We start from the raw sequence: 57,671 nt of genomic DNA on the forward strand, positions 1-57,671 counted from the left end.
ATTACTGAGCAATTCCATTTATCGTTAGCATTAGGTGCATTTGTTGCTGGATTGTTAGTTGCAGAAACAGAATATAGACACTCAGTAGAACACGCAGTATTGCCATTTAAAGATTTGTTTCTTGGCTTATTTTTCATGACTGTTGGTATGTCCATCAATACCGAACTTTTACTCAATAAGTTACCACTAATTACTTTATTATCGATTATCCTTATCGTTTTAAAAACATCTATTATATATATATTGTGTAGATTTTTTGGGTTTAAGAGTGCACCTGCTATACAAGCTGGGTTACTGCTTTCACAAGGCGGTGAATTTGCGTTTATTTTGTTTCGCTTAGCAGATGAGCTAAATGTGCTACCAAGTGAAATCGCTCAAGTACTTATGATGGTAACTACAGTAACCATGGCTTTCACTCCTCTTTTATCGGGGCTTGGAGATTGGATAGCAAACTCATTTAGCACTGAGAAAACAATATTAGATGATGAAGCTGTTGAAACAGATACACAAGATCTTTATAACCATGTGATAGTTGCTGGATTTGGTAGAGTGGGATATATGGTAACAAAAATGCTTACGGCAGAGCATTTAAGTTACGTTGTTGTAGATATTCAATCGAAAATAGTCAAAGAAGGAAAAAGTGATAGTTTTCCTATATATCTTGGAGATGTTACAAGATGTGAAATTTTAAAATCGGTAGGAATAGAAAGAGCTCAAGCTCTCGTTATTTCAATAAAGAATGAAGTTACTATAAAAAAAGTTGTTTCTTTAGTTGCAGCAAATTTTCCGCATGTAAATATTGTAATACGCTTACCAGATCTGAGTAATGTGGAGGTTTATAGAGATCTAGGAGCTAGTAAAATTATTCCTGAAACATCTGAGATAGGATTGCAGCTAGGTGGAGCTGCACTGAGCCTTAGTGGTATTAGCGAAAGTGGAGTTACGTCTTTAAAAAGTAGATTCAGAAAAGGCAATTACAGTATGTTAAAAGACCTTGGTAGTGATAAAGATGAATAACTACTTCTCTAATTTTATGTACAGAAAGCTTCAAGCTTTATTGAGGTTTTGCCTATAGTAAATTACGCACATAATCAACCAAATTAAGGAAAGTGCAAACCAAGTGATTGCATATTCCAAATGCTTCATTGGCTGTATAGCTACTTTGCTGCCAAAATTGTTCGGCCACAATACACACTTCTCTAGCTTAATACCTAACTCATTGGAAATTTCTTCTGTACTCAGGGTAAACCATGTATTCGAAGCAGTATCGTTCTTGATAAACCAATTTTTACTTTTATTGCTATCGCAATATAAAATTCCATCTGCAACTACTTTTTCAATTTTTACTTTTTTCTCCTTTTTTTCTCCGACTATTCCTTTATTCACCAACATGTAACGTCCAGTGGTGAGCAACATAGGAGACAGCACGTGATAGCCGTGTTGCCCTGCAAAAACATATAGTTCTATGTCACTTAGAATCCCATCAATCTTGACATGCCTATAGTTAAATTTTTCAAGGTCGTTATTGGGCAATAGATGAACCACTGGAAGACTCATACTTTTAATAATATTATTCTTCCAGTTCAATCTGAATATTTGCCATAACCCTAATAAAAAAAGAAGTGAGCAAGGTATAATTAAAATAAATACTATCTTTTTTAACACTCTATATTTGTGTTCTTAAATAGTTTTCAACACCCATTAGTTCAATAAGATCGATCTGTTTCTCAATCCAATGAAAGTGCTCTTCTTCATTTTTTAACATCTCTTCTAATAACATTACACTAACAAAATCCTTTTCTTTCTCAGCGATAGAAATCGTTTCTTTGATATCCTTAATACCTTTTCCCTCTAATTTCAAATTAGCTTCTAAGATTTTCCGTATTGTGTCTTTTGTAAACTTTCCATCATACTTTGATATTTCGTTTGTATCCTGAAAATTTGGGACTCCTTTAAATAACAAAATTCTTTCTGCCAACTTGTTTGCATGTTCAAGTTCTTCGTTAAGCTCATTTTTTACCTTTTCTGCAAGTCTATTAATTCCATTGTTTTTGAGAATCGCAAAATGCAAAAGATACTGGCGTACAGAAGTCAGCTCATTGGTCAATAATTTGTTCAAATGTTTTACTATCTCTTCATTCATAATCTTCCCTTAGTTCAATTCATCAGCATAATTTATATGATAACGATAGTTATAGCAACTCATTTAATAGTTCCTTTGATAACAACCGTATTAAATAGCATGTCGTGGTATGTCTGTTTTTTCTTAGAGAAGCAAGCAACTAGATACCAGCAGAGAGTGAGTAGCACTATAATTACTTTCAATGCACTCAAGACATTCACTAATACTTCCTGATCTCGCAAAAATTCAGTAAGGACAACTACTACACTGTTTAACAAAGGAAGAAAAAACTGGGAAGAGCTTCTGTCAAACGCTAAATTCAAGTCTATTTTAGAATTATCTAAATTGATAGTATACATATTCATTAACTGTTGACCGGGAGTTGCTTGGGCCTTTGAAGATATAAAATATGTGAAGTAACTACAATTTACACACATGTATGATAGATGTAAGATCAACGGAGAATCCTCTAATAGCAGTATAATTAATAAAGTTGGAATTAATAAAATTGCTACATCTATTAAATACGCGCAAAAGCGTCTTGTTATACTGGCAATCTCTGTAACAGCGGTCATTACCTATCTTCTAAATACTTTATTACAAAATCTGTAAGTTTATCAAAATGTTGAAAACATAACAAATCTTCATAACCGCTTATTGATTGACCGTATATAATAGGTAAACAATTGGCATTTTGTGCACACAGAACATCTGTGATGCTATCACCAACGAAAAACACATTTTCTCTATTTATAGGCAACGTACTCTCTTCTAATGCAAATAGCAGTGGGGTTACAGATGGTTTATCTTCTGCATTATCGCATGACCCAACCACTCTTTCAAAGTAGGAATCTAGTTTAAAATAGGCAACTTCTTTACGTAAATTAGTATTTTTCTTATTACTTACTATTGCTAGATAAATATTGTGGCTTTTCAGTGTCTGCAACATTTTCTCTACTCCTTGATTCAGAGCAATGTTTTGTAATAGCGCATTATCTAAGTATTGTTGATATATCTGGTTCGCTTTTTTCCACTGATCGCCAAATAAATTGACCATATAGCTCTTTCTTGACTCGTGGGAATTTCTATCAGCAGCTTTATTACTATACCCCATTGAGTTTATGGTATGCTTAATAGCATTAAAAATGTTATCTTGAGTGTCAACTAAGGTATTATCCCAATCGAATACTACTGCTAATGGGCTGTTTTTCATTTCTATATTGTTATATATTTTAAATTAATAAGTAAATAACATTTTAATAAAAAAAATATAAATAGGACGCTCTTACTCTTTACCACAAGTTATGTTAACTGTTTTTTATATAATTAGCTAACATACTGGTTATATGATATGTTTTAATAGGTAACAGGTATGGCCCAGACATCTAAAGAAAGTGTTGAAAAAAAGTTTAAAGATGTTTTTGAACGTTCTCCAGGTGCTTTTCCAGAAGGTACCTCATTAGAAAAGAAGGTTAATTATATCGCAAAAGGAACAGAGGCTCTAAAAGCTGTGAAAAGTAAGGAGCTTGAGAACAAAATGAAAAACGTTGCAGAATTGAGTCAGAAATTTGAAAGTCAAAAAGGACGTGCAGATGAAAAAGTACGTCAAGATTTTGAAAGAATTGCTGAGCTTGACCAACAATATAAAGGGAAGGGCATCTTCACAAGTGAAAAAGTTGCAGAGCCAAAAAGTGACAAAAAACTCCAAGACACTCCGAGAAAAACTACAACAGCAGTTAAAGACCTTGAACATAATACACAAAAAAAGACTACTGAAGCTTCTGTGCAAACAGCATCAGAGCACGATTCACAAACCGTTAATCCCTCAGTGAGCAAGAGTTCTGTAAAAGAGAAGCTCAACACTGAGCCGGACAAAAAAGATAACACGCCTCAACCACAAGAAAATCAAAAAGAAGAAGGGTTTTTGAGTCTTCTGAAGCGCTTTGTTAAGAAAATATTAGAAAAATTTTTAGGTGAAGGTGAAAAGGATGTAGAGAATGCTCGTGGCATGAAAGAAGATGCTCAAAGAGATACGTCAAATAACGAAGAGCAACAAAAGAGTAAGCAGCTTGATGAAATTTTAAAGGACAAAAGTGTAAGCGAGGGTTTGAAGCAGGCAACAAAGCTTGAGAACCCGGCAATAACGCCTGTTAATACTCCTAAAGTGAATGAAGTAAACACGGGTCGTGAAAGGTGATCCGCTTTCAAGCTTCATTATACCGCCACGAACCGTCATACCGCCGCGGTATCTCATCCGCTAACAAGTAGCGGGATGACGATTGTCAGGGTGTCATCCCAGTGTCCCTATGATGTCATACCAGTGCCCTGACTACTTGGATCTAGCAAGCTTTGCTTGCAAATAAGTCTAATACGCGTCGCGTTTTATGCCAAAACACAATTGGAGTTACATGCAAAATAGATCCCAGTGTCAGCTACTCGGATGACAAAAAAAGGAGCACTGGGATGACACCATTTGTTGTATTTAACAAAGTTCGTACTTAGCTTCATGTTAGCTATAAACATTAAGAAATTTACCAAGCGAAAAAAAAGGCAAAAGAAGCCCCAGCTAATATCTATTTTAGAACATTGGCGTTTTTTAAGTCTTAAACACTGCAATTTAGCTGCTTTTAAATGCAACTCACCTTAGTTTAAATGTTTAAGAAATTTACTAAGCAGAAAAAAAGGCAAAAGAAACCCCGTGTTAGCTAGTTGTCACTCCCTAATCCTGCAAATTGGCGTACTATACTGTCTTAAACGACTTATAAGCGCGTTTCAGCTTGTGTAGGTAAAAACCTAGAAATATTGTGAAGACATAAGGTGCACATAGTGCAAAAAATTAAAAATAAGACGCCAACTACGTTGTTTTCTTGCTGTTTAATCTGCACAGATGAAGATAACTGAATACCTTCAGTTTCATGATAAGGGGGCTGGCGGAGTTTGTCAAGTAAGTTTTTTCGTTTCTAACGGTTGTTGCCAAAAACTATGCAAGAAGTCTATTGACAGGTGATTAAATTATAATGTAGCCTATCGCCGTATATCCGGGGGTGGGTTGTTGTGAGGCTTTTTCACTTTTTATTCTTGTTAATGTGTTTTTCTCTGTATTACTATGCGGGTTTTATATTTTCGCCCTGCCCAAAAGCTACGGTTTGCTTTTCACCTGGAGAAGATTGTGCTGTACCGATAATCAACGTAATAGATCAGTCTAAAAAATCTATCTTAGTTCAAGAATATACATTTACTCTTGGAACAGTTGCAAAATCTTTGATTAATGCTAAAGAACGCGGTGTTGATGTTAAAGTCATCTTAGATAAATCGCAACTCTACTCAAAATATAGTGTTATAAATGAATTATTTTCAGGTGGAGTACCAATTTGGATCGATGATAAGCCAAAGATTGCTCATAATAAGATAATGATTGTTGACAATCAAAAAGTCATCACAGGGTCATTTAACCTTAGTAAGACAGCTAAAAAAGGAAATGCTGAAAATTTATTAATTATTACAGATTATCCTGAATTGATTCAGCAGTATGTGAAAAACTGGGAGGCACGAATGTCACAATCTTACAAATACCATACGCGTCAAGTTAAGAGATTGTGAGCAAATTTAGAGAGGTTAAAGTGGATACTCTAGCCCTTCTACGTTTGTCTTTTAATGAAAATCGCGACCAAGTTATAGTGAGTTTTTTAAGAAATGCTTTTAAACTATTAATTTTGGTTAATACTAAAAATAACTCTCTAACCCGCCTTTTTAGCTCAATAAATGCCTTTGTTAAGCTAAGTTCTGTATTCTTTTTCACTTCTGTGCAACCAACTATGCCGTGAAATATAAGAATTGCGCACAATTTAGCATATAGTTCACATAATACTCTGCATGGCTTTCCTTTTAGCTTATCAAGCCTGATATGGCTTTTATACAATTTAAATAATAACTCAATTTGCCACCTTACTCTGTAAATCGTTAATACTTGCTCAGCACTAATTTTATTTTCTGGAACATTAGTTATAAATATTGACCAGTTCAACAATTTTTGATTTCTTTTAGAGGATGTATATCCCTGCGATCTTGCTAATCTATTAGCTTTCCTTCTTCTGGCCATAGACTGTTCTTCAGTTAGTTTCTGACATATAATTCTTACTCTAATTTTTGCTTCTTTTCCTAACAATACCTCGTTTTCTAAAAATAACTTATCCTCTAAACATTCTAATAACTCCATTTTTTGATTTGTTTCTACATCATATATGTTGGTATCGGATTTATAACGACTTATGAAATAAGCTCCTATTTCATTGATTTGTTTAAAAGAACTTGGCACAAAATAACCGAGATCAGATATTAGCAAATCATTGCTTAATATATTACTTAAATGTTTCCTATATCCCTGGTCTGATCTTACCCCCTCCGTTAAATTAAGTTGGTCTATTATCTGATTCATGTAGTCGAAAACTAATTGTAACTTTATTCCAGACTTAGTATTGCTTTCATAGCCACTGTAGCTAGTACCATAACCTTTATACATCTCTTCCATACTGTTAGGTAGAGTAATATAGCTACTGTCCAATAATTTAACACTATTAAATTGCTGTAAGATTTTGCAATCAACTTGCAAGATATTTTTAAAGAGAATCACAGATTCATTATACATCCTTTTCATAAATTCCACTGCTTCTTCAGTAAATCTAAAATCCAAACCTTGTTTTGTTATATCTATCGAGTCCTCGTTTAGTAATTGACACATTGTTTCTACGCTACAATTATCAACTCCTATATTACCCAAGACCATGGCTTTTACGAATGATGAACCTTTTAGCTTTCTCTTTCTTTTTATAAACCTTGTTGTAATTGAGATTTTCTCTGCTTTTTCATTAAAAAATTCTTTGAGCTTTTTTGATAAGCAAGTTATTTTATTCATTGGTTCTCTCACTAAAAGTATATCTGGGAGAACTTATACCTTATTATTCTATCTCTTTCATACCTTTATTTCCTTAACTTGACGCGTATGCTTACAAATACGCTCCCAACTAATCGAGAGCGCTTGCTCAAAATCAGTTTTAAAAACAGCAAGGGAGAGCTTTTTTGATTGATTGGCATAATGATTATGATATAATGAACTAAAAATTTAAGGAATAAAGTAATGGATTATATAAATGATGCTGCCGGTAGCTACACTGCTATTCATGATTTTTTTCAAAACAACGGTGTTGGAGATTACAAAGTTCAATGCAATCATGGTGGGGTGCCGTATGCTACTGATGAGTACGTGCATTCTGGCGATAAATTTTGGAGTAATAATTTCATAGACTCACATTTTGGCAGGGAAATAAAAATGTATCCTCAAAGTGAACTTTTAGCTAAAGAATATGCTGGAAATACGTTGCCAGTTTCAATATCACTAGATAAGGATTTAATAAAAATGAAGGAATGTCAGAAAAAAACGAAATTTGTGGAACTAGAAAGGGAGTCAGGTGATTTAGTGCATGATAAGCAAAAGTATGTAAAGTGTTACACAACAAAGCTATCATATGATGATGTACATATTTACAATAACGATAAAGTTTCAACATTTAGCATAAAATACGACGTGCCAAATGATCCGAAATACAGTTTAAATATAACATTTACAAAGGTTAATGATAATAAACCAGGATTTTGGCAGAAATTTAAAAATATGTTTTAACGTGACCATTCACTGGTTTTTACTCAATCAACCAACAACAGTTAATATCAAATTTTTATAATTAAAAAATATGCTATTTTTTAAAACTTTCATTCTCCTTGACTCTGTCAACTTCACAAAACAACTCTTGGACCAAATGTATCTGGCATAACACCTTTTGGTAACTTGCTACTTCTTTTTTTCCGCATCTCCGACAACAGCCATTGATATTCCACTACATAAGGCTTGATTTTTGGTAGATCAACTTTTTTATGAATAATACTATGCTTCTCCTTAAATTGACCATTTACCCTAAACGCTATTAGCTTCCTTAAAATTTACATTAATGCCTATTTTGCCTAAACTGAAGCGTCTTTTCCAATTTTTTCTAGCATCAACTCAGCAGCTTTTTGTTCAGCAATCTTTTTACTAGAAGCGCATGCAGAAACTTTACCATAATCTTCTATGCAAACTGATATAGTAAATTCAGGATTGTGCGCTGGTCCAGTTTGTTTTACAAGCTCATACTCTGGTAAAGGCAATTTGTTTTTCTGAGTCCACTCTTGCAGTGAGGTTTTAGGATCTTGAGGGGGGTCAAGCATGCCTTTAGCTAGCTTTTCCCAATATTGGATAATAAATTTTTCAACATTTTCAAGCCCGCCATCAATATAAATTGCACCTATTAGTGCTTCAAGCGAGTTTTCTAAATTTTTTAAGTTACATCTCCCTCCATTGCAGCGTTCACTATTATTCATGATGATAAAGCTGCCTAATTTTATTTCTTTAGCAACATTAGCAATGGTGTTGCCACAAACTAAATCCGTCTTTCTTTTTGCCAATGCTCCTTCTTTTTCTTCAGGAAATAGTTTAAACAGTGTGGCAGATACAACCATATTCAAAACACTATCGCCCAAAAACTCTAGTCTTTCGTAGCTTACAATCTGGTTTTTGCTATTCCTTTTATTTACGCTTGGGTGAGTTAGTGCCTCTTCTAATATTGCATAATTTGTAAATTTATAATCAATGATCTTAGATATTGCATCATTCAAACTCTTCATACCCATTATTTAAAAGAATAACACTTCCTACCACACCTTTATACCAAAGAATTAGTTTTGTTTTATTAAAATAATACCAACAACTTCCAAAATATACAGTTTAATAGACTTCTTGCATAACCATTATTTGAATAATGATTCATCGATGTTATTCCAGTGTCGGCTACTTAGGTGACAGAGAAGATGTTTAATGTATACAACCCACCACCTCACTAATGTTACTAAATCCATCTCTCCTTATTAGTTCTGCAAGTTCTAGATTAATTTTGTTTACAACTTGAGGTCCGTGGTATATGAGAGCAGTGTACAACTGCACCAAAGAAGCTCCTGCCTTTATTTTTTTATATGCATCAGCACCACTTGAGATTCCTCCGCATCCTACCAACAATATTTTGCCCTTAGTAAGTTTGTACATATCGCTCAATAACTCGGTTGAAAGTTTAAACAGCGGTTTGCCACTCAACCCACCACTCTCGTTGTGGTGGGAATGTAAGTTATTCCGACTGATCGTAGTGTTGCTCACTGTTAATCCGTCAATCTTATATTCCAACGCAAGCTCAGCGATATTTTCTTTCGTTTGCTGATCTATATCTGGTGAGATTTTTAATATTATTGGTATGGATTTAGAATTATCAATTGATTTCCGGGTTAGAGTTACGGATTTCAACAATTCCGATAATTCTTGCTTATTGTGCAGATTGCGTAAATTAGGCGTGTTTGGGGATGAGATGTTCAGCACTATATAATTGCTTTTTCCATATACTATCTTTATTAAGTCAACATAATCGCTGATTTGGTCCTTTGATGTACTGTTTTTTCCTATGTTGATGCCAAAAATGCAATCATCAAGCTTGGTTTTATCTATTTGTTTAAGAAAGTAGTCTATTCCTTTATTGTTAAATCCCAATCTGTTAATTACCCCTTGATCTTTAATTAACCGAAAAATTCTTGGCTTTTTGTTTCCATATTGTGGATTACGAGTTACAGTACCAGTTTCAATAAACCCAAAACCAAATGAGAGCATAGGCCTTATAACTTCTGCATTCTTGTCAAAACCTGCAGCCAGACCTACGGGGCTTCTGAGCTTATTACCAAAAAAATTCACACTCAAAGATTCTGGTAGCTCTATAGGATTCTTATAAGGTATTTTCTTTAATGCCATAATTGCCAAAGAGTGAGCAACTTCGGGCGGTAGTAAAAATAGTAAATTACGTTTGTAAAACACTTTGCTTATTTTTAGTTTATTTTTTACCATGAAACGCTATAAGAGTATAACCATAACTTGAAAAGAAATTGATTTTACTATGGATAAGCTTTCTCTATAGGTTACACACTTAAAGCTACTGTTGAATTGAGCAACTTTTACAAGATATAGAGAATGAAAGAGGCCGGGACCGGAATTGAACCGGTATAAAAGGATTTGCAGTCCTCCGCATAAGCCATTCTGCCACCCAGCCGTTTTTTATGTGTAGATATCCATTATATCTTTTAGCATAGATAAAGCCTCCTCCCTTTTGCGTTGAAAAGTGTTACGTCCAATGATTGAACCATTACCGCCACCCTGCTTAATTTCTTTCGCTTCATTGTATATGTTATCTACTTCCTTCGATTCACCACCAGAAAAAACTACTATTCTTTTCCCTGCAAAACAAGACCTTTTAACATATTCAATTCTTTTAGATAATGATTCAATATTTTCTGTTTCTATTTTCTCCCTTTCCAAATATTTAGTTGGAAGTTTTACTTTTATTATATTAGCGCCAAGCAAAGCTGCCATGTGCGCAGCATAGGCAATAACATCAACTGCTGTTTCACCTTCTTTGGAAATCCCTTCACCGCGTGGATAAGACCATAGCACTACTGCAAGCCCATAAGATTTGGCTTCAGCTATGATTCCACGGGCTTCCTCCATCATATCGAAACACTTAGCAGAACCAGGATATATAGTAAATCCGACAGCTAAGCATCCCAAACGCAGCGCATCTTTCACAGAAGAGGTTATTGCCTGATCAGAGGTTAGATCCTTTGAATGTAAAGAGTTGGAACTATTAAGTTTCAAAATAAGTGGGAGCATTCCAGCATAAGTTGCAGCACCAGCTTCAATCATACCAAGTGGAGCAGCATATGCACTTACTCCCGAATCAACCGCAAGCTGAAAATGATAATGTGGGTCATAAGCATCAGGGTTAACTTCAAAACTTTTAATTGGACCATGCTCAAATCCTTGATCTACTGGCAGAATCACTAACTTGCCAGTGCCGCCAAGCTTTCCATGCATGAGAATACGAGTAAGATTTGCTTTTACCCCAGGGTTTTCACTTTCGTAGTAGCTTAGGACTTGTTTTACTTTATCACTTATCACTATAATTCAAATTGAATTTAAGTTATAGATTGTAACAAAGATGAAGTTCAATACAAGGATTTTAAACTATATCAAAAGCAATTTTATTTTCTACTTTATTCATATAGATTCTTAATTTCTTTCCTTTTATTAATTTACGATTCAGTATTTCTTCCGCTAAGTAACTTTTTATCTCTTTTTCAATAAGTCTCTCTATCGGACGTGCTCCCATTTCCTTACTATAACCCATTTGTACAAGATAAGATTTCACTTCATCCTCTACCAAGCAGTTTATGCCTTTTTGCGTCAGCTGCTTTTTCAGTTCCTGAATAAATTTATCTACAATATGCAGAATTATATCCGCATTTAAGTCAGAAAAAGAAATAATCGCATCAAGACGATTACGAAATTCAGGGCTAAAAACCTGTTCTATCGCTTTTTCACTATCACCAGTGTTAAATTTTTTATGCCCAAAGCCAACAAAACTTTTGCTGCGTTCAGCTGCTCCTGCATTAGTTGTCATAATTAAGATTATATTGGAAAAGTTAACTTTACGTCCGTAAGTGTCTGTAACGCAACCATAATCCATAATTTGTAGCAATATATTATAGATATCGCTATGAGCCTTTTCAATTTCATCAAGCAGCACAACACTATATTGATTATTAGATACAGACTCTGTGAGTAATCCACCCTGATCATAACCTACATATCCAGGAGGAGAACCAATCATCCTTGATATCGTATGAGACTCAATATATTCGGACATATCAAAGCGTATAAGATTCATGCCCATGCTTTCTGCTAATTGTTTTGCTAGCTCGGTTTTACCAACACCGGTTGGCCCTGCAAAAAGATAATTTGCTAAAGGCTTATTGTAATTTCTCAACCCAGATTTAGCAATTTTAATAGAATTAACAAGAGATTCTATTGCCTGCTCTTGGCCAAAAATCACCTTCTCTAGATTAGCTTTTAAAGACTTTACTTTCTGCAAATCATCAGATTCAGATCCGCAAGGCACATTTGTAATTCTAGTAATGGTATTCTTAATATCTCTACTATTTACAATTTTACCCCTGTTTCTTAGCAATTTACAATATGCCCCTGCCTCATCAATAACATCAACCGCTTTATCAGGTAATATTCGCCCAGTAATATACTTATGCGAAAGTTCAGCCGCAGACCTAATGGCATTCTTTGTATAATATACTCCATGATACCCTTCATAGTAGTGCTTTATACCATCTAGTATCTTTATCGTTTCGTTAACAGAAGATTCCTTAACATTAATTTTTTGAAACCTCCTCGCTAATGCTTTATCTTTTTCAAAACTATTGCTGTATTCTCTATATGTAGTTGCACCTATACAACGCAGTGTACCTCTTGCAAGCGCAGGTTTGAGTAGGTTACCTGCATCAAGAAAGCTACCACTTGTAGAACCTGCTCCAATGATAGTGTGTATTTCGTCAATAAAAAGGATAGCACCTGGTTTTGCCTCAATCGCTTTTATTATAGATTTTATTCTCTCTTCAAAATCACCTCTATAGCGTGTCCCTGCAAGGAGTGACCCTAAATCCAAAGCATAAATTATACTGGACCTGAGCGCACTTGGAACACTGTTTTCAATGATTTTGAGTACCAAACCCTCAACTATTGTGGTTTTGCCAACACCTGGATCTCCAACATATAAAGGGTTGTTTTTTCTACGCCTCAATAATATTTCTATAGTGCGATTTAATTCATAATCACGACCAATAACATAATCTATTTTTTTGCTTCTTGCATAGTCATTTAAATTTTTACAATAACTTTGTAGAATTTCCTCATCTTTTAGTAGCTCACCTTTATTTACTGTAGTAGGAGCATCATTATTTTTATCAAGTTTTACTTTATGATTAGTGGTGTATTCATCTATATCGTTAGAGTATTTCATGTTAGATATGTGGTAAATCAAATTGGAATCTTTCGCACTTTGTTTCTGCAATAGATCTTCAACGTATAAATCTTGCCCAGACAAAATTTCTACTAGAACACTTGCTCCATTTATTTCTTTTTTCCCCAAGCTATGAGCCCGTATTATTGCTCTGTGTATTATGCATTGAAACATTGAGCTAGGTTTAACTCCACTGATAATCAATTCAGAACTGCTTTGTAAAAACCCTTTTATATTATTATTATAATCATTAGCCTTAATATTGCATCTTGATAGAATGTTATCCATACTGATGATTTCATCGGCTCTGATATTACATCTTGATAAAACGTAATTTACATCCACGTCTTTAGTTAACGCCAGCAATAAATGTTCTACTTTCGCATATTTAAGATTAAAATTAGAAGCAATGAATAGTGCTCTATTCAAACTTGCCTCTAAGTTTTTGGAAATCATCTCCTATTCTCTTTAAAAGTGGGAACTCATATATAATGAATAGCACACAATTATTAAAAAAATTGAAATCCAGCAGTTCGCTGTAGCCAATTTGAATCCCACTCTGGATCTACGTCATAGCACCGCAATATCTCAGCATAGATTCCGCTAATGAGTAGCGGAATGACGAGTTTTACGCTTATCAAATTGTAGGTAAATCCTATTTAATACGCTTTTTCTAGTACTCTGCTTTTCTTCTTAAATGCATTGATCTTTTTTCTACCGTATTTAGTCTTTAACGTACTTGGCCTTTTAAAGACCTTTTTGCTGTTACGTTTTTTAAATTGCACACTACAATCAAAATTTAGCTCTCCTTCTTTGTCTGCCAGTGCAGGCAGTCTTCTCTTATCTTGAGGTGTAACAAAAGATAGCGCATACCCTTCAGCTCCAGCGCGTGCAGTTCTACCTATACGATGAATATAGTCAGCTTGCGATTGTGGTGCATCATAATTGATAACATGTTGAATGTGGGGAATATCAAGGCCGCGAGAAGCAACATCTGTTGCAACCATGATTTGATTACGGCCATGACGAAAAGAATTAATGACCCTTTCGCGCTTGTGCTGCCTTAAATCACCATGAATTGCTAAAGCGCTATAGTCATCTTTGTGCAATCTGTTAGCTAGCTGATCCGCTCCTCGCTTTGTTTTGACAAAGATAATGATTGATCCTTCGCGCTGACATAGTTGTGTAACAAGCTTTTCATATTTTTCTGATTCTGATGCATAAACAATTTCTTGCTTAATTTTTACAGAAGTTGTAACCTCACAATCAACAGAAATACGTTCTGGTCGATTAAGGTACTTCTCAGCAAGTTTTACTATATCTCCAGGAAGAGTTGCAGAAAACATAAGAGTTTGCCTTATTTTAGGCAAATGCTTCATAATTTCTTCAATCTGAACTCCAAAGCCCATATCAAACATACGATCCGTTTCATCAAGCACAAGAACGCTAACATTGCGAGTAATCAAAGTTTTACGCTCAATATGGTCTATAATACGACCAGGAGTACCTATTACAATTTGTGGTTTTTTCTGAAGCTGATTTAGCTGCCTAAAAATAGGCTCACCACCAATCAACAAAGCGACCCTTAGTGCAGAATTTTGAGATAAGAGTTTTCTTATCTCATTTGTTACCTGATGCGCAAGCTCTCTGGTTGGCACGATGACTAAAGCTGAACCAGTGTTAGGCTCATTCAGCAACTTAGCAACCAACGGAATAGCAAATGCTAAAGTTTTTCCAGTCCCCGTTTGAGCAGATCCGAGAATATCTTTACCTTGTAGCGCTAAGGGAATCGCTTGTATTTGAATCGGAGTTGGGACGAAAAGATTATTTTTATCTAGAGCTTGTCTAAGCGAAGCTGGGAGACCCATCTCATGAAAATTATTCACAATACGTTAATCCTGTTAAAAGACTTCATAATAGATTAATCTTCCAATCTTAAATTTATTGCAGATTTTTTATCTTCTCCGTTTCTACCGCGCTCCTCTTTAACCTCATAACTCACCCTTTCTCCTTTTATTCCCTTCTCTTTATTCTCTCCTTTAAGTGCCTCAGGTCTTATTCCCGAACGTTCCAATGTGCTAATATGTACAAAAACGTCACCCCCTTTACCTTCTGGCTTGATGAAACCATAGCCTTTTTCGGCATTAAACCATTTTACATTACCAAATTCCATTTAAACAACTCCTAAATTATTAACTAACATTACTAATGTGATGAAAAACTTTGAAATTACGATTGAGAATGCTTTAAGCTTAGCTATTGAAACTAAACCTTTATACTCCATAGTCCATTCTTAACATTACATGACAATAATACACAATTGTTGTACTTGATGCAAATAAATTTTTTAATCGTTAAGCGAACCTGCAACCGTCATTTCGCTAACTTTAATCGTTGGTGAATTAAATTGCCCACAAAAAGTTAGATCATCTGCAACGACTAAATTGCTAAACATATCCTTCAAATTGCTAGCAATGGTAATCTCATGTATTGGATACGTTATTTTTCCATTTTCTATAAAAAATCCGGAAGCGCCTTGGCTGTAATCGCCATTGATTAAATTGACACCAAAACCAAATAAATCAGTTACATATATTCCCTCTTTCACTTCCTGAATTAATTCTTCAAACGATACATCACCATTCTCAATGTAGAGGTTACTAGCTGCAGGAATAACTGCAGCATTACTTGCACGAGTTGCACTTCCGGTTGTTTCTGAGTCTAATTTTCTAGCCGAGTATAAGTCTAAAATCCAATTTTGTAATATTCCGTTTTTTACAAATATATTTTTCTTGCTAGTTATCCCTTCTCCATCAAATGGTCTCGATGCTATGCCTCTTGGCAACAATGGATCATCGATAATATTAATTCTATCGTTGAAAATCTGAGCGTTTAAACTACCCCTCAAGAAAGAACTGTTGCTTATAATACTGCTCCCATTTATAGCAGAAGCAAAACTTTTTACTAGCCCTTTTGCTGCTCTTTTTTCAAAAATAACTGGAAATTTACCAGTTTTCATTGTACGTGAATTCAATTGATCAACTGCTCTTTTTGCTGCTTCTTTTCCCATTAACTCTGGCAACTTTAAATCACTAAAATTACATGCTATATCATAATCGTAACCAACCTTCATTTCACTTTCTCTTCCAGCAACAACAGAGACCTGATTAGCAAAGGTTGATTTACTAAACGAGCCAATAAAACCAGAAACAGTCGATAATACTGTATTCACTAAAGCGTATGAAGAAGAGGCTCCTTCAGAATTAGTGATACTCTTATGTGCAAGGGCTGAATTTTCTGCAGCTTCAGCAATTTCTTTTAGGTTATCAACGGTTACAACATTATTATCTGAGATACTTAAATCTGCAGAAGAGATATAATTACTACCATTTACAGCAAAATTAATGCAAGGATCTTCTGGCGCATTCTTTGCCATTTCTACCACTTGGCTTACTGTATCACTCAGATTATTCAAATCGTTTGTAGAAATATACGCAGCTTTGTTTTTACCTGCTATAGCTCTGATTCCTACAGTGCAATTTTTAGATTGTGATATTTGCTCAATTTTTGATAGACGCTGAGAAACTGAAGTCTTATTAGTTTCATATATTGTAACTTCCGCATCTTGATTTTGCTTTTTTATTAGTTTAGTAATATCTGCTGCAATATTTAATATATTCATTTTCTATTCCTTAGATTTCTATAAAGATTCTGCACCACCTATAACTTCAATTAAATCAGTCGTAATCGCTGCTTGACGAGAACGATTATAAAGCAATGCTAATTTGTTCAGTATCTCTTTAGTGTTTCTGTTTGCTGATTCCATAGCAACCATTCTAGCACTATTCTCACTCGTTGCACTTTCAAGTAAAGCAGAGTAAAGAGCAATTACAACGTAATCTTGAACTAAAGATTTTAAAATAAATTCAATATTTTGTGGTTCATACTCATAGCCGTAATCTGTTGTTGGACCAGCCAGAGAGCTATCAATCAAGGATGAGTCTTTACTCCATGGTTTTATTGTTTCCAACATTGGTTTTTGCGTGAAGGTATTATAGAATTTACTATAAAAAACTTTAACTTTATCGTATTTACTTAAATCTATACCATCAACCAAAGCTTCTACGTGCTTTAACGTGATTCCCTTACTATTTTCAATTTTTAAGATACTTTTAGAGTCAAATCTATTTTTACCTACATCAAAAGCTTTTTTACCAAGAAATACAATATCTACTTTTTTGCCATTTGCGATTGACTTATTTACACGCTCTTGACTAAATTTGACAATAGAAGAGTTAAAGTTGCCGCACAAGCCACGATCAGACGCAATAATGAATACTAGGTAAGAACCGTCGTTACTGACATTTAGAATTTTTGCCAGTAATTCTTGATCAACTGATAGCATTAATGAAAAAATAATGTTATGCAGCTTAGATACATATAATTTTGAATTTAATAACTTCTTTTGGCTTTGTAACAACTTTGCTGCAGAAACCATTTGCATTATTTTCGTGGTTTTCTGTACAGACCTAATATTCTTAATTCTTAAGGATAATTCCTTTAAGCTCTTCATTTTGTATACAACCCTGATTTATTAAAATATATAACTGTTAGTGTCTAAAAGCAAGTTTTTTTGACATTAAAACCAAGTCTAGCTAAGAAACTTGCAGGTTTATTGTTTGGAGATAAGGATTATATTAAGAAAGTGCTCTAACTTCAGCAATATCAATGTGAAAGTAGTCTAATGGTAATTTCTACACTTTGCGGAATTTTATAATATATAATAAACACAATTAAAACTATTACAACTTGAACACTTATGATCCCATTGTTCTAGTTCCCTGTTACAATTTTTACATTTCCAGCTTGGATCAGGCAAAGCTTCTGAGCCCATCTTGTTTAGCCAATAAATTACCTTGTCGTGTTCTTGCAATGTAACCTTGAGTTGTATTACAATAAAGTAGATTGACATGTAATTAGCTTTTTTCATAGCAGTGTCTAAATATTGACTTGCAAGATCATATTTACCTGAACTCATTGAGGACAAAGCAAGTAAACAGTAACTAAAATAATAATCAGGGCGTAAGTTGTATAGTCTTTCAGCACCTTTACTATTTAAATTGATGTACATTTTAGCTGACTGAGGAGTAGGATTTACTGTATACTCTGCCTCTAGCACTGCAGAAGCTTTTCTGATTTTTCCAAGTTTAATATATAATTCTGCCTTTAAATAATTGATGGGCTGAAAAATTGCACTATAACGTTGTGCTCCAAATAAAGACTTTATAGCCTCCTTAAAATTTCCTTTACTTTCATATTGCTTTGCTAAAGCGCAATAAAACACTGCAAACATTTCTTTATGATCAAAGGGGAGAAAAATATTGGACTTAACTGCTTCCTTCAACCTCAAAATTGCATTAATCCAATCTTCTTTCAATATGCAATGCTCTATTTGAAAGGGAATAGATAGCATTTTATCGTTAATTGAACTAGAGCAATATTCTATAAATTTTTGAAAGACTACTTTTTCTTGTTTGAGGTGGACAATCAGCTTATTGGCTAGAAGTAGAGCTAAGTTACGATTTTTATTTGCAATATTTGTTAAACCGTTACTGAAAAAGCTGTAATTTCCCGTCTTACCTGAGTTAAAGAGCTTTATTAAAGACAACCTATCGCTCTCCTCACTCAGACTTTTAACTAGCTTTTGGGCATTCTCTATATTGTCTAAGTCTATGCTAAAGAAAGCTTCAAAGAGAAGCAATTCTTCCCTATCCCTTCTTCTATTTCTTATGTTGGCAAATGTTGATGAAATGGAGGAAAAAAAGCGTACAAGTGTAATTAATAAAAATAATAAAACTACACAAGTAAAAATAATGAAATATAGATCAATACTTATAGTGTAATTGCCTAATTCCAATTTTATTACTTCACCACTTACCTTGACCCATATACCAAATAAAAACGAAAAAGCGAAAATTATAAAATAAATCATGAGATATATTGTAATAAGTGATGATATATTGTTGAAATATTCTTAGAAGCTACAATAAAACCATTCAATTTATTCAGCCATGGCTTGAATTCTGAATGCGTTAAATTGCTTACTGTAACAGTTATATTTTGCCAATCATTATCATTTATTGACTCCTCAATTTCTGCGAATTTTACTCTTAATGGATCATTTCGGTCGTCTACCTTTATCCAGTTTGAAATGATTTTTTTAGACAATGTACTTTTGTTGTAATCGATAGTATCAATAGTTTTTTCAAAAGATAACTTCAATTCGTGTAAGGTATTTATCTCTTTCAAATTTTCTAATTCATCTACTGCATTTTCTATCTCTGGATCGTCAAGCTCTGATATCAAAGGCTTTATTGAATTTATATGGTTATCAAATTTTGCTTCTCGCAATAACGAATTCTTCATTTTAACCACAAGTAATAGCAATTTTGCAAGGTTCTTACATCTTGAGTTATTATCACCTTGCTCACATTGAGTATGCTGACTTCTCTTGAGGTCAAATATCTTTTTTTCTATTCTAGATTGATTAACTTCAAGCAACATTCTAAATTCATCCATGTTTTCCGTTAAAGCTTTCACATTGTTTTCACTCTCTTGCTGATTTATTTTTAAAAAGATTATGTTATTTATTGTGATGTAACCGGTAAATAACAATACAATTAAGAACCAACCTATGTACTTTTGCTGAGTATCATTCATAACGTAGTATCTCCGCAGGATCTTGTGCAGCTGCCTGCAACGCAGGAGCAATTGTCGCTAAAAATGATAAGAGTAACGCAAGTGCAGAAATATTTACTACGTCTTGGGGTACTAATATCACTGGCAAACTTGAAAAAAAGTATATCATAGGATCAAACAGCTTGACGTTAGTAATGTTTTCTAAAAACACTCTAATGCTTTCGATATTGAGAGAAAAAACGACACCTATAATACAGCCAAGACAAGTTCCCGTAAAACCGATTAATAGACCACAAGCGCAAAATATACGCATAATGCTTCCACTTGTTGCACCAAATGTACGCATAATTGCAATCGCGGATTTCTTTTCTTGCACTATCATCATTAAATTTGAGATAATATTAAACGCTGCTACAACTATAATCAAAGTGAGAATTAAAAACATCACATTTCTTTCAGTTTTTAAAGCACTAAAATAATGGCTTTGCTGTGATTGCCAACTTTCAGCTTCCATTCCTATTTCTTTTTCTATAGCATCTGCCAGCTTATCAGCTCTAGTAACGTCGTCTACAAGTACTTCTATATTTTTTATGCTATTTTTATAATTAAAAAAGGCTTGTGCTGATTTTAGAGGCATATATATCAAGGTATTATCATACTCAAACATACCCATATCAAATATTGCTATAACTTTATATTTTTTCATTCGCGGCATTTCACCAAGTAATGCATCAAATTCTTCAGATGATATAAACGTAATTTCGTCGCCATAGTCAACGTTCAAAGCTTCTGCTAAGCGTGCTCCTATTATTATTCCTTCATCAAATTTTTTTACATCACCTATAATTACATTATTTGTAACGGCAGTACTATCAAGCAAGTCTTTAGTTGATACACCTCGCACTACGCTACCTGCAATTTTACCGTTTGCTACAATAATAACTTGATCATTGGTCATAGGAGTAGCTTTTAATATACCAGGAATTCTCTCAATAGATTTTGAAACTGCGTAGTAATCTGAATTTATGTTCCTATCAAAATAAACATTAATATGGCCATCAATGCCAAGTATTGAGTCAAGCAACTTTGCTCTGAATCCGTTCATCACAGACATCACCACTATTAGTGTTGCAACTCCAAGGGCAATGCCGATAATAGAGAACAAAGTCATTATAGAGCAAAATCTGGCATTTTTCGCTCGCAAATAGCAAGCAGCCATAGTAATTTCAAAGGCAATGGACATTACAAAATATTTTGAGGTTAAACATTATATTTTTGAAACTTCGTATAATTGTAGACTTTTCTTTATTTGAAAACTAGAGATTTTTGCTTCCTTAAATTTAGCAGGCTTATAGAGTATCTTTAACATTAGAATTTCAAAATCTTCCATATACATCATCTAACCTCACTATATCATTATCAGATAAATGCTCTCCTATCTGAAATTCAACTATTTCAAGTGGAGAGCTTATGCTTCTATTTTCAATCCTATGGGAAACTTCCCTTGGGATTTCTATCATATGGTCTTTTGCTATAGCATATTCTTTGTCTTCTAAACTAACATACCCAACTCCTGATAGCACTATATGGTATTCATCTCTATAGTGATGGAATTGCTTAGAAGTGCAGCTTAATGGATTTATAAAAAGATATTTTATAAGAAAATTTTCGCTCATTAAAATTATACTACAAAATCCCCATGGTTTAACTTCTTTCCTTATCACCTTTACTTTCTTAACTTTATGAATAAATGAAATTAGACTTTTGTTTGGTTGCTTACAAGCTCCACCCAATAAATTTTTATTACTTTTTGTCGTTGAAACTGGTTCTTTTTCTCTAATCACATGCTGAAATGACACCGGTTCTTTACTAAACTTCTCACTCAATTCTAAAACTGAATTCCAAGTTCCAACATCCAACCAATCGAAATTAGCTTCTATCATTGCAACGTTTTTTGCTTTCTCCATCACCAAGTAATCAATGGATATGCCTTCAATTCCTGCAAAATCTCGTTGTTTTAAATACAGAAATCTCTCTTGCGGTGTGAAATATTTAAAACATAAGTTGTAAAGATTCGGGGCAGATTTTTTAATCTCATCTATGTAGCGTTTTGCTTTAAACACAAATATTCCAGAGTTCCAATAATGATCGTTACTTAACTTACGCTCGGGCTTTTCTGTAAAATCTTTCACTATATGACATTTTTCTTTCTGATCATATACTGCATTTATATAGCCGTATTCAGAATTGAATTCATGAGGCTTAACCCCAAAAGTGACTATAGAGTTAGTTTCAGAGGCTAACTTAGACGCTTTTTGAGTAGAAGCATAAAAACTATTCAAATCACCTATAAAATGGTCTGAAGGCAGAATTAACATTGTCTCGTTTTCATTGCAGAGAAGTGCAGCAATTAATATTGCCGCTGCTGTTCCAATTTTCACTGGTTCGAAAATCACTTTATATTCTTGCAGTGCATGCAATTCCTCCATCACTAATGACTCGTACTGTATATTTGTAGCAATTATGGGCGGCATATAATCGCTTTTTAGCCTCAACAAAGTGTTGTGAAACATAGTGTTCTGACTAAATATTTTCTGAAATTGCTTTGGCTTAGATAAAGGCCAAAGTCTGCTACCACTACCACCACACAATATTACAGGGCGCATTTAGTTAAGATATTAATTAAATAATTAATATCTTATACTGAGGGCAAAATACATGCAAGTTTTTGTTGTGGAATAGTTAATAAAGAAAGTAAATGTTGATTTAAAGTAATTGCTAATGAGAGTGATCATGTGTAGCGCCTTGCCCTTGCTGTGAATTTCTTCTATTTTGTAATTCCTCAACATGACCTTTTCTTTTATCACTTAATATTTCATTACCCTTATTTTGTTCTTCCTCAGGACTCTTTAGTATTTCATTACTCTTGCTAACTTCTTTATCATCCCCTTGTTTCTTTGGCCTTCTAGCGTTAAGCTCATCCCATGTGCCCACTAGTGAATCACGATTCCCATGATCCGGCTTTAGCCTTTCTTCACCTTTAATAACATTAAAGTCACTTTTTGCTTCTTCCAAACATCCTTTCAGTTGGTGTTTCCACATGGTGTAGTAAGCATCACCATATTTTTTCTCATTTGCTACAAACAATAAAATTGGAGCCTTAAGTATGGTAGCTCCCATATCCACTAAATTTTTTACTGCCGCTGCAGGAGTGAATAAAAGATAACCAAAAGACTTTGCAATTGGGTTTTGTTTGCTTATTAAATGCTCCCCTAACTTTATAGGAAGAGAAGTCAACAATTTAGTACAAACTTTAGCCAAGCTTGTAGCAAAAACGATAGGAACAGATATAAGACTTTTATCTAGCTCTAAATTACCATTCTGATCTCTAATTTCTGAAAAATGGGTGCTTAGCTTTTTGTAATCACTAGTGTATAATAATTCTCCATTTCTTCCTTTTTCATCAACAACTTCCTGAACTTTACCTTCTTTATTTTTTACCTCTTTAGTTAGCACAGAAGAGTTAGTTAATTCAAACGGATATTGAGGATCTTTAGTTTTTTCAGCTTCAAAAATTGGCACGTGTTTTTTCAAATCCATTCTCGAAAAGCCTAATGGCTCAAAATATGACTTATGCAACTCATTTATCGGAATTTGCTTACCCTGATTGTCTATATAATTGATAGTAAAATAAGATCTATCATTATCTTTATCTTTGGTAACTAAAGATAATCTGAAACTTGGTTGTTCTCCATTCTCATCTTTTTGACCATACAAAAGTTTATAGGTTGGATTTTTATCTTTATCTAGTATAGCATTTCCATGCATATCCCTGTTTTCTATGATTTTAGCAGACTGTACAATTTGATCATAATTTTTTGGATACTGGCATTTCCTTCCATCATACATCATTACCTTTCTAAGGTCTTCGACGTAAACTTGAGATTCAGGTGAAGTAAGCAGACCTTTTGCTTTAAGTGTAAGATCTATTGCTCCCTTTTTTAATGCTTCAAACATATTGTCAAACCAAAATCGCTATAATGCTATAGTTCAATAATAAAACTAGTACACTAATAATATATTAACACAGCACCGGTGATTTTACAAGAAAATATGCCTGTAGAAGATAAAGATTGTAAAAGCGAGGGTTATATAAGTAATGCTTGATAAGTACTTTATGCATGTAATTGTAAAAATCCTCAAAGGTACGCTGTGTATATAATCTTCGCATACTACCTGCATTCCAAGAACTGCGTGCCAAAAAATGCAAAACAACAATACAACAAAAAATAAAAGCTCTAGAGGGTGATTAATAAATTTTTCACTAAAAGACAAAGAGCTATCAGTATAAAATGTGCAAGAAAATGAATAGATAAACCAAGGAAACAGGAACAGTAAAATTACCGCAGAAACACGCTGAACCCACCAATGATGTACTGAATTTCCAGACTGACTCATATAAACATAAATAAAAAAGCCATAGTAGAAAGAAGTAGCGTTACTGTCAGCAGTATAGCACTCCTTGAAACGCCAGTAATTTCTAAATTAAGCCCAGCATCCCACAATAAATGACGAATACCATTAAGAAAATGATATACAAAACTTATAAAACATAAGACATAAGCTAATTTAGCAACAGGAGTGAATAATAATGCATTTAAGTACCTTACTATAAGTAACTCAGGAAAGTAAACATGTAATATGAAATACCAAGAAAGTATCATTAATAAAAGGAATAGCAAGATACCAGTCAATCTATGCATAATAGAGAAAAAACTAGTAACTTGTACTTTATATATTTGTAAATGTGGAGAAAGAGGTCTATCACTCATAAAATCCGTTATCGGGAAATTAAAATAAAGTAGAAGTAAAGACAGCAGTATAGCACATAACAACACCATCATTAAAAATGGTAAATTATGTGCAAAGCCTAAGGAGGTAATCCAGCTGCAGATTCCCCTACTGCTACCTTGTTACGACTTCACCCCAGTCACCGATCCCACTTTAAATAACTCCCTCCTTGCGGTTAGGTCGTTAGCTTCGAGTGAAACCAATTCCCATGGCGTGACGGGCAGTGTGTACAAGACCCGAGAACGTATTCACCGTGGCGTGCTGATCCACGATTACTAGCGATTCCAACTTCATGCACTCGAGTTGCAGAGTACAATCCGAACTGAGATGGCTTTTAAGGGATTAGCTTAGCCTCGCGACTTTGCAGCCCATTGTAGCCACCATTGTAGCACGTGTGTAGCCCACTCCATAAGGGCCATGATGACTTGACATCATCCCCACCTTCCTCCAGTTTATCACTGGCAGTTTCCTTAAAGTCCCCAGCATTACCTGATGGTAACTAAGGATGAGGGTTGCGCTCGTTGCGGGACTTAACCCAACATCTCACGACACGAGCTGACGACAGCCATGCAACACCTGTGTGAAACCCGGCCGAACCGACCCTATCCCTTCGAATAGGTATAATTTCCATGTCAAGGAGTGGTAAGGTTTTTCGCGTTGCATCGAATTAAACCACATGCTCCACCGCTTGTGCGGGTCCCCGTCAATTCCTTTGAGTTTTAATCTTGCGACCGTAGTCCCCAGGCGGAATGTTTAACGCGTTAGCTGTAATACAGAAAGTAAAACTTCCCATATTTAACATTCATCGTTTACAGCGTGGACTACCAGGGTATCTAATCCTGTTTGCTCCCCACGCCTTCGCGCCTCAGCGTCAGATTTGAACCAGATAGACGCCTTCGCCACTGGTGTTCCTCCTAATATTTACGAATTTCACCTCTACACTAGGAATTCCTCTATCCTCTTTCAATCTCTAGATTAGCAGTTTTAAAAGCAATTCCAAGGTTGAGCCTTGGGATTTCACTTTTAACTTACTAATCCGCCTACGCGCCCTTTACGCCCAATAATTCCGAATAACGCTAGCCCTCTCCGTATTACCGCGGCTGCTGGCACGGAGTTAGCCAGGACTTCTTCTGTGAGTACCGTCATTATCTTCCTCACTAAAAGAGCTTTACAACCCAAAGGCCTTCTTCACTCATGCGGCATGGCTGGATCAGGCTTTCGCCCATTGTCCAATATTCCCCACTGCTGCCTCCCGTAGGAGTCTGGACCGTATCTCAGTTCCAGTGTGGCTGATCATCCTCTCAGATCAGCTATAGATCATTGCCTTGGTAGGCTATTACTCCACCAACTAGCTAATCTAATATAGGCTCATCTAATAGCAATAAATTTTTCCCCCGTAGGGCGTATACGGTATTAGTTGCCGTTTCCAACAATTATTCCGTACTACTAGGTAGATTCCTATACATTACTCACCCGTCTGCCACTAAGTTATACCATAGCAAGCTACAATATAACTCCGTTCGACTTGCATGTGTTAGGCCTGCCGCCAGCGTTCATTCTGAGCCAGGATCAAACTCTCAAATTTAGACTTCAACCTATAAAAGGTTGAGGGTACATCGGATAAATCCGACAAAAAATAATTTAGCTTAATACTGCTGTCTTTATTTCTACTTTAGAAATATTTTAATCTCCAACTATTCAAACAACTTTAAGAATATTATCATGTGATATAATCACTATGTCAATATGTTTTTGCAAATCAAAAGCATTAATGTATAAATATATAACTATTTGGAATATTACCATGAAAAAATACATCTTTCTGCTTGCACTCGCGCCAATGTTAGTTGGCATCACATTATACTTATTGCGCAACATTGATAACACAAAACAATCTATAACTGCAGGTGACAAGTTTTACGAAGTATTATTCTTAAAAAAAGATAATAAGCCGCTGCTAGAAGAAATAGATTCAAATTGGGAGTATTTAGCAAATTTTGAACGCGCATTCAATCATATCTCAGATTCAATGCCAACAGACACAGCATCTATTTATAATGATTTGGCAGATGATAAAGATGCTCCTGGTGTTTTGCGTGAGTTAGCACAATATTTAGAAGTAATGAGCTTACTTCACTCCAACGGTGAAAAAATAAATAAAGACAAAATTGATAATTTAGAATCAAGCACAGTGTATCCTTATTCAAGCCAAGAAGCTATTGCTGTAGTAAAGATACACAATAACGACGTTAAGGGTGCAACTGAAATATTGCGTTCCCTATTAAATGATAGAAAATGCCCTATCCTAATCAAAGCTAATGCACAAGAATTACTCAGGATATATGGGAGTTAACTCATTGGACTTTTTGCATAGCTTTTGGCAGCGCATCGGATGAAACGAAAAAACTTACTTGACACCCTTCGCCAGCCCCCTTATCATGATAGTGAAGCTATTGTATTTGCTTTCGCCAATCTGCAGATTAAAAGGTAAGGATTACTTAATGTATCGGCGTCTTATGTTCAATTTTTTGCAGTATATAGATACTGTATGTCTTTACAAAACTTCATCTACATCTAGATTTTTATCTAAATAAGCTGAACGCGCTTATAAAGCGTTACAAGACATCAAAAAATGCCAATACTCGACAGAGATAGTAAAAGACTAGCTAACTCGGGGATTCTTTGTCTTTTTTTCTGCTTAGTAAACTTCTTAAACATTTGCAGCGTAAGTTAGTTGCAATTAAAAGCAGCTTAATCTTGCTTGTCAAGCGTTTAAAACATAAAAAACGCCAATATTTTAAAGCGGATAATAACCCCAGGGTTTCTTTTGCCTTTTTTTTCATTTGGTAAATTTTTTAAATATTTATGGCTAAAGATTGCACGAATGTTGCAATTACAAAAACGATTTCTACTAGGGTATCACGCACTGGGATGACACCATTCTTTTTCCTGGATCCAAGTAGTCAGGGCACTGGGATGACAGCTACCCTGACAATCGTCACCCCGCTGCTTGTTAGCGGATACCGCGGCGGTATGACGTAGAAGTTATACTTTTATGCTTACCAACTTAATAAAATTCCTGGATTCCAGTGTCAGCTACTTTCATGACACCAACAGTTGATATTGGTTTGTTGCTTTGCTAGCCAACTACTAGCTATGCCTCAAGTTTCCTATTCAAAATTTTCAATATCAAATCCAATTCATTTGGATTATCATACCGTATCATAACTTTACCCTTAGAATTGTTGTCATTAATTTTGATCTTTAAACCAAGTTGAGAAGATATAGCGCCTTCTATTACTGTCATATCTTGATTTCTAGTATATCTCTGCTCTTTTTGATTGTTGTTTTGATGTAGGTCCTTTATCAGTTTTTCAGTTTGTCTAACGCTTAAGCCCTGAGAAACTATTTTTTCTGCAATACTTTCCGCATTTTCAACATTAATCAACGCTCTTGCATGACCCATAGACAATTTTTTCTCATTGATCATTGTTTTCACCCTATCAGGGAGCAACAACATCCGAATCATATTGGTTATGTGGCTGCGGCTTTTGCCTATAGCTGAAGCTAATTCCTCATGTGTATAGAAAAACTCATCTATCAGTTTTCTGTAAGCTTCACCTTCCTCTATTGGATTAATATCTTGCCTTTGTATGTTTTCAATAATGGATACTTCCAAGCATTCCTTGTCGCTCAGATCTTTTATGATAACCGGTGCACTATCAAGATTTGCAATCTTGCTTGCTCGCCAACGACGTTCTCCAGCTATTATTTCATAACCATCATCATTTGAATCTTTGCGTACCACGATAGGCTGTATAATGCCACTTTTCTTTATCGAATTTGCAAGTTCTCTTAATGACTCCTCGTCAAAATGTTTCCTCGGTTGAAATTTGCTTGGGTGCAGTAATGAAATAGGCAAATGCCCTTGTCGATCTTCTTTATTATCATAATTATCGCCTATGAGGCCGGCAAGACCTCTGCCGAGGCGTCTATCATCCTTCATACTACGCCCTCGCTTACTAGTTTCTTCTCCTTACAACTGCTCGCGTGCTTTTTTAAAATTTCCCTTGCCAAACTTATATATGCTTGTGCACCAGGACACTTAAGATCATACACAATAGTGGGTTTTCCATGAGAAGGCGCTTCTGATAACCGTACGTTACGTGGAATAACAGTCTCATACAATGGGATGATAGTTTTGTATACTTTATCATTTAAATACTGGCAAATATCGTTTTTAATCTGTTCACTGAGTTTGTTGCGCCTTTCATACATTGTTAACACTATCCCTTCTATTGCCAAAAAAGGGTTTAGGTTATTTCTTTTTATCAGCTCTACAGTTTTAACTAAATGGCTTAATCCCTCCAAAGCAAAAAATTCACACTGAAGAGGGACAATAATAGAATTAGCAGCAGTCAAAGCATTTATGGTTAGAAGCCCAAGTGATGGAGGGCAATCGATGATTATATACTCATAATTATCGCGTATCTTCTCTAATGCGCTTTTTAGCACAAATTTTCCTCGCTCAAGTTGCGATAATTCAATTTCTGCAGCTGATAAATCAACTACTGACGAAATTAGTGATAAATTTGGAATTTCCTTTATATTGAAAATTGCCGATTCTATCAATTTATTTTCGCTGCTTAGTAGTATTTTGTATATATTTTTTTCTTCCCTACTACGATAAGAAATCCCGAGCCCGGTGCTAGCATTTCCTTGAGGATCAAGATCTACCAATAAAGTGCTTTTTCCCACAGCAGCAAAGGCTGTCGATAAATTTATACTAGTTGTGGTTTTGCCAACTCCACCCTTTTGATTTACTATTGCAATAATCTTGCTCACGCCTTTTATCTTATGTATAAAATAATTCTATTGTATATATGCAAGAAACTTTTGCATTAGAAAATTTTTTTGTTGTTAACCACACTAAAATTAGACTGTCTTTTTTGCTTTGTGTAACACACTTTGAACCTTGTTTCCTAATTCATTCAGAGTGAATGGTTTTGGCAAAAAGTGAAAATCTTCTATATTGATGTCATCACTCTTTAAAAAAGCATCTTCTGCATACCCAGAAATAAAAATAACGTTGATATTTGGCCTATGGATCAATGCTTCTTTAACTATTTCTGGGCCGCTCACCTCTGGCATGATTACATCAGTGATTATAAGATCTATGTGTTGACTTTTTTTACTGATTATTTCTAGCGCCTCGCTGCCTATGCTTGCTTCTATTACATCAAATCCTTTCCTTTTTAGTGCTTTAGCAATGAATTCCCTTACTGAATCTTCATCTTCAATCAATAAAATTATACCATTACCTTTAATTTCACTTACTACCGGTCTTTCTATTTCTTCACTATCTTCCTCTCTCAGATTTTCATCTGATATGTAAACCATGGGCAAAAATATGCTAAATTTAGTTCCATGATTTACTTTGCTAGCAACATAGATGTATCCTTCAGTTTGTTTAATAATGCCATATACAGTAGAGAGGCCAAGACCTGTACCAGAGGTAATATCTTTGGTAGAAAAAAATGGGTCAAATACCTTTCCAATTGTATCACTTGTCATTCCACATCCAGTATCAATTACTTCAATCACAACATAATTTCCATGTTCGATCGTTTCCTTGTCTGGAGAAAACATATCCTGAGGTGTAGAATTTAATGAGTCAATCTTTTGATTAAAGGTTCGTATAGTTAATTCTCCGCCCTTTTCCATAGCAGCACTAGCATTGACTGCTAAGTTAAGTATAACTTGCTCTAATTGCCCTTGATCAGCCCTAACAGCACCCAAGTCTCTACCATAATAAATATTAAATTTTATATTTTCACCTATTAATCTTTTTATCATTTCATAAAGATTAGCTATAGTATTATTTACATCAATAATTTTTGGCTGCAAGGTCTGTCTTCTTGAGAAAGCAAGCAATTGTCTTACTAAATTTGATCCACGCTTTGCATTTTGCTGTATCTGTATTATATCTCCAAAAGATGGGTCACCAGCTGAGTGTTGGAGTAAAAGCAAATCGCAAAATCCTATTATCCCAGTCAATATATTGTTGAAATCATGCGCAATACCACCTGCTAACTGCCCTATAGCTTGCATCTTTTGATAATGCTCAAGCTTTATCTCTAGGTTTTTGTGTTCAGTATTGTCAATAAAATAACAAAGTATGAAGATCATTTTATTATGAAGAAACTTATTGAAATATATTTTTATGTTATTACCGCCGTTGAGCTGTACATCAAAAGACGCATTATTTATTCTATTACTCGAAAAATATTCACGTATTTTCACATGATAACTATCCAATATCAACGTAAAGATTGAATTATTATCTGACCCTGCAAGCTTTATTAGTGCCGTATTTTTCTTTACAAAGTTGCCGTTTATGTCACATTGTGCAATAGCAATTGATGAATTTGCAAAACAAGGGTGTAATTGATAATCAACAATATTTGATTCGGTTGGTGTTATAAAGCCATATATATAGCTATGGTTGTATTTATCACAAAATATAGCAGTGCTCATATAAGCCTTGAATGGAATACCACTTATAGTAAAAAACAAAATTTCATTATCGGTTGTTGTATTGTTATATTTAGATTGAGATATAAAATCACTGATTGAGCTACCTTTTTCCAGTTTTTTTAGTTCAAATATGTCTAAAAATCTTTTATTTACAGATAAAATCACCCCTTTGGCATTTGCAATGTAAGTTCCTATGCTGTGTTTTTCTATTAACTCTTCATATATCTGCTCCTTGTTTATCTGTGTTGCTTTTAATACAAAATACCCATCTGGCCTTGCTATTGGCACTAATGATAAATTTAAAATCTTATTACTATTTATAGCAATTTGGGGATTATCTGGTATCGGCTCAAAGAGCAAAAGAAAGTTAGATACTCTATTCTTCTTGTTTAAGGAAATGCATACCTGTACAGAAGAGTTATTTTTTAGTGCATGATAGAGTACTTTTTTGTCTGCTTCTGAAACATCTCCTATTTCAAGAATCTTGTCTAACGTAATGTCATCATCTATATGATCTTTAAACCTTTCGTAGAACCTTGCATCAGCATAAATAATACCTTCATCTTTATGTAAAATAAGGCAAAATTCTGTATTATGATTTAGTGCATTTGCAAATATTGCATTTTGAAATTCTATAGTATTAAGTAGGTATCTGTAGCGTTTTACATTATACATCATAAAGAGAGTTGTTAGAATGCTAACTAATAAATTAATCTCTATATTAATATGCTGACTATATATATCAAAAAAGTAGAGTATCGATATTGCTACTGGAGGTAAGAGCATAATAACTGCCATCACAACAATTGACATTCCATAATTTCTTAGTATGAAGTCAACCCTGTTCTCTTTTTTGTTATCTATGTATCTTTTATTCATTATTGTTACTTGGCATTGTTGTACATACGAAAATGTTTTATTATATTGATTTAATTATTATAGATTTATTAACGTCTTTGATAGATAATTATCATCCAAATCTAATTAAGTTCCTTAAATATCAGATATAACAATGTTAATAAGCTAGCAAGAGGATATTATGGAAAAACAAAAAACACAAGCATTTAAATGGTTCTGTGCACTAAGAGATAAGATCATAGAATCTTTCTTATTAATTGAAAAACAATCATCCGCAGAGCCAAAGATCGAAAAGAGAAAGTGGGATCGCCCAGGTGGTGGAGGTGGTGAATCTACAATTATTTTTGGTAATGTTTTTGAAAAAGTTGGAGTAAACGTTTCAAAAGTACACGGAAAATTTGCAGATTCAGCCATTAATGAAATTCCTGGTGCAAGTGAAAGTAACGGAGAGTTCTGGGCAAGCGGTATATCTTTAGTGTCTCATATGCAATCGCCCCTTATCCCTGCAGCACATATGAACACAAGGCTGATATATACTTCAAAACAATGGTTTGGTGGAGGAATGGATTTTACGCCAATATATAGAAATGAAGAAGATTGCAAGTATATTCATGAATCAATCAAAATGACATGTGATAGATTTGACACCGGATATTATCCAAAATTTAAAGAGCAATGTGACAATTATTTTTTCTTACAACACAGAAAAGAGCCACGTGGCATTGGTGGTATTTTCTATGATAATCTGAGTTCTGGTAATTGGGAAAATGATTTTGAGTTCACAAAAGCAGTAGGTGAAGCCTTTTTGGAAATTTATTCGCACGTCATACGTAAACATATGCAAAAATCTTGGACAAAAGAACAACGAGAAAATCAATTAATAAAACGTGGCAGATATGTAGAATTCAATCTGTTATACGATCGTGGCACAAGGTTTGGTTTAATGACTGACGGCAATCCAGATGCAATTATGATGTCAATGCCACCACTTGTTAAGTGGTTATAGAGAGCTGCTATTAGTAGAAAATAAATCATCATAGTTTAAAATTGTACCATGGTAGTGAGCTTTTATATAGGGGGTATAATCATGGGCATAATAGATAATTTTTTAATTAAATCTGTCAAAAACAATGACATAAAAGGTGTTAAACTGACTCTAATTCTCTATGATGCATTAAATAGTTTTAGAAAATTCTTTTCAAAGACTATGTCTCTCAAGAATACAGGATCATTTGATATAAATAATAATCAAGCTTTAAATCAGGCTTTAGGACATGCTACAGATCACAAAATAATGGAATTGCTGATTAATCGTGGAGCTGATATCCACTCAATAGATGAGAATGGAAAGAATGTTATAATTCGTGTTATTGAGAGTTTAGCAGAATCAAAAAATCTAAAATTGGATAGTGAGAAAAACTTACCAGCAGAGATAATTCTTCACCCCACAGTTTCCTTTTTACTAGGAAAAGGCGCAGAGTATTATTCTACAGATGATTTGAATGTTGAAGCTATACAACAAAAACCTCCTAGAACCTCTGAATATGAGCCAATAACTATGTACGCTGAGGTGAACAACAATGTAATACCACCTCAAAAACCTTCTAGAACTTTTGAGTATAAGCCAAAGAGCACTAATTATGATGCTTTGCCTTCAAAAGAGCCAATTTACGCTGAGGTGTATGATGCTAAGGTTAGTAACTCATTAGGGGAGAATGGTTATTTGAGTGTATCAGAAGAATCTATTTATGCTGAAATATATGATTCACATAAAAAATCCACTGAAAATTTATCATTGGAAGATAGTGGTTATTTGAGTATATCAGAAGAACCTATTTATTGCACTATAGATGATCTTTCAGAACAAAAAGCCTACTAGCCTAAAACAGAAAGAGCCAGAACAGTCGTCAGAACCTATTTATGCTAGGGTAGATTTGTCCAAGAAAAGAGCAGAAAGAAAAGCAAAAGACATAAAAGCTAATTCTGGAACTTGCCATGGGTTAGTGCAAGATAAAGTGAATGATTGGCAAGTGAAGCTAAATGAGCTAAGTGCTAATAAGTCGATAAGTCAGCAACAGACTAATGATCAAAAAATTAAGACCAAGGCTGGCTTTAGTGTAGAAGAAATAAGGCAGAAATATGAGCGTAGAGATTCTGGCTACGATTCTGGCTATGATTCCGATACAAAAGTTGAACAACAATTAGAATTAGCTCCTAAATCTGAGATAGGTTCAGTGAGTATTGAGCATGGAGTAATAGGAGGCTGTCGATATAAGCATACGCGTCAAGTTAAGGAAATAAAGGTATGAAAGAGATAGAATAATAAGGTATAAGTTCTCCCAGATATACTTTTAGTGAGAGAACCAATGAATAAAATAACTTGCTTATCAAAAAAGCTCAAAGAATTTTTTAATGAAAAAGCAGAGAAAATCTCAATTACAACAAGGTTTATAAAAAGAAAGAGAAAGCTAAAAGGTTCATCATTCGTAAAAGCCATGGTCTTGGGTAATATAGGAGTTGATAATTGTAGCGTAGAAACAATGTGTCAATTACTAAACGAGGACTCGATAGATATAACAAAACAAGGTTTGGATTTTAGATTTACTGAAGAAGCAGTGGAATTTATGAAAAGGATGTATAATGAATCTGTGATTCTCTTTAAAAATATCTTGCAAGTTGATTGCAAAATCTTACAGCAATTTAATAGTGTTAAATTATTGGACAGTAGCTATATTACTCTACCTAACAGTATGGAAGAGATGTATAAAGGTTATGGTACTAGCTACAGTGGCTATGAAAGCAATACTAAGTCTGGAATAAAGTTACAATTAGTTTTCGACTACATGAATCAGATAATAGACCAACTTAATTTAACGGAGGGGGTAAGATCAGACCAGGGATATAGGAAACATTTAAGTAATATATTAAGCAATGATTTGCTAATATCTGATCTCGGTTATTTTGTGCCAAGTTCTTTTAAACAAATCAATGAAATAGGAGCTTATTTCATAAGTCGTTATAAATCCGATACCAACATATATGATGTAGAAACAAATCAAAAAATGGAGTTATTAGAATGTTTAGAGGATAAGTTATTTTTAGAAAACGAGGTATTGTTAGGAAAAGAAGCAAAAATTAGAGTAAGAATTATATGTCAGAAACTAACTGAAGAACAGTCTATGGCCAGAAGAAGGAAAGCTAATAGATTAGCAAGATCGCAGGGATATACATCCTCTAAAAGAAATCAAAAATTGTTGAACTGGTCAATATTTATAACTAATGTTCCAGAAAATAAAATTAGTGCTGAGCAAGTATTAACGATTTACAGAGTAAGGTGGCAAATTGAGTTATTATTTAAATTGTATAAAAGCCATATCAGGCTTGATAAGCTAAAAGGAAAGCCATGCAGAGTATTATGTGAACCATACGCGTCAAGTTAAGGAAAAGTGGTATAAGGAAGAAAGGAAACGAAAAAACTATTTTATATATTAAGTAATAAAGTTATTAATTTATAGATTCTTCTGAAAAAATTATCTTCTTCTAGATAAGAACTCCCTAAAAAAATAAATGTAACAAATAAAATGCCCATCTCAAATGTTGCTATATTTCACGATATTTCCTTAACTTGACGCGTATGATTATGTGAACTATATGCTAAATTGTGCGCAATTCTTATATTTCACGGCATAGTTGGTTGCACAGAAGTGAAAAAGAATACAGAACTTAGCTTAACAAAGGCATTTATTGAGCTAAAAAGGCGGGTTAGAGAGTTATTTTTAGTATTAACCAAAATTAATAGTTTAAAAGCATTTCTTAAAAAACTCACTATAACTTGGTCGCGATTTTCATTAAAAGACAAACGTAGAAGGGCTAGAGTATCCACTTTAACCTCTCTAAATTTGCTCACAATCTCTTAACTTGACGCGTATGGTCGATATAAGATTACTGATATATCCCTCTAACTATGTGATTCAAAATAATTGAATTGACTTTATATATGTAATCGATATAACCTAGTTAGATTCAAGTTGACTCTTTCGTCTAGTGGTTAGGACACCACCCTTTCACGGTGGTAACACGGGTTCAAATCCCGTAAGAGTCACTCAAGTAGAATATAATTAAGGTTTTGAATGGGAAAAATTAGGCTCTATGTTGAAGAAGCTTTATCACAAGGCGTGAGTTTAGCACTTAATCCACAACAAAGTCACTATATTTGCAATGTAATGCGGCTTAAGAAGTATGATAATCTCTCTCTTTTTAATGGAAAAGATGGAGAATGGTTAGGAGAAGTAGTTAATATATCGCGTAAATTGACAGAAGTTACACCCAAAGAATGCACTAAACAACAGCAATATGAGGAAAATTTATACCTGTATTGTGCCATGGTAAAAAGTGCTGCTTTGAACAACATAGTAAGACAGGCAACTGAAATGGGAGTAATCTGCATTCAATTTATTTCAACGGAACGTACAGTGGTAAAAAATATTAACCTAAGTAGAGCAAAATTACAAGCAATCGAAGCAGCGGAACAATCCGGTAGGATAAGTATACCAGAGATTTTGCCTCCTATTAACTTTTGCGAATTACCTGATTCCCAGAGTAAAAATTTTGTTTTATGTGATGAAACAGGTAAAGCTGATAAAGTGCTGAAAGGTAAGAAAAATGTTGCTATTATTGTTGGCCCTGAAGGTGGTTTTTCATCTTATGAACTTGATCTTGCCGATAAGTTTTGTCAAAAATTGAGTCTAGGAAAAAGAATTTTAAGAGTCGATACCGCTGTGGTTGCTGCACTAACTTTCACCAATTGGTGTAGCTAGATTTTTAAATATGGCTAAGATAAAGAAATCTGGTTCAGTGTTGCGCGCACAAAAACTCTGTAGACTCTCTACGAAGCCATACGCGTCAAGTTAAGGAAATAAAGGTATGAAAGAGATAGAATAATAAGGTATAAGTTCTCCCAGATATACTTTTAGTGAGAGAACCAATGAATAAAATAACTTGCTTATCAAAAAAGCTCAAAGAATTTTTTAATGAAAAAGCAGAGAAAATCTCAATTACAACAAGGTTTATAAAAAGAAAGAGAAAGCTAAAAGGTTCATCATTCGTAAAAGCCATGGTCTTGGGTAATATAGGAGTTGATAATTGTAGCGTAGAAACAATGTGTCAATTACTAAACGAGGACTCGATAGATATAACAAAACAAGGTTTGGATTTTAGATTTACTGAAGAAGCAGTGGAATTTATGAAAAGGATGTATAATGAATCTGTGATTCTCTTTAAAAATATCTTGCAAGTTGATTGCAAAATCTTACAGCAATTTAATAGTGTTAAATTATTGGACAGTAGCTATATTACTCTACCTAACAGTATGGAAGAGATGTATAAAGGTTATGGTACTAGCTACAGTGGCTATGAAAGCAATACTAAGTCTGGAATAAAGTTACAATTAGTTTTCGACTACATGAATCAGATAATAGACCAACTTAATTTAACGGAGGGGGTAAGATCAGACCAGGGATATAGGAAACATTTAAGTAATATATTAAGCAATGATTTGCTAATATCTGATCTCGGTTATTTTGTGCCAAGTTCTTTTAAACAAATCAATGAAATAGGAGCTTATTTCATAAGTCGTTATAAATCCGATACCAACATATATGATGTAGAAACAAATCAAAAAATGGAGTTATTAGAATGTTTAGAGGATAAGTTATTTTTAGAAAACGAGGTATTGTTAGGAAAAGAAGCAAAAATTAGAGTAAGAATTATATGTCAGAAACTAACTGAAGAACAGTCTATGGCCAGAAGAAGGAAAGCTAATAGATTAGCAAGATCGCAGGGATATACATCCTCTAAAAGAAATCAAAAATTGTTGAACTGGTCAATATTTATAACTAATGTTCCAGAAAATAAAATTAGTGCTGAGCAAGTATTAACGATTTACAGAGTAAGGTGGCAAATTGAGTTATTATTTAAATTGTATAAAAGCCATATCAGGCTTGATAAGCTAAAAGGAAAGCCATGCAGAGTATTATGTGAACTATATGCTAAATTGTGCGCAATTCTTATATTTCACGGCATAGTTGGTTGCACAGAAGTGAAAAAGAATACAGAACTTAGCTTAACAAAGGCATTTATTGAGCTAAAAAGGCGGGTTAGAGAGTTATTTTTAGTATTAACCAAAATTAATAGTTTAAAAGCATTTCTTAAAAAACTCACTATAACTTGGTCGCGATTTTCATTAAAAGACAAACGTAGAAGGGCTAGAGTATCCACTTTAACCTCTCTAAATTTGCTCACAATCTCTTAACTTGACGCGTATGGTTTTTCAAACATCGTCATTCTTGTTGCACCGATCCCAATACCAACGTAAGGAGAAAAAGAGAAACGGTCACTTTTCCAATTATGATAAACATTTGCCATTACAGATATGTTCTCAATTTGGTCATGACTAACTGCAGCACTATAGAGATAAGTTTCTTTATTAGGATCCTCACCAGTCTCCTTTAGGTATGAAACAGTTATTTGGCTACTTGTTAAACCAATATTATCCACTTTTACAGAAGAATACATCCCTTCCAATTCAGCCCTATAGCTGTTGTTACCCAATTCTCCTGTGTAACCAAATGCCACATTTGCAGCAAAAGGTGGATTATAATCTCCTTTATACTCACTTAGTGACTGACCTTCTGTGTTCTGAGCACCCCTGTCATTTATAGACAAATTTTTGATACCTGTAGTGCTTGTTTTTAGTACGCTTGTGTTATTTAAATATTGACCGTAATACCCACTACCAAAGTAAAACCCTTCTGTTTCACTTGCAAAAGATTGTTGTGACAACAATAAAGCAAATGCTGTAACCGCTAATGTTTTTTTACTAATCATTACTACTCCCCTAGTTAAAATAGCTAATCTAATACTAATTAATTAAAAATGGCTTAATATGAAAAACCTAATTATTTGCATAACTTGCACTTTTCTGAGCTAAAAATAGGCAAAGTTAACCTTACTTCTCGTCATTTTTTAATTTATCCTCATCTTCAAATTCATCCTCCTCTTCTTCGTCATCAAACCCATCATCGCTCCTATCCTCATCTTCCTCGTCATCATCTTCAAACTTATCGTCGATATCTTCATCATCAATATCTTCGTCTGCAAATTCATCTGATTCATCATATACTGCATCTTCGGTTTTAGTTTCAGCAGGATAATCAACTGAATTAGGTCCCTCAAGAACATTATTCCCCTCGTTATTAACCTTATCTTTGCTCGCAGCGGCAGAAAGAACTTTGTTTGGGTCATATGGTTCTTGTGTAGGCACACGAGTTTGTTTGAGCAGCCTTCTTGTGAAGGTGGTATCACTGTAGTACAAAATTTTCTTTGATTTAATTGGGTAAGTCGACTCTATTAAAATTATCTGATCGTCACGTGGCAACATAATAACTTCTTGAGGCAATAGCAATGCTCTCTGTATTTCAGAGATATGTAATGACCTTGAAGCAGGATTTAAATCTAAAAATTTAGGCTTATTCAACGATTCTTGTTGTACAGTTTTGTTTCCTATAAGTTGCGATATTAAATTAGCTGTTTCAATATTATTGGCTGCAAAAGTTATTCTGTAAGTCGAGTTTGACAAAAAGGAGTTCATCCCTGCTTCTTCGTATATTCCTTTGAGCTGCTCAGTATCTTGAACAATTAAGAATAACCTAACTCGATAACCACGAAAATATGCAATACCTGTTTGAAATTGCTCCATTTTTCCAAGTGTAGGAAACTCATCCATTAAAAACAATACGCCATAAGGCTCGTCATCCGATGGCAATTTTCTACATAAAAACTCAGTTGCCTGTTGGTAAAAAACCTGCATTAAAGGCCTGAGCCTAGTCAAGTTGTCAGGAGTTAAACCAACATAAACTGTAATTTTCTTCTTTTTAAAATCTAGAATATTAAAATCACTTGACGCAGTTGCAGTATCAATCAATGGGTTTGCCCACAATTCAAGTGATGAGTTCATGGTTGATACAACACCTGACCTTTCTTTATCAGCTTTTTGTAAAAAAGCTGCAATATTCATATATGCTACAGGGTGTAGTATTTTACCCATTGTATCAAGAGCAACAGCAAGATTATAAACCACGTCATCACTACGCATCGTACGCACAACTTCACCAAAAGATTTAACTTTCTCTGGTGCAGCAAGTAAGTATAATACCACTCCAACAAATAAGCTTCTTGCTTCATTCTGCCAAAAGTCTTGTTCAGGCATGATTAGGTTAGCTATTTTCTGCACATCGTCAACCATCTGCCCAGGTTTTTCACTAATCCATTGTAATGGATTGTAACAGTGACTTATTCCATCTGGCTGCGCTGGATTCCATACGTATACTTTTTGTCCTTGTCGTTCTCGCCAACCACTTGTTATTTCATAGTTTTCTAATTTTATGTCGTGTACAATTACCGAGTCAGTCCAAAATAATAAATTAGGAATTACAAAGCCAACACCCTTACCAGAACCTGTAGGTGCAAATAACAATGCATGCTGAAACCCATCAGAAATGAAGTATCCTCTTTTATCTTTACCAAGCAATAATCCCTTTTTGCTTCTTAATCCTGCTTTTCGTATGTCTTTCTCTGATGCCCACTGCGAATCTCCATGAAGTGATTCCTTCTTTTTAAATGGTCGCCACTCAATTATCCTTTCTCTTAAATTCCATAAGATAATCATTAAAACAATGATAGGCAGTGCAGAAGATATAATTAATGTGATTTTGAGCTCAAGGCTATATAACTCTGGATGATGCCAACAATATTGTATATGATCAAAAATCGTTGGCCAAAGAGCTTGAGGGAAAGGCGTCAAACTAGGATTAATTGCCTTAAAATCCACAGCATCCGGACCATCAGCAAACAGAACAAACAATATACCAGATAGATAGAAGCAAAACTCAAGTACGCTAAAAGCTACTACACCTCCTATGAGAATATTACGTAGGTGATTTCCATTACTCATAAACTACTCTTCCTTAACTTATGTATAAATTTAAGCATTTTCGCTCGCAGATCTAGTAAATAATATCTCAGAAATGCTTCTTTTGCCCCCACCGGTTCTTTTTAGCTGAATAACAATATCAATCACATTTCTAATGTATGGTATAATTTGGTCTGGAGGAATGCCAAGATTTGCCTGCATAACCATCAATTTTATTTGCTCAAGGGCCATTGTTGGACTATCTGCATGAAGGGTTGATATTGATCCAGGGTGACCAGTATTTATCGCCCTGAGAAAACTAAAAGCTTCCGCTCCACGGAGCTCACCAACTATTATTCTGTCTGGCCTTAAACGTAAGCACGCTTCTATCAAATCTTGAGTGGTTACTTTTGCTCTGCCCTGCCCTCCTTTAGAGGCAATTAGATGGACTTTATTGGGATGATCGTTCAAAACGATTTCCCTTGCATCCTCAACAGTAATAATTCTTTCCTCAGCTGGAATAGCACGCAAAGTAGCATTAGTAAAAGTAGTCTTACCAGTGGAAGTTCCACCACTAATTATAATATTTTTCTTACTTATTACAGCGTATTCTAAAAACTCTTTTATTTTTTTTTGCCTTAACAATAAATCCAAATGACGGTCAACTGGATTATCAGTTGCTTCTGTAACAGTTTCAGAAAAAGCCCCCATTTTTTCGTAATCATCGAGTGCTAACTGCATGCTAGAAGGCTTACGAATCGACATGACTACTTTATCAGGTTCACATGCTGGCGGAAATACTATCTGTATACGATAACCATTTGGTAATGTTGCCGAAAGTAACGGAGCTTCTTCGCTAAGTTTTTGTTCTGTAGCTTGAGCAATCAGTCTGCCAAGAGATTTCAAATGGTTAAGATCGAATACTTCTAATTTTTCACACCTTATTTCACCGCGATTTTCAATCCATACTTCCTTTGGCTTATTTATTGATATTTCATTTACGCCTTCTTCTTGAAATATGCCTTGTAATGGCTCCAAATATGTATCAAGTGCAGCATAGTTCATTTCATTGATTTAATATTGCCTGTGGAGGAAATACTATATCTTGGTTAACAAATACTTTCAATGCAGTGCCTTGATCAACATAAATAGTTGGTTTTTTATCTGTATATCTGCCCACTACATCCCGCATATCTTTAGAAAAATCCTCGATTGATTTCCCGATTGCTTCATCATAAACAGACTTGCTTTTTCTTTGAATTTGTTCTAACAGTTGATTTACAATTTCCAGGCTTATATTTACCTCGTCTTCTTCAATTCCTAGTGCTTTTGCTATTTCCTCTTTCATTATTTTTAGTAAATCTTGTCTGCTTTTGGCACTCCGAATTCTTCCGATAGCCCCAAGGCCTAATTTCCATTTGTCACTAGATATCTTCTTTTCTGGGTCAATAATGAGTTGGAGAGAAGAAAAATCTATTTCGGTTGCAGTGATAGACTTTACTGCATCTCTGATAGTTAGCGTATCAACAAGATTAGAAGCCTTTTGCCCTATAACAGCAGAACCAATCGAAACACCAGCAAGTGTCACTGAAGAGAATAACGCACTTACTATTTTGTTATCAACTATTCCTGCTATTCCTGCTCTACCAAGCTCGTCAGTACTAAGTGATGAGATTGCAATATCTATTCCATGTGGCAGAATCACTCTATTCCAGTTTATATTTACACGAGATTTAGCAACATTCGAGTCAAATGAATAACTGCCTATCAATCTTGAGCCTTTAGGTATTAAAACTGTATCACCAGTTTCTGCATAAACATCTCTACTCACCATAGCACGCAGCATTCCTTGCAGATCAGAGTTTATTGCAGTTTCAAGAACAGCATCAATAATTTTACCTTGAGTAATCATTAAACCAAGCTTTCCTACTCTGGTAGCTTTGCTCGATTGTGCTGAAGTGTCGGATAAAATAGCATCAGCAGCCTTGTTCTCTCCACTACCACCTGAAATTGTCAACATCTGTGCACTACGTCTGTCTCTAGGATAACCGCCACCCCCTATTGTAGGAAACGAGGTAGGTAAATTGCCCATAACATTACTAGAAGGAAAATTTTGCTTTGGCAAAATAGGTATATTTGACACAGGAGTTTCTTTTGGTTTCTCTTCTTCTTTTTTCATCACTTCTTCTTTTTTAATTTGTTTTATTTCTGGTATGATTAGTGGTGTAGGAAGAGGAGGTAAGGGTGGTAAGGGATCAGTTATTATTCTTTCAGGAACCATTACATTATCTGGAACTTGTTCCAACTTTCCTTTCAATTCTTGAACGTTTTGCTTTGTTTCCTCTTTTTTAATAACTTCTGAACCCTCTTTAGGAGAAGGACTAAAATAGAGATAATACACTCCACCAGCCAGAAGCACTAAAATAATGACCATCAATGCCCTATGACCTTGATTAGAGCCAACTGTTACTACCTTATTCTCTATTTCTGATTCATCTTCTGAATTGTTACGCCTTTCTTTATTCATATTGCATGTACCACAGCTAAAGTGACCTATTTATAATTTCAACTTCACCATCTTCATAACGCATAAATAGCTTTTTATGTACTCCTTTTATTATAACATAATCATCAAATAACAGCCTTTTACAAGGTTTATCCTCCCCTTCTACAAAAACCTGAGGTATTTTATTATTATTTCTAAATTTTAAATAGGTTAAATAACCATCATCAAATAACTCGATCGGAACTATATCCGCATTACCACCTTCATCAATATATGTATAATTGTACTTCGTATCATTTTCTTGTATTATTTTTTCTAGCTTGTCTGTAGTATATTGCATTTGAGTAGGTAAAGAAACCTCATCTAAATCAACATCAAATTCACCTTCTTCTTGAGGATAATAAAAACGTACTACGTAAGATATATCCTTTTCAGCAGAATAATCGTGATCTACTTTCTTAGCATCAGTATCCGGGTATTTATCGTAGTTTGGCCTTGAGATTAAATCAAAAATGTAATTTCTTTTTTTAGTTGTCGTAATAATCATGTTAGTGCGACTACTAACTTCAAATGGCATGATAAGCAATTTATTGTCATAAGGATTAATTTTCCAACTTGATGCATCACCAACAGCGATATTTTTAACTTTTTCTCCTTCCGCAAATTCAATATAAGAATAGTAACCCTGACTAAAAACCACCGTAAATACTTCATTAGGGCTATACACAAAAGTCTTTATTCTACTATCTATAGAAATAGGCTCATTATAATTAATGGATGCGTTTAAATTGCCACTTACAAGTAAAGCTAAAACTAATAATATCCTATACATATTCATCATCTACTCTATATGAAATAACTTGAAATCCTAATGGGTTAATATATCTTTGCTGATCATCCATTTCAAGCGATGCATATCTATATGACATAATAACTATCTTATTTTTTCTCGTAGAACTTCCATCTTTCCGTGTAAATTCCACAAAAAATCTCACCTGAAGAGCATCGTTACCCAACTTTTGAATTGAGCGAATTTTAAATTCACTTTTGGTATCTGAATATAAATTAAAAAGATCATCCATATTCTGCGATCCTACATAATTTCTAAATTCATTATACACATTAGGTGAGGAAAACAACCTCACCTTTGTATAATAGTTATAATTATAATGATATGGATCAAAAACCTCCCTTGCTTTTATATACTCTGAAATAAAATAATCGTTTAGCGCTTCATCTGCAGAATACTGTTTTACTGTGACAGGATCAACCAATTGCACTATTCCTGATTTCTTGTCAATTTCTATAACAAATGGCTCAATAGTGCTACTTGTGCTAATTTTAAATATGACTAATATGCTGATAGAGATCGTTGCTAATAATATTAATGCAAATAAAAGTAGAATATTCCTTTGAGCAATAACTGTGCTGTAGCGGTTTGAATTCCAATTTATATCCTTATCTAAGGATTCAGTATTTTTTTCTTGCTTAAAAAATCTTAGCATTTTAGTATTCCTAAAAATCTTAACTTATGTTAATAAACATAGCAAATTAACAAAGTAGTTACAGCAAAAAAGCTAAAAAACTCTTAATCTATGGCCTAATTTACCAAACTTTGTCTCCATATATGAATCGTTATATTTATTACGTTCCACAATAAGTGGTAGACACTTTGTAACTCCTATACCACTACTTTCCAATTCTGACAATTTCCTATCATTGTTTGTAAGTAATTGGATTTTGTTAATGTTCAATTTCTTAAGCATTTTAGCTGCAACAGCAAAACTCCTTTCATCATCTTCAAAACCCAATATTCTATTTGCATCAACAGTATCAAGATTATGTCCTCTTTGCATACTGTACGCTCTTAACTTATTAGTTAAACCAATGCCTCTTCCATCTTGCATCAAATACAATATAATACCACTTCCAGAGTCAGCTATCATTTGAATTGCTTGATGTAACTGACTTCTGCAATCGCATGACAAGCTATCTAACAAGTCACCCGTATAGCACGAAGAATGAATTCTCACTAATGGTTCGTCATCTTTATCTGGATTGCCAATGATAATTGCATGATGTTCTCTTCCACCACTTTCGGTTCTATAAGATATGATATTTACTTCTTGAGTCTGTTTTAAAAATAATGATGTTTTGCACACTTCATATACATCCTGATTTTCTTGAAAATTATTTATGAATGACGTGTCCAGTGCAATAACGTCATTTTTCTCGCACCAATTTCGCATTTCATGGTTATTCTCAAAAGTCATATCAGCCACTAACGCGTATGGCAATAATTCTGAGAACTTAAGCAAGGCAATAGCACATTCATCTATTGTCTTTGAGCATTGCAACTCTTTTATGCAATCTTCCTTTGAACAGTTTATTAAATAGAGCAGTTCATCAAAATTATTCACCAACAGACGTTTGCTGTTATGTTCTTTATTCTGAGATATGTATTTTACCTTACTTGAAGTTAAAGTAACATATACATTACTTGATGTAAGCTTGTATTGATTAAATAAATCTCTTTCTAAAGCCTCAGCAGCAGCAAACAATAGGTAATTACTTTCATCATATATTACAATTGGCCGACCGCGCCTGATTTCGCTGATAGCTCTTTCTACCTTATTGCTACTCTGATTTCCTATAAACATTTTTACCCATATTAAACAGCGATAAAAACTGGTGCGGCCGAGAAGACTTGAACTTCCAAGGCCTTATGAGCCACAGCGACCTCAACGCTGCGTGTCTACCAATTCCACCACGGCCGCACTATATTCTAGTTTTTATATAATTATTTTAAATTACTTAATCATTTTAGAATTTTTCATCTAGAGTGTCAATCTGATACTAGAATAATTTAGAAATTGTTTGTATAATTTGATTATGAATTTTGTGATTATAAATTTTAATCATTTAAGATAACCTTACTACTAATTTTTAACTTAGGTTTTTATACAAATGAATATAGCTAATATCTTTATTTTTTTAGCTCTCTCTCTTATAACTAGCTTTCATTTCGTCCATGCACAAATATTATACACATGGTCTCAAGTTATCCCAGAAAATAAACTAAGCATACGCGCAATTACGGACAATGACATGTGTCCCATTGTTTATGTTGATGGCGAGGAAACAGAAATGCTGAATCGCAGCTCAATTAACAATGGTGATCATAACGAAACAGTTTGTGAACTGACAGTACAAACAAGTGCCAAAAACATTAGTATTGAGGATCTACGGGTTCCTATATTACCAAAAAAGGTTAATAAAATTGCTTTCATTGGTGACACGGGCTGTAGAATAAATATGTTATTTCAGCAGGAATGTAATTCGGTAGATAGCTGGCCTTTAAAAAAAAATTTAGATTCAATCGCCCTTCATAAACCAGATTTAATTATCCATGTTGGTGATTATCATTATAGACAAACAAAATGTAGAAATACAAAAAAGTGTGGCGATATTTATGGATATAATAAAGAAGTTTGGTACGCTGATTGGTTTGAGCCTGCAAAGGATATTTTATCACAATCCCCTTTCCTTTTTGTTCGTGGAAACCATGAGAGTTGTGATAGAGCTTATGAAGGATGGTTCAGGTATCTAGATTCATACCCCTTTTCGTCTGAAAAATGTGGAAACTTCGTTTCTAGTTGGTCCTTAGATGCTGGACCGATGAAATTTTTTATCTTCGACTCTTCATCCGGTGAGGATATTTTTACAACCCAAAGCACAATTGATGCTTTTGAGAGGCAATTTGATAAATTGATACAAAATAGTTCTGACAAGCCCATGTGGTTTTTAACTCATAAACCGCTTTGGAGATCTCCAAAAAAAGAATTTTTGACATTAAAAAGCCATGGTAATCTTACACAAATCGAAGCTTTTGGAGATAAATTTCCAAGCAATGTTACTACCATAGTTTCTGGCCACATTCATATAGCCCAGATTTTATTAATGGATAATGTTCCAGACCAAATTATAGTTGGAAACGGTGGTGCATCATTACACGCTCAAGATCAAGAATCTGTTTATCAAAATGTAGAATTTGACTATTTAAATGGTAAAAACTACTTAGCACACGAGGTTAGAAACTTTTTTGGCTTTGGCTTTGCAATACTAAATTTAGATGATCACGAATTTACCTTCTATAATCAACACAATAAGGAAATGTATTCTGCGAAGCTAACAGAAGATTTTAAACTTAAACGGATTAAAACTATAGTCGATTCATTTTAGGATTTGTTATTAGCTATTTTAAAAACGCTACTTAAACATTTTTTTTAATCGATTGATTTCATCAGCAAATTTTGAGTCGGTCTTTATAAAATTTTCTACTTGTTTTACTGCATGTATAACAGTAGCATGGTCTCTGCCACCAAAGTTTCTCCCAATATCTGGTAGGCTTTTTTGCGTAAATTTTTTGGCAAAATACATAGCTATTTGTCTTGGCCTTGCAAGACTGCGAAGCCTTCTATTGGATTGCATATCTGCAACCTTTATATTGAAAAATTCAGCTACTTTCTTTTGTATTTCTTCTATTGTGACTGACCTATGATTTGACCTAAGAAGATCGATTAGGGTTTCACTAGCTGATTCTACCGTCATACTTCTTCCAATTAATGAGGTATGGGTAACCTTATTTAATGCTCCTTCTAATTCTCTTATATTAGATTTTATGTTCCTTGCTAAAAACTCTAGGACATCTTTCGGAACATACATATTCATCTGCTCCACTTTTGCCTGCAATATACCAAGCCTTAATTCAAAAGTTGTTTCATTAATATCTGCCACCAACCCCCAACCGAGTCGTGATTTTATTCTTTCTTCCACTCCATCAAGATCACTAGGAGACCTATCAGCTGATATAACCAATTGTTTATTTTGGTCTATCAATGCATTGAAAGTGTGAAAAAATTCTTCTTGTGTACTATCTTTACCACTGATAAATTGCACATCATCTACCATCAATACATCTACTGATCTAAATTGCTCTTTAAATAACATAATATCTTTGCTTCGCAGCGCTGTAATATATTGGTACATGAATTTCTCTGCTGATAAATACACCACTTTTCTTTTTGCTGATGGGGAATTGACTATGTGCCAAGCTATAGCATGCATTAGATGTGTTTTACCAAGTCCCACTCCACCATATAGAAACAAAGGATTGCTGCCTAATATTGGATCTATAGATTCTGCCACACGCTTTGCCGCCGTAAATGCTAATTCATTTGGCTTTCCCACTACAAAATTATCAAAGGTGAACCTTGGATCCAGCGGCGAACCAAGATTATGATTACTTTCCTCTCTGTTTTTTAGTATAACATTAAAATTTGAATTCCTCTCCTCAATTACTTGAATATCAATAGAACGTATACTTTTATCTTCGCTTTGCCATAATGATAATATTTTTTTCATGTAATGAACTGTAATCCACTCTTTTATAAACCTTGTTGACACGGATAAAAGAACTTCCCCATTTCTGCTACTGACAAATTTTAGTGAACTCAGCCAGCTATTATATGTTGCTTCTCCATAAAGATTATAAAGACAATTTTGGATTTTTTCCCAAGTAACATTGTGATCCGTTACTGTAATAATCTGATCAAAAAACATAGTAGAAACCTTAGGGCTAGTTAAGTTCATATACCACACCAAGAAAAAAGCAATAATTAGAAAAATATAAGATAATCAATAGCTTACTGCAAAATGAAAAGCTAATACTACTTAATACATACTAAAAATTATGGTGATTTTTTGATGGGTTGTAAAGGGTATAAAAACATTAAAATTGATCATTTTTATTTCAAAAAAATGAAAAATTTGTAAATGTCGCTTGTATCGAGGATTAGAAGCATGCTATTAAAAACAGTAATACATTATGTATAAATAAGATGTTAAATTTACTGGCAAATAAGTAAAGTATTCATATAAATATAGCTAACCGAATATAGATTTACTGAAGCAAATTTATGATTATATTAAGTAATTTGAGTTGTTATGCTGTATTCGGTATTGAACTAGAGTTTTACATTGAAGGAATAGAAAAAGAATACTTATTTCTGAATAGCATCAAAAATAAAATAGCATCTCTTGAATTTTCTTGCGAGAAGGAGAATTCTACACATCAGTATGAGATAAAAAGTGGTTGTTATACGAACTCCTACAATTTAATTAAGCATTTTGAGTTAGCAAAACAATCACTTACTGAAACAGCACAAAAACTAGGTGGGAATGTTTCTTTTAAAGCAAAGCCTTATTTGGATAGAGCAGGCAGTGCATTAAATGTGCATGTTAATCTCGTGAATTCAAATAACGGTAACTTATTTTATATCAATGAGCAAAAGTACAGTGACTATCTGATTCATAGTATTGGTGGATTATGTGCAATGATGAAAAAACATATGTTGTTTTTTGCTCCAAATGATGATTCATATTTAAGATTTCAGTATCCGGATATTCACACTCCAACTACGATTAGTTGGGGAGTAAATAACAGAACTGCTGCGATAAGAATTCCCTATTTTGGCAACGATTTCAAAAGATGCCGCCTAGAGCACCGCGTTCCCGGAGCAGATTGTGACCTTGAAAAAGTACTCACAGCAATAATTGAAGGTATGGTTTTTGGTATAGAGAACAAAATTGCTCCGCCAAATAGGGTCTACGGCATTGCATCTGATCCTCAATATGAGATGGAGAGGTTAATATAACAACTATCTATCAAATCCTAATCCGTTAAACCCCTTTTGGGTAATTGGCTGTTTTAGCATTTTTTTTACATCATTATCTACATTTTTGCACTGTAATAGCAAGTCTAAAGCAGATAGTTTCTGCGTGCTTTTAGATTCAAGCTCTAGATTGCTTAACACTTGCCCAGGAAGTGGATTACCAGGCACATCCATGTGCTCAGGAAGAGGTTTCATCTGATTCTTTATAGAGCTAGAGTTATTTTGTGTAAGAGTTTTATCATTTAGCATGCTAAGAATAATTTCCTCAGGCACTACCATAGTTTTTGTATAATCAACAGGATTACTATTTTCAGCATCTATAGTCACATGAATTGGTTCGCCAAACGCATTTATAGGACCACCAAGTGATCCTTTCTCCATGCGTTCTTGTGCTCTTTTCCTTATTATTTCTTCTTCTAGCTCAGTTTCAGTTCTTTTTGGTTCTTTTACGGTATCTTTTTCTTCACCTTCATCAACACTGCTATACCCTTCATCTTCTGAAACTTTATCTCCTGAAACACGAGTAATTTCAGCTTTAGTTCTTATTTTATGAACCAGCGAAAGTAATAAGTAAGTAACTGCAGCGGCAGAAACGATAATGGCTATCTTTGCGGCAATGTGGATTGCTGTTAAAAATATTAAAGCTGATAAAGCTCCAGCTAATCCAGACACAATAACTTTATTTTTGCCCTTTGTTACATTTAGAATTGCCACCATAATAACCTCTCAAATACTGTTCTAGAATTATTATACAGGAATTTTCTTATACTTGCAATTTTGCGAAAATTTTAATTATTTGCGTAAAGTTTTAAAGCTACACAAGGATTAATTAATATGCAATGTATCTCGACTATAATATTGTACAAACACACATATTCAGCTAACATTCAACATGCAGAGCTTACTCATAGAGCGAAACAGGGCGGTGGTATTATTACTTATAGTAATTTTTATCTTCGGTTCATACGTTTATGTAAAAATGCCAAGGGAAAGCAATCCTGATATACAGATTCCTATAATCAGCGTGTTTGTTGGACTTCCTGGGATTTCTGCTCAAGATAGTGAAAAGCTATTAGTGCTTCCTATAGAAAATGAACTAAGATCCATCGAAGGTGTAAGAGAATTGAGAGCTTTTGCAACTAATGATGGTGCTCACATGATACTCGAATTTGGAACAGAGTATGATAATAAAGAAGTGCTCGATAATGTTCGTTCAAAGCTTTCAAACATAAAATCGAAGTTACCTGTTGAAGCGGAATCTCCGATAATCAATGAAATAAACTTGAGCTTATTTCCGATACTCAATGTCGGCTTAATTGGTAATTTGCCAGAAAGAGCCTTAACTGAAATAGCACGCAAGTTAAAGAAAGAAATAGAATCTCTGCCAAATGTTCTCAAAGTTGAAGTGGCAGGTATACGTAAAGAAACAGTGGAAGTTATAATTGAGCCCACAGTTCTAACAAAATATAACATTCAATCAAACGAAATATTCCAAGCTATATCAAGCAATAATAGACTAGTGGGAGCTGGGTCACTGGCCGGTAAATATTCGATTAAAATATCAGGGTTATTAAAAGATATAGAAGATATTATGAATATTCCTATTAGATCTCAAGGCGATGCAGTTTTGAGAATCAAAGATATAGCAAAAGTATACCCTAGGTTTGAGGATCACCAAGGATTTGCTCGCATTAATGGATTACCTAGTGTCGTGCTAGAAATTTCAAAACGTAACGGAAAAAACATAATAGACACAGTAAATCAAGTAAAATACTTAATGGATAAGGCAAAAGATCAATTACCTGAAAATTTAAAAGTGGTGTACTTAAACGACCAGTCAAAAAACGTCCGCGATGTGCTTGATGACTTGGAAAACGGCATAATATTTGCTGTGTTGTTAATATTGATCATAATGATGCTTTCTATGGGAACAAGGATTGCTATTCTTGTGGCACTCTCGATACCCGGTTCCTTTCTCATTGGGATAATAGCTCTTTACTTTATGGGTATAACCTTAAATATCGTTGTGCTCTTCAGTTTAATTATGGCTGTTGGCATGCTGGTTGATGATGCAATTGTGATCAGCGAATATGCCGATAGAAAGATGATCTGCGGAATGGACAAAGTAGAAGCTTTTTACACTTCAGTTCGTGATATGTTTTATCCGGTTCTATCATCAACGTTAACTAAATTAGCAGTGTTTTTTCCTCTATTATTCTGGCCTGATACTGTTGGTAAATTCATGCAGTACATACCAATTACAATAATTCTAACTTTGACTGGATCGCTCATTATGGCTTTGGTTTTTATACCAACACTTGGTGCAATATTTGGTAAGCCTTCGATAACTTCAAAAAAAGAAATAAAAAAAATGAGTGCTATAGAAAGTGGTGAAATAAAAAATGCTGGGCCTATAATAAGAGCTTACGTACGCATGCTAGAGAAGGTTTTGGATCATCCTAAAAAATTCGTATGTGCTACTGTATTCGTTTTGTTTTCATTTAGTGTGCTGTACTTTACTTTTGCTCCTGGAGTAAAGTTTTTTCCGAAAGTGGATTCAGATAATATTTTAATCAGTGTTAAAGCAAAAGAAAGCTTATCAGCCAAAGAACGAGATCTGATACTCAAAGAAGTGGAAGAACGCATTTTGAGCATTGAAAAAGAAATTCATGTTTCTTATGCTAGATCAGGAGCATTTTCAGACAACGTTATCGCCAGAATACAACTAGAACTTATGGATTGGCGCTTCAGGCGCAAAGCTAAGCACATACTAAATGATATAAGGAGCAGTGTGCAAGACATGAAAGGAATAATAATTAATGTTCAAGAGGAAAAGCCAGGACCGTCGGCTGACAAGCCAATACAAATTAACCTCAGCGGGAGTGTATCCAGTTTGAATTTAGCAGCAGAGAAAATTCTAGAAATTATGAACCAACCTTCATCCGGGTTTATAAATATTCAAGATAGCAGATCAGCACCTGAAATAGAGTGGAATATGAGTGTTGATAAGAATAAGGCTACAAGCTCTGAAGTAAGTGTTGCAACCATTGGCGATTTTATAAAGATGGTTACAAATGGAGTGTTGATTGGAAAATATAGACCAAATAACACGGATGAAGAAATCGATATTGTACTCCGTTTCCCTGGAAAGGATCGCAACATGAAGACTATAGACAATCTTTTTATCAATACAGTTAATGGCCCGTATCCTATGAGCAATATAGTAAAATATGCTCCCGAAAAAAAGGTAAACAAACTAAACAGGATTGATGGATTACGCATAGTGACAATCTCTGCTGACGTTGATACTGGCTATCTTGTTGATGAAAGAGTAAAGTTCATTCAGAATTCTATTGCCCAGGATTGGGACAAGGGAGTAAAAATTGATTTTAAAGGCGACAAAGAAGATCAACAAAAATCAGGAGCATTTTTGTTAAAGGCTTTTATATTAGCGATTACACTAATGATATTGGTATTAGTGACACAGTTTAATAATGTATACCATACATTTATCGTAATGACAGCAGTGTTTTTATCCACAACATGTGTGTTTTTTGTTTTCTTTCTTATCCAACAAGTTTTCGTAGTTGTTATGTGTGGAGTGGGGATAATTGCTTTGGCGGGAATTATAGTGAATAATAACATACTATTACTTGATGCCTTTCATCACCAAATTAAGGTACACAAAAATGACATCAAGCGATGTGTAATAAACGCTGCAATTTCTCGCGTTAGGCCAATATTGCTTACCGTTGCAACCACAGTTCTTGGTTTAATACCGATGATTACCAGGTTAAATATCAATTTTTTTACGCTACAAATCACATATGATGCTCCATCAAGCCAGTGGTGGGTTGACATTTCAACAACCATAGCAAGTGGAATATTGGCTGCAACGGTTTTAACTTTATTCTTTACTCCTGCGTTGCTTGTTATACAAAGACATGAAAAAACTTGACTTAAATTAGCAATCATTTAACATTTAAGATAGTGTTCTTTGCCCGTTGGAGCTATAATTATAACTAATTACATTGGATTTATTTATTATGATTGCTAATCGTAAAAGCAGTGTTAAGCAGAAAAGTAACAAGAATAACATAGTTGGAAGCCTTGATGTAATAAAAACAGCAGGAGAGCTTTCACTTCAAAAAGGTTTAGATTTTGATGTTGTAATAAAGGCACTAGAAAGTGCTATAGAAGCAGTGGCTCATCAAAAATATGGTAGCAAAAGTAAAATTGTAGTTGATATAGATAGAAACACAGGCAAAGTTACTTCATATAGAAAACTAAAAGTTATTGATGATGAATCAAATGAAAAAGAGAATACCGAGTGTGAATCAATTACGCTTACACAAGCTAAATTAATAAAAGGAGATGCAAAAGTTGGAGATACTGTTAGTGAATTACTCTCTCTTAACACTGATCTTGCTTCAGCAAGAATTGCCCAGCAAAAGATTGCTCAAATAATTAAAGATGAAGAGTCAAAAAAGCAATATGAGGAATTTAAAGATAAGGTGGGAGAAATAAGGTATGGTATTGTTAAACAAGTAGAATATTCAGATCTTATTATAGACATAAATGGCACTAGGGCATATCTTCCATTGCGAAATTTAACTGGTGGTGAATCATTTCGTGAAGGTGATAAGGTTAAAGCTTACATACAGACTGTTAAGCGCTCTGATGATGGACGTCAAATTATTCTTTCTAGGACTCATGAAGGCTTTTTGGAGGCATTATTAAATCAAGAAATACCAGAAATTGCTGACGGATTAGTGACAATTAAAGGTATAGCTAGAGATGCTGGTTCAAGGTCTAAGGTTGCCGTTTTCTCTCCCGACAAGAACATTGATCCAGTAGGTGCTTGTGTTGGAGTTAAGGGAGATAGAATAAAAACTATTATACACGAATTAAATGGTGAAAAAATTGACGTTATAAATTACTCCTCAGATTTGGGTCAATTTGTTATTAAAGCCATTACTCCTGCAGAAGTATCGAAGGTTATTATTGATGAAAATGAAAATTGCATAGAGTTAATAGTTGCTGAAGATCAATTGAGTTTAGCGATAGGAAAAAAGGGCCAGAATGTAAGATTAGCTTCAGAGCTTGTTGGATGGAAAATTGAGATATTAAGCACTCAGCAAGAATCAGAAAGGCGAAGTAAAGAACTTAGTCAATGTTCAGCTTTATTTGCTGAAGCTTTAAACTTAGAAGAGATTATGGGTCAGCTATTGGTAACAGAAGGTTTTTCAAGTGTAGAAGACATATCTAGCGCTTCAATTAAAGAGCTTGCTTCAATAGAGGGCTTTAATGAAGATATTGCAAACGAACTTCACAATAGAGCAAATAAGTACCTGAAAGCAGAAAATGATAGAAAAATAGAAGAGCTAAAAAGTTTAGGTATGGAGGATGATGTAATCAATTTAACTTTATCAATAGACAATAAAATTGCTCTTAGTAAGCATGATATTAAGACTTTAGAGGACATAGCAGATTTATCAAGTTATGAGTTTTGCAGCATACTCTCTTCCTCATCCGATAGCAAAGAAGATCTAAAAGATACAGTAGATTCAATAATCATAGAAGCACGTAAAAAGCTTGGATTAATATAATAAAATAATATGAATAATGAAGATATCAGTGATAAAAAATTAACGCTCCAAGGTTTAAGCAAGCTTAAATTAGACCTCAATTTAAACTCTTCAGCTAGCCCAAGTACTGGAGCTACAGTAGTAAAAAAAAGAAGAAAAAAATCTCATGATGCAGAAGAACATAATTTATTTGAAGAGAGTAAATTAGGTTCTTTAACAGAGAAAGAACAAATTTTTCGCATTAATGCTGTGCAGAATGCTGCTTTGCTGAAAGAAAGAAATCAGAGAGAAGAAAAAGAGAAAACAGCAAAAGAAGACAGCAATAAAGAGATTGACGAGAAAAATGAAGCGGACGCTTTATCTAAGGAAATAAATAAGCAAGTTTTAAGTAATACCCACTTAGTTGAACCAAAAGAAGATAGTATTGACCATGAGGACAACGATAAAAAGTCTTTTAAAGTCAACAAAGATATATATTCTAAGCATTCTAAACTGGTAATTGCACAGGCAATAGATGAAAAAACTGAACAACCCCCTGTATTTAAGCAAAGGTTTGGTATAAGAGGTAGAAAGTCAAAGTTTACTAAGGGTAAAAATATATCAAGAGAAGTTATTATACCAGACAAAATAACTATCAGGGAGTTATCTATTCGCATGGCAGAAGATAGCAAGAGTGTGCTAAAAATGTTCAAAGAAGAAGTCGGTGAGAGTTATAGAGTAGATGATCTGGTGGATCCAGATATAGCATGTGAAATAGTGGAAAAATTTAATCATACGGCTAAACGAGTGAGCGATACCAACAGAGAAAAAGATTTATTTTTTATAGAAGGCAGAGAAAGCCTGCCTAAAAAACCTAAACCACCAATCGTCACTTTTATGGGACACGTCGATCATGGTAAAACCTCATTGCTCGATGCATTTCGTGAATCTAATGTTGCAGAAAGAGAGTCAGGTGGCATAACTCAACACATAGGTGCTTATCAAATAACGACAAAAGATAAGCAAAAAATTACCTTTATTGATACACCAGGACATGAAGCGTTCACTGCGATGCGTGCACGTGGTGCCAATATTACTAATATAGTTGTAATAGTAGTTGCAGCTGACGATGGAATCATGAAACAAACAGTTGAAGCAATAAATCATGCAAAAGCAGCAAATGTTTCTATTATAGTTGCTATTAATAAAATTGATAAATCTGAGCCTGGTGATGTGGAGAAAGTAATGAGTAGCTTACCTCAATATGATCTCATTCCTGAAGAGCTTGGTGGTGATGTTATGATTGTGCCAGTATCAGCAAAAAAGAAAACTAATTTAGATAAACTAGAAGAGACGATTTTGTTAATCGCTGAATTAATGAAGCTAGAAGCAATAGAAGATTGTCGAGCACTTGGATGGGTAATAGAATCCAAAATAGATAAAGCGAAAGGAATATCAGCCACATTGATAGTTGAGGAAGGAACGTTAAAGGTTGGTGATATATTGGTAGTTGGTACAACATACAGTAAAGTACGTAGTATGGTTAATCACCTTGGTCAAAGAGAAAAAGCAGCACTACCCTCTGCTCCAATTGAAATTACTGGTCTAAATGGTGTGCCAAATGCTGGAGATAAATTTGTTGTTATAAATTCTGAAAAGCAGGCACGTGAAATTATTGAACATAGGTTAGAGTTAATCAAGAAAAAAGAAGAAAATTTAGATGAGGATGATTTAGATATATTCAGCCGTAATAACAGTGAAATAGAAGAACTATCTGTAGTTTTAAAGTGCGATGTAACTGGTTCTATTGAAGCAATATCAAGTTCAATTGATAAACTCGG

General features: G+C 34.2%; 48 protein-coding genes, 3 tRNA genes, 1 rRNA gene and 2 pseudogenes (2 of these 54 running past the window's edge). 18 read left to right on the forward strand and 36 right to left on the reverse strand.

All coding sequences use genetic code 11. The annotated features are described in order from the left end of the window. Positions 1–1,017, forward strand: partial view of a monovalent cation:proton antiporter-2 (CPA2) family protein gene (locus ACQH2Q_RS00475; RefSeq protein ID WP_010963130.1) — the 3' portion only. 702 nt of this gene lie to the left of the window's left edge; 1,017 of the gene's 1,719 nt are visible here — the last part of the coding sequence; its start codon lies off the left edge, out of view; its stop codon occupies positions 1,015–1,017. 30 nt (positions 1,018–1,047) lie between these two features. Here ACQH2Q_RS00475 and ACQH2Q_RS00480 read toward each other — a convergent pair whose 3' ends face one another. The 4 genes from ACQH2Q_RS00480 to ACQH2Q_RS00495 are packed head-to-tail and all read right to left on the reverse strand — an operon-like array spanning position 1,048 to position 3,335. Further along, positions 1,048–1,665: an SURF1 family protein gene (locus ACQH2Q_RS00480; RefSeq protein ID WP_213863315.1), complete on the reverse strand. Its 618-nt coding sequence runs from the start codon at positions 1,663–1,665 to the stop codon at positions 1,048–1,050. Position 1,666: 1 nt separating this feature from the next. Continuing rightward, a complete protein-coding gene (gene bfr, locus ACQH2Q_RS00485) occupies positions 1,667–2,143 on the reverse strand; it encodes a bacterioferritin (RefSeq protein WP_077188433.1) in 477 nt (158 codons plus the stop codon). A 59-nt stretch (positions 2,144–2,202) separates the two neighbouring features. After that, on the reverse strand, positions 2,203–2,697 hold the full coding sequence (locus ACQH2Q_RS00490) for an RDD family protein (protein WP_077188432.1): 495 nt from the start codon (positions 2,695–2,697) through the stop codon (positions 2,203–2,205). Next, the gene (locus ACQH2Q_RS00495; protein ID WP_425383494.1) at positions 2,697–3,335 is read right to left on the reverse strand and encodes an HAD family hydrolase; all 639 of its coding nucleotides are present in this window, start codon (positions 3,333–3,335) and stop codon (positions 2,697–2,699) included. The genes ACQH2Q_RS00490 and ACQH2Q_RS00495 overlap by 1 nt, the downstream gene beginning before the upstream one ends. 159 nt (positions 3,336–3,494) lie before the next feature. On the opposite strand from ACQH2Q_RS00495, the gene ACQH2Q_RS00500 reads away from it, so the two are divergent. Both ACQH2Q_RS00500 and ACQH2Q_RS00505 read left to right on the forward strand, forming a co-directional pair. Beyond that, the gene (locus tag ACQH2Q_RS00500; RefSeq protein ID WP_022626161.1) at positions 3,495–4,319 is read left to right on the forward strand and encodes a hypothetical protein; all 825 of its coding nucleotides are present in this window, start codon (positions 3,495–3,497) and stop codon (positions 4,317–4,319) included. A gap of 857 nt (positions 4,320–5,176) precedes the next feature. Then, positions 5,177–5,722 carry a phospholipase D family protein gene (locus ACQH2Q_RS00505; protein WP_341818126.1) on the forward strand — a complete coding sequence of 182 codons (546 nt, stop codon included), beginning with the start codon at positions 5,177–5,179 and terminating at the stop codon, positions 5,720–5,722. On the opposite strand, the gene ACQH2Q_RS00510 is transcribed toward ACQH2Q_RS00505, so the two are convergent. Next, on the reverse strand, positions 5,709–7,034 hold the full coding sequence (locus tag ACQH2Q_RS00510) for an IS4 family transposase (RefSeq protein WP_264339118.1): 1,326 nt from the start codon (positions 7,032–7,034) through the stop codon (positions 5,709–5,711). The two genes, ACQH2Q_RS00505 and ACQH2Q_RS00510, sit on opposite strands and share 14 nt — an antisense overlap. A 222-nt stretch (positions 7,035–7,256) precedes the next feature. Here ACQH2Q_RS00510 and ACQH2Q_RS00515 point away from each other — a divergent pair, with 222 nt between their 5' ends. Then, entirely contained in the window at positions 7,257–7,799 is a 543-nt protein-coding gene (locus ACQH2Q_RS00515) for a hypothetical protein (RefSeq protein ID WP_264339681.1), read from the forward strand. 338 nt (positions 7,800–8,137) lie between these two features. On the opposite strand, the gene rnc is transcribed toward ACQH2Q_RS00515, so the two are convergent. The 17 genes from rnc to ACQH2Q_RS00600 all read right to left on the reverse strand — a co-directional run bounded on the left by rnc (position 8,138) and on the right by ACQH2Q_RS00600 (position 26,245). Beyond that, the gene (rnc, locus tag ACQH2Q_RS00520; protein ID WP_006279914.1) at positions 8,138–8,836 is read right to left on the reverse strand and encodes a ribonuclease III; all 699 of its coding nucleotides are present in this window, start codon (positions 8,834–8,836) and stop codon (positions 8,138–8,140) included. A gap of 187 nt (positions 8,837–9,023) precedes the next feature. Beyond that, a complete protein-coding gene (locus ACQH2Q_RS00525) occupies positions 9,024–10,091 on the reverse strand; it encodes a quinone-dependent dihydroorotate dehydrogenase (RefSeq protein WP_338481942.1) in 1,068 nt (355 codons plus the stop codon). Positions 10,092–10,221: 130 nt separating this feature from the next. Then, positions 10,222–10,293: transfer RNA gene (locus tag ACQH2Q_RS00530), tRNA-Cys, on the reverse strand. A gap of 5 nt (positions 10,294–10,298) precedes the next feature. Continuing rightward, a complete protein-coding gene (locus tag ACQH2Q_RS00535) occupies positions 10,299–11,195 on the reverse strand; it encodes a class I fructose-bisphosphate aldolase (RefSeq protein ID WP_038228077.1) in 897 nt (298 codons plus the stop codon). Positions 11,196–11,259: 64 nt separating this feature from the next. Further along, the gene (locus tag ACQH2Q_RS00540; protein ID WP_155969133.1) at positions 11,260–13,566 is read right to left on the reverse strand and encodes an AAA family ATPase; all 2,307 of its coding nucleotides are present in this window, start codon (positions 13,564–13,566) and stop codon (positions 11,260–11,262) included. A gap of 203 nt (positions 13,567–13,769) precedes the next feature. Further along, a complete protein-coding gene (locus tag ACQH2Q_RS00545; RefSeq protein ID WP_338481939.1) occupies positions 13,770–14,996 on the reverse strand; it encodes a DEAD/DEAH box helicase in 1,227 nt (408 codons plus the stop codon). A 35-nt stretch (positions 14,997–15,031) separates the two neighbouring features. After that, complete coding sequence (locus ACQH2Q_RS00550; RefSeq protein ID WP_006279919.1) at positions 15,032–15,283, reverse strand: cold-shock protein; 252 nt, start codon at positions 15,281–15,283, stop codon at positions 15,032–15,034. A gap of 174 nt (positions 15,284–15,457) precedes the next feature. Next, entirely contained in the window at positions 15,458–16,792 is a 1,335-nt protein-coding gene (locus ACQH2Q_RS00555; RefSeq protein ID WP_010081974.1) for a TldD/PmbA family protein, read from the reverse strand. A gap of 18 nt (positions 16,793–16,810) precedes the next feature. Next, entirely contained in the window at positions 16,811–17,683 is an 873-nt protein-coding gene (atpG, locus tag ACQH2Q_RS00560) for an ATP synthase F1 subunit gamma (protein WP_010081973.1), read from the reverse strand. Positions 17,684–17,881: 198 nt separating this feature from the next. Beyond that, positions 17,882–19,102 carry a heme biosynthesis protein HemY gene (locus tag ACQH2Q_RS00565; RefSeq protein ID WP_425383495.1) on the reverse strand — a complete coding sequence of 407 codons (1,221 nt, stop codon included), beginning with the start codon at positions 19,100–19,102 and terminating at the stop codon, positions 17,882–17,884. Continuing rightward, positions 19,099–19,830, reverse strand: coding sequence for a hypothetical protein (locus tag ACQH2Q_RS00570; RefSeq protein ID WP_038250643.1), 732 nt, complete (start codon positions 19,828–19,830; stop codon positions 19,099–19,101). Before ACQH2Q_RS00570 ends, ACQH2Q_RS00565 begins: the two co-directional genes overlap by 4 nt. Further along, positions 19,823–21,052: a lipoprotein-releasing ABC transporter permease subunit gene (locus ACQH2Q_RS00575; protein WP_012673387.1), complete on the reverse strand. Its 1,230-nt coding sequence runs from the start codon at positions 21,050–21,052 to the stop codon at positions 19,823–19,825. Before ACQH2Q_RS00575 ends, ACQH2Q_RS00570 begins: the two co-directional genes overlap by 8 nt. A 133-nt stretch (positions 21,053–21,185) precedes the next feature. After that, complete coding sequence (locus tag ACQH2Q_RS00580) at positions 21,186–22,475, reverse strand: sugar phosphate nucleotidyltransferase (RefSeq protein ID WP_006280310.1); 1,290 nt, start codon at positions 22,473–22,475, stop codon at positions 21,186–21,188. Between the two features lie 112 nt (positions 22,476–22,587). Next, positions 22,588–23,826, reverse strand: coding sequence for a hypothetical protein (locus tag ACQH2Q_RS00585; protein ID WP_264339673.1), 1,239 nt, complete (start codon positions 23,824–23,826; stop codon positions 22,588–22,590). An 84-nt stretch (positions 23,827–23,910) separates the two neighbouring features. Then, the gene (gene sdhD, locus ACQH2Q_RS00590; protein ID WP_010963113.1) at positions 23,911–24,267 is read right to left on the reverse strand and encodes a succinate dehydrogenase, hydrophobic membrane anchor protein; all 357 of its coding nucleotides are present in this window, start codon (positions 24,265–24,267) and stop codon (positions 23,911–23,913) included. After that, complete coding sequence (gene sdhC / locus ACQH2Q_RS00595) at positions 24,264–24,641, reverse strand: succinate dehydrogenase, cytochrome b556 subunit (RefSeq protein WP_007548462.1); 378 nt, start codon at positions 24,639–24,641, stop codon at positions 24,264–24,266. Before sdhC ends, sdhD begins: the two co-directional genes overlap by 4 nt. Before the next feature lie 99 nt (positions 24,642–24,740). Next, a 16S ribosomal RNA gene (locus ACQH2Q_RS00600) occupies positions 24,741–26,245 on the reverse strand. Positions 26,246–26,398: 153 nt separating this feature from the next. On the opposite strand from ACQH2Q_RS00600, the gene ACQH2Q_RS00605 reads away from it, so the two are divergent. Continuing rightward, positions 26,399–27,013: a hypothetical protein gene (locus ACQH2Q_RS00605; RefSeq protein WP_264339671.1), complete on the forward strand. Its 615-nt coding sequence runs from the start codon at positions 26,399–26,401 to the stop codon at positions 27,011–27,013. Positions 27,014–27,326: 313 nt separating this feature from the next. Here ACQH2Q_RS00605 and ACQH2Q_RS00610 read toward each other — a convergent pair whose 3' ends face one another. From ACQH2Q_RS00610 to ACQH2Q_RS00625, 4 genes are all read right to left on the reverse strand, one after another. Then, positions 27,327–27,503, reverse strand: a complete 177-nt coding sequence (locus ACQH2Q_RS00610; RefSeq protein WP_182309824.1) for a hypothetical protein — start codon at positions 27,501–27,503, stop codon at positions 27,327–27,329. 311 nt (positions 27,504–27,814) lie between these two features. Beyond that, on the reverse strand, positions 27,815–28,666 hold the full coding sequence (locus ACQH2Q_RS00615) for a ParB/RepB/Spo0J family partition protein (protein ID WP_264339670.1): 852 nt from the start codon (positions 28,664–28,666) through the stop codon (positions 27,815–27,817). After that, positions 28,663–29,505 (reverse strand): ParA family protein, encoded by an 843-nt coding sequence (locus tag ACQH2Q_RS00620; RefSeq protein ID WP_425383496.1) that lies wholly within the window; start codon positions 29,503–29,505, stop codon positions 28,663–28,665. Before ACQH2Q_RS00620 ends, ACQH2Q_RS00615 begins: the two co-directional genes overlap by 4 nt. Positions 29,506–29,595: 90 nt before the next feature. Next, complete coding sequence (locus ACQH2Q_RS00625) at positions 29,596–32,076, reverse strand: response regulator (RefSeq protein ID WP_265024196.1); 2,481 nt, start codon at positions 32,074–32,076, stop codon at positions 29,596–29,598. A 160-nt stretch (positions 32,077–32,236) separates the two neighbouring features. Here ACQH2Q_RS00625 and hemF point away from each other — a divergent pair, with 160 nt between their 5' ends. The 8 genes and pseudogenes from hemF (at position 32,237) to ACQH2Q_RS00665 (ending at position 38,365) form a co-directional block, all read left to right on the forward strand. Beyond that, entirely contained in the window at positions 32,237–33,061 is an 825-nt protein-coding gene (gene hemF, locus ACQH2Q_RS00630) for an oxygen-dependent coproporphyrinogen oxidase (RefSeq protein ID WP_155969192.1), read from the forward strand. A gap of 81 nt (positions 33,062–33,142) precedes the next feature. Next, positions 33,143–33,934, forward strand: a complete 792-nt coding sequence (locus ACQH2Q_RS00635) for a hypothetical protein (RefSeq protein ID WP_265017791.1) — start codon at positions 33,143–33,145, stop codon at positions 33,932–33,934. After that, a complete protein-coding gene (locus ACQH2Q_RS00640) occupies positions 33,906–34,364 on the forward strand; it encodes a hypothetical protein (protein ID WP_425383497.1) in 459 nt (152 codons plus the stop codon). Before ACQH2Q_RS00635 ends, ACQH2Q_RS00640 begins: the two co-directional genes overlap by 29 nt. Positions 34,365–34,421: 57 nt before the next feature. Beyond that, positions 34,422–35,486, forward strand: a pseudogene (locus ACQH2Q_RS00645) (IS4-like element ISWen1 family transposase); the annotation flags it as partial. A gap of 228 nt (positions 35,487–35,714) precedes the next feature. Beyond that, positions 35,715–35,972 carry a hypothetical protein gene (locus tag ACQH2Q_RS00650; protein WP_425383498.1) on the forward strand — a complete coding sequence of 86 codons (258 nt, stop codon included), beginning with the start codon at positions 35,715–35,717 and terminating at the stop codon, positions 35,970–35,972. A gap of 113 nt (positions 35,973–36,085) precedes the next feature. After that, positions 36,086–36,157, forward strand: a tRNA-Glu gene (locus ACQH2Q_RS00655). A 28-nt stretch (positions 36,158–36,185) separates the two neighbouring features. After that, on the forward strand, positions 36,186–36,872 hold the full coding sequence (locus ACQH2Q_RS00660; RefSeq protein ID WP_006279818.1) for a 16S rRNA (uracil(1498)-N(3))-methyltransferase: 687 nt from the start codon (positions 36,186–36,188) through the stop codon (positions 36,870–36,872). 167 nt (positions 36,873–37,039) lie between these two features. Next, positions 37,040–38,365, forward strand: coding sequence for an IS4 family transposase (locus tag ACQH2Q_RS00665; RefSeq protein WP_264339118.1), 1,326 nt, complete (start codon positions 37,040–37,042; stop codon positions 38,363–38,365). Positions 38,366–38,379: 14 nt separating this feature from the next. Here the strand turns inward: ACQH2Q_RS00665 and ACQH2Q_RS00670 are convergent. The 8 genes and pseudogenes from ACQH2Q_RS00670 to ACQH2Q_RS00705 form a co-directional block, all read right to left on the reverse strand. After that, a pseudogene (locus ACQH2Q_RS00670) lies at positions 38,380–38,940 on the reverse strand (P44/Msp2 family outer membrane protein); the annotation flags it as partial. Positions 38,941–39,061: 121 nt separating this feature from the next. Continuing rightward, positions 39,062–41,065, reverse strand: coding sequence for a type IV secretory system conjugative DNA transfer family protein (locus tag ACQH2Q_RS00675; protein WP_077188467.1), 2,004 nt, complete (start codon positions 41,063–41,065; stop codon positions 39,062–39,064). 30 nt (positions 41,066–41,095) lie between these two features. Then, the gene (virB11, locus tag ACQH2Q_RS00680; protein WP_065094644.1) at positions 41,096–42,088 is read right to left on the reverse strand and encodes a P-type DNA transfer ATPase VirB11; all 993 of its coding nucleotides are present in this window, start codon (positions 42,086–42,088) and stop codon (positions 41,096–41,098) included. Position 42,089: 1 nt separating this feature from the next. Next, the gene (locus ACQH2Q_RS00685) at positions 42,090–43,550 is read right to left on the reverse strand and encodes a TrbI/VirB10 family protein (protein ID WP_425383499.1); all 1,461 of its coding nucleotides are present in this window, start codon (positions 43,548–43,550) and stop codon (positions 42,090–42,092) included. Between the two features lie 16 nt (positions 43,551–43,566). Further along, on the reverse strand, positions 43,567–44,367 hold the full coding sequence (virB9, locus tag ACQH2Q_RS00690) for a P-type conjugative transfer protein VirB9 (RefSeq protein WP_174515708.1): 801 nt from the start codon (positions 44,365–44,367) through the stop codon (positions 43,567–43,569). Continuing rightward, positions 44,354–45,034 (reverse strand): virB8 family protein, encoded by a 681-nt coding sequence (locus ACQH2Q_RS00695; protein WP_155968235.1) that lies wholly within the window; start codon positions 45,032–45,034, stop codon positions 44,354–44,356. Before ACQH2Q_RS00695 ends, virB9 begins: the two co-directional genes overlap by 14 nt. Positions 45,035–45,106: 72 nt before the next feature. After that, on the reverse strand, positions 45,107–46,189 hold the full coding sequence (locus tag ACQH2Q_RS00700) for a GTP cyclohydrolase II (protein WP_010082649.1): 1,083 nt from the start codon (positions 46,187–46,189) through the stop codon (positions 45,107–45,109). 29 nt (positions 46,190–46,218) lie between these two features. Next, a tRNA-Leu gene (locus ACQH2Q_RS00705) sits at positions 46,219–46,306 on the reverse strand. A gap of 190 nt (positions 46,307–46,496) precedes the next feature. On the opposite strand from ACQH2Q_RS00705, the gene ACQH2Q_RS00710 reads away from it, so the two are divergent. Next, entirely contained in the window at positions 46,497–47,771 is a 1,275-nt protein-coding gene (locus ACQH2Q_RS00710; RefSeq protein WP_006279778.1) for a metallophosphoesterase, read from the forward strand. A gap of 27 nt (positions 47,772–47,798) precedes the next feature. Here the strand turns inward: ACQH2Q_RS00710 and dnaA are convergent, their stop codons facing one another. Further along, the gene (gene dnaA, locus ACQH2Q_RS00715; protein ID WP_010962298.1) at positions 47,799–49,181 is read right to left on the reverse strand and encodes a chromosomal replication initiator protein DnaA; all 1,383 of its coding nucleotides are present in this window, start codon (positions 49,179–49,181) and stop codon (positions 47,799–47,801) included. Between the two features lie 326 nt (positions 49,182–49,507). Between dnaA and ACQH2Q_RS00720 the strand changes: the two genes are divergently transcribed. Continuing rightward, positions 49,508–50,245: a glutamine synthetase gene (locus ACQH2Q_RS00720; RefSeq protein ID WP_006280263.1), complete on the forward strand. Its 738-nt coding sequence runs from the start codon at positions 49,508–49,510 to the stop codon at positions 50,243–50,245. Between the two features lie 3 nt (positions 50,246–50,248). On the opposite strand, the gene ACQH2Q_RS00725 is transcribed toward ACQH2Q_RS00720, so the two are convergent. Next, a complete protein-coding gene (locus ACQH2Q_RS00725) occupies positions 50,249–50,980 on the reverse strand; it encodes a hypothetical protein (protein ID WP_264723773.1) in 732 nt (243 codons plus the stop codon). Between the two features lie 175 nt (positions 50,981–51,155). Between ACQH2Q_RS00725 and ACQH2Q_RS00730 the strand changes: the two genes are divergently transcribed. From ACQH2Q_RS00730 to infB, 3 genes are all read left to right on the forward strand, one after another. Then, on the forward strand, positions 51,156–54,221 hold the full coding sequence (locus tag ACQH2Q_RS00730) for an efflux RND transporter permease subunit (protein WP_265024233.1): 3,066 nt from the start codon (positions 51,156–51,158) through the stop codon (positions 54,219–54,221). 88 nt (positions 54,222–54,309) lie between these two features. Further along, the gene (gene nusA / locus ACQH2Q_RS00735; protein WP_015589511.1) at positions 54,310–55,872 is read left to right on the forward strand and encodes a transcription termination factor NusA; all 1,563 of its coding nucleotides are present in this window, start codon (positions 54,310–54,312) and stop codon (positions 55,870–55,872) included. 9 nt (positions 55,873–55,881) lie between these two features. Beyond that, on the forward strand, positions 55,882–57,671 hold the 5' portion of the coding sequence (gene infB, locus ACQH2Q_RS00740) for a translation initiation factor IF-2 (RefSeq protein WP_341817762.1). It continues 535 nt past the right edge of the window; the window shows 1,790 of its 2,325 coding nt (coding positions 1–1,790); it begins with the start codon at positions 55,882–55,884; the stop codon falls past the right edge of the window.

It is taken from the genome of Wolbachia endosymbiont (group A) of Melieria omissa (assembly GCF_964031125.1).
In the GTDB taxonomy this organism is placed as follows: Bacteria; Pseudomonadota; Alphaproteobacteria; order Rickettsiales; family Anaplasmataceae; genus Wolbachia; species Wolbachia pipientis.

Coding starts and splice junctions, on each gene's coding strand:
- nusA (WP_015589511.1), top strand. CDS start 54,310: ATGATTGCTAATCGTAAAAGCAGTGTTAAGCAGAAAAGTAACAAGAAT.
- ACQH2Q_RS00525 (WP_338481942.1), bottom strand. CDS start 10,091: ATGGTAAAAAATAAACTAAAAATAAGCAAAGTGTTTTACAAACGTAAT.
- sdhD (WP_010963113.1), bottom strand. CDS start 24,267: ATGAGTCAGTCTGGAAATTCAGTACATCATTGGTGGGTTCAGCGTGTT.
- virB11 (WP_065094644.1), bottom strand. CDS start 42,088: ATGAACTATGCTGCACTTGATACATATTTGGAGCCATTACAAGGCATA.
- ACQH2Q_RS00615 (WP_264339670.1), bottom strand. CDS start 28,666: ATGAAGGATGATAGACGCCTCGGCAGAGGTCTTGCCGGCCTCATAGGC.
- ACQH2Q_RS00675 (WP_077188467.1), bottom strand. CDS start 41,065: ATGAGTAATGGAAATCACCTACGTAATATTCTCATAGGAGGTGTAGTA.
- ACQH2Q_RS00610 (WP_182309824.1), bottom strand. CDS start 27,503: ATGAAAAAAAAGGCAAAAGAAACCCTGGGGTTATTATCCGCTTTAAAA.
- ACQH2Q_RS00570 (WP_038250643.1), bottom strand. CDS start 19,830: ATGAATGATACTCAGCAAAAGTACATAGGTTGGTTCTTAATTGTATTG.
- ACQH2Q_RS00550 (WP_006279919.1), bottom strand. CDS start 15,283: ATGGAATTTGGTAATGTAAAATGGTTTAATGCCGAAAAAGGCTATGGT.
- ACQH2Q_RS00510 (WP_264339118.1), bottom strand. CDS start 7,034: ATGAATAAAATAACTTGCTTATCAAAAAAGCTCAAAGAATTTTTTAAT.
- ACQH2Q_RS00515 (WP_264339681.1), top strand. CDS start 7,257: ATGGATTATATAAATGATGCTGCCGGTAGCTACACTGCTATTCATGAT.
- ACQH2Q_RS00585 (WP_264339673.1), bottom strand. CDS start 23,826: ATGTTTGAAGCATTAAAAAAGGGAGCAATAGATCTTACACTTAAAGCA.
- bfr (WP_077188433.1), bottom strand. CDS start 2,143: ATGAATGAAGAGATAGTAAAACATTTGAACAAATTATTGACCAATGAG.
- ACQH2Q_RS00605 (WP_264339671.1), top strand. CDS start 26,399: ATGTCAATATGTTTTTGCAAATCAAAAGCATTAATGTATAAATATATA.
- ACQH2Q_RS00660 (WP_006279818.1), top strand. CDS start 36,186: ATGGGAAAAATTAGGCTCTATGTTGAAGAAGCTTTATCACAAGGCGTG.
- ACQH2Q_RS00495 (WP_425383494.1), bottom strand. CDS start 3,335: ATGAAAAACAGCCCATTAGCAGTAGTATTCGATTGGGATAATACCTTA.
- ACQH2Q_RS00575 (WP_012673387.1), bottom strand. CDS start 21,052: ATGTCCATTGCCTTTGAAATTACTATGGCTGCTTGCTATTTGCGAGCG.
- sdhC (WP_007548462.1), bottom strand. CDS start 24,641: ATGAGTGATAGACCTCTTTCTCCACATTTACAAATATATAAAGTACAA.
- ACQH2Q_RS00720 (WP_006280263.1), top strand. CDS start 49,508: ATGATTATATTAAGTAATTTGAGTTGTTATGCTGTATTCGGTATTGAA.
- hemF (WP_155969192.1), top strand. CDS start 32,237: ATGGAAAAACAAAAAACACAAGCATTTAAATGGTTCTGTGCACTAAGA.
- ACQH2Q_RS00710 (WP_006279778.1), top strand. CDS start 46,497: ATGAATATAGCTAATATCTTTATTTTTTTAGCTCTCTCTCTTATAACT.
- ACQH2Q_RS00695 (WP_155968235.1), bottom strand. CDS start 45,034: ATGCTAAGATTTTTTAAGCAAGAAAAAAATACTGAATCCTTAGATAAG.
- ACQH2Q_RS00730 (WP_265024233.1), top strand. CDS start 51,156: ATGCAGAGCTTACTCATAGAGCGAAACAGGGCGGTGGTATTATTACTT.
- atpG (WP_010081973.1), bottom strand. CDS start 17,683: ATGAAGAGCTTAAAGGAATTATCCTTAAGAATTAAGAATATTAGGTCT.
- ACQH2Q_RS00625 (WP_265024196.1), bottom strand. CDS start 32,076: ATGAATAAAAGATACATAGATAACAAAAAAGAGAACAGGGTTGACTTC.
- ACQH2Q_RS00540 (WP_155969133.1), bottom strand. CDS start 13,566: ATGATTTCCAAAAACTTAGAGGCAAGTTTGAATAGAGCACTATTCATT.
- ACQH2Q_RS00500 (WP_022626161.1), top strand. CDS start 3,495: ATGGCCCAGACATCTAAAGAAAGTGTTGAAAAAAAGTTTAAAGATGTT.
- ACQH2Q_RS00555 (WP_010081974.1), bottom strand. CDS start 16,792: ATGAATATATTAAATATTGCAGCAGATATTACTAAACTAATAAAAAAG.
- ACQH2Q_RS00565 (WP_425383495.1), bottom strand. CDS start 19,102: ATGATTTATTTTATAATTTTCGCTTTTTCGTTTTTATTTGGTATATGG.
- ACQH2Q_RS00725 (WP_264723773.1), bottom strand. CDS start 50,980: ATGGTGGCAATTCTAAATGTAACAAAGGGCAAAAATAAAGTTATTGTG.
- ACQH2Q_RS00635 (WP_265017791.1), top strand. CDS start 33,143: ATGGGCATAATAGATAATTTTTTAATTAAATCTGTCAAAAACAATGAC.
- dnaA (WP_010962298.1), bottom strand. CDS start 49,181: ATGAACTTAACTAGCCCTAAGGTTTCTACTATGTTTTTTGATCAGATT.
- rnc (WP_006279914.1), bottom strand. CDS start 8,836: ATGAAGAGTTTGAATGATGCAATATCTAAGATCATTGATTATAAATTT.
- ACQH2Q_RS00665 (WP_264339118.1), top strand. CDS start 37,040: ATGAATAAAATAACTTGCTTATCAAAAAAGCTCAAAGAATTTTTTAAT.
- ACQH2Q_RS00490 (WP_077188432.1), bottom strand. CDS start 2,697: ATGACCGCTGTTACAGAGATTGCCAGTATAACAAGACGCTTTTGCGCG.
- ACQH2Q_RS00685 (WP_425383499.1), bottom strand. CDS start 43,550: ATGAATAAAGAAAGGCGTAACAATTCAGAAGATGAATCAGAAATAGAG.
- ACQH2Q_RS00700 (WP_010082649.1), bottom strand. CDS start 46,189: ATGTTTATAGGAAATCAGAGTAGCAATAAGGTAGAAAGAGCTATCAGC.
- ACQH2Q_RS00580 (WP_006280310.1), bottom strand. CDS start 22,475: ATGCGCCCTGTAATATTGTGTGGTGGTAGTGGTAGCAGACTTTGGCCT.
- ACQH2Q_RS00640 (WP_425383497.1), top strand. CDS start 33,906: ATGATCTTTCAGAACAAAAAGCCTACTAGCCTAAAACAGAAAGAGCCA.
- virB9 (WP_174515708.1), bottom strand. CDS start 44,367: ATGAATATGTATAGGATATTATTAGTTTTAGCTTTACTTGTAAGTGGC.